Source organism: Klebsiella sp. Q2 (assembly GCF_009900705.1).
GTDB lineage: Bacteria > Pseudomonadota > Gammaproteobacteria > Enterobacterales > Enterobacteriaceae > Klebsiella > Klebsiella quasipneumoniae.
Window position 1 is genome coordinate 675950 of record NZ_JAAABE010000001.1, and the last position, 57671, is coordinate 733620.

Sequence of the window (57671 nt, forward strand, 5' to 3'; positions counted from 1 at the left end):
CATTGGGTCAGCTTATACGGGCCGCTGGTAACGATATGCTCTGGGCGGGTCCATTTATCGGCAAAACGCTCCACCAGCACTTTGTCGATCGGTACCAGCGAAGGGTGCGCCAGCATCGCCAGGAAGGCGGCATTCGGCTGGTTCAGAGTGACCTGCAGCGTGGTGTCGTCCAGCGCTTTCACCCCCAGCGTCTCCGGTCCCTTTTGCCCCAGGGCAATTTCACGGGCGTTGGCGATATGCATATTGCCGGGATAGCTCGCATAGGGGGAGGCGGTGGTTGGCGAGACCAGCCGTTGCCAGCTCCAGACGATATCCTGCGCCGTGATGGCCGTGCCGTCGGACCAGGTCAGACCAGGGCGTAAATGGAAGGTCCATAACAGGTTGTCCTTGTTTTCCCAGCGTTCCGCCAGTCGGGGCTGGATCGCCCCCGCAGGCGTCACGCTGACCAGCCCTTCAAAGAGATCGCTAATGATGTTGAATTCAATGTCGCTCTCGACTTTATGCGGATCGAGTGAGGCAGGTTCACTGCCGTTATTTCTGACCAGTTCCTGCTTTTCTGCCAGCTGAGTCCCCGGCGGCACCTGCGCCGCCTGCGCCCCGCCGAACATTGCTATCATACTTACGGCCAGGAGCGTTCGCGTGATGTGATTGTTTTTATGTAATGTCATTTCCCTTTGCCTTTAACGTACGGAGTTATTCCCCCTTCCACACTTAGTCGCAGAATTTCAATAAAGCAATATTTTTCAGCAACCTATAAGATTTCGATCGGCTCACCGAAGCGAAACGCGAAAACATATCGCTTTTTCCAATCCATGTAGAATTTTATGCTAGTCAAACGCGGCAAAAACTAAGTAAAGATGGGTAAAAGCATTAGGGCTTCACGCTTGTTTTTCTTATTCTTTATACCTAATTACATCTGTCATAAGAGAGTGACTCATGGATCGCATAATTACATCATCGCGTGACCGTTCCTCGCTGCTCAGCACGCACAAGGTTCTGCGTAACACTTACTTCCTGCTCAGCCTGACGCTGGCGTTTTCCGCCATCACCGCTACCGCCAGCACGGTGCTGATGCTGCCTTCCCCGGGGCTGATTTTGACCCTCGTGGGGATGTACGGTCTGATGTTCCTGACCTATAAAACGGCGAATAAGCCCACCGGGATTATTTCCGCCTTCGCTTTCACCGGCTTTCTCGGCTATATCCTTGGGCCGATGCTGAACGCGTACCTTTCTGCCGGCATGGGCGATTTAATCGGCCTGGCGCTGGGCGGTACGGCGCTGGTCTTCTTCTGCTGCTCGGCCTACGTGCTGACGACGCGCAAAGACATGTCTTTCCTCGGCGGTATGCTGATGGCCGGCGTCGTGGTGGTGCTGATTGGTATGGTCGCTAACCTGTTCCTGCAGCTGCCGGCGCTGCACCTGGCGATTAGCGCGGTGTTCATCCTGATCTCTTCGGGCGCCATCCTGTTCGAGACCAGCAACATCATCCGCGGTGGTGAAACCAACTACATTCGCGCCACGGTCAGCCTGTATGTCTCGCTGTACAACATCTTTGTCAGCCTGCTGAGCATCCTGGGCTTCGCCAGCCGGGACTAACCGCTCCCCTGCTACCAGAGGCCTCGCTTATGCGGGGCCTTTTTTTTTGCTACACTGCGGCCAGTTTCAGGCGGTATGTGAAAAATTATGTTTATTTTTGAAGGCAACGAAATTGAGACGGATAGCGAAGGCTATCTGAAGGATACTACCCAGTGGAGCGAGGCGATGGCCGACGTTATCGCCGCGCAGGAAGGGATAACGCTCGCCGTTGAGCACTGGGAAGTGGTGCGCTTTGTGCGCGAGTTTTACCTTGAATTCAACACCTCACCGGCGATCCGCATGCTGGTCAAGGCGATGGCCAACAAGTTTGGTGAAGAGAAAGGCAACAGCCGCTATCTCTATCGCCTGTTCCCGAAAGGCCCCGCCAAACAGGCGACCAAAATCGCCGGGCTGCCGAAGCCGGTGAAGTGCATCTAATAGAGGATCGCGAATTTGTCCCAGCTGCGGGTGGGTTGATGGGGTTCAGTCAACACTCGGTCAACCCGCGCGCTGCGCGGCCCGCCGGCTTTCAGCCAGGCGATGAGTTTCTCCACCTGCTCCGCCTCGCCGCAGGCAAGGACTTCTACGCCGCCGTCGTCCAGATTGCGGGCATAGCCGGTCAACCCCAGCTGCAGCGCTTCCCGCTGCGTGGAATAGCGAAACCCTACGCCCTGAACGGAACCGTATACCCATGCCATGGTGCAGATACTGGCCATTAACCTCTCCTTTTGACTTACCCTTTACGCTGAGGATAGCAAATTCGCTCAGCGTACGTGCTTTGGTAGTAAACCATAGTGCTGGCGAAAGCGCGCGGTAAAGCGCGATCCCGACTGATATCCGCTGTTCTGCGCGATTTCGCCTATTGGCCGCGAGGTGGTCTGCAGCTGTCCCAGGGCGTGGGCCATCCGCACCTCCTCGACGATCTGGCGAAAACTCTGCGATTCCTGCTGCAGACGACGGCGCAGTGTGGACTCTCCGAGAAAGAGCATTTTCGCCACCCGCGACACGCTCCATGCCTGCGCCGGCGATAGCATGACCAGCTGCCGAACCTGCGCCGACAGATCCTGCTGCCGCTCGACGAGCAGCGGGCCGGCATACCCCGCCTCGTGGAGCGCCAGCAGCAGGCCCATGGTCTGGTGCTGCTGCAAAGCAGTGGATAATCCTTCCCGCACCGCCTGGAGAACGCTTTGCCACATAAAAGCCAGCTCACTGGTCACCGGGGCGCAGAGCGAAGTCAGACGCCCCGGTGGTTTTTCGCTGAGATAGCGGGTCTTAAACGCCGTCAGCAGCTCAGGCGTTAGCGACAGCAGATCGGAGCAAAAGAGGCCGTTGTCCGGCTGGTTAATCACTTCCAGCTCAACGTCAGCCGGCAACACAATCAGCTGTTGCGGTGTCGCCAGCACACGGCTCTCCCCTTGCACAATCACTTTGCTGCCGCGTTTCACCCGACAGAGCGCCGGGGAAAACAGACGCACGCGGTGCAGCCTGCACAGCCGTCGGGTGGTAATCTCCGCGGCGGTCAGGGCGTTATGCTGAAAATGGATACTCTCCATCAGACCGACCTTTTGTTTTAGCGCCCGGCCGTCGCCGTCAATTGCGCGCTGGCGAGAGCATGGCTGTGTAACAGATACCCGACCAGCGCCCCGCTGGCCTCGGCATTCACCGGCAGCGTGGGGACATCCAGCGCCCACACCGTAAAACGGTAGCGGTGCGGTTTATCTCCCGCCGGCGGGCAGGCGCCGCCGAAGCCGGCATAGCCAAAATCATTGCGCCCCTGCACCGCTCCGTCCGGCAGTGTAGCGCTGTTTTTATCTCCCGCACCAGCGGGTAACGAAAAGACGCTGCTGGCGATATTGACCACCGTCCAGTGCCACCAGCCGCTGCCGGTAGGCGCATCAGGATCCCGGACGGTGACCGCGAAGCTGCGCGTCCCCGCCGGGGCATTTTTCCATGCCAGCTGCGGAGAGACATTGCCTCCGGTACAGCCGAAACCGGCAAACCAGTGCTGCTGGGCCAGCGCTTGCCCGTCATGCATATCATCGCTGCTCACGCTAAACGGCGCGGCCATCGCGCCACTGCTCACTGCCGCGACCATCGCCACGGCCATCCGCATTCCTGTTTTCATCATCTTCTCCTCCTGGGGGTGAGAAGACAGGGTATGACAGCCCATGCACGGTGAATGTGCCGATGCGCCTGCGTTTTGTGCCGAAACGCTCACCTGCGCCTGCCGGAGGAAAGATGCTTGCGTGCGCCAGGTGTGCTAATCTACGCGCCATTTTTCGGTGCCGACATTCCCGTTGCTTAAAGGTAGCTCCATGACAGATTCCCTATTCCCCCGCTTAGTGTTAGCCAAAGGACGCGAGAAATCCCTGCTGCGTCGCCATCCGTGGATTTTCTCCGGCGGCGTCGCCCGTATGGAAGGTAAAGCCCGCAGCGGTGAAACCATCGATATCGTTGACCATCAGGGAAAATGGCTGGCCCGCGGCGCTTACTCGCCCTCGTCACAGATCCGTGCCCGCGTGTGGACATTCGACCGCAACGAAGCCATCGATAACGCCTTCTTTGAACGCCGCCTGCAGCAAGCGCAAACCTGGCGTGCCTGGCTGGCCGAGCGCGATGGCCTCGACAGCTACCGTCTGATCGCCGGCGAGTCCGATGGGCTGCCGGGCGTGACGATCGACCGCTTTGGCAACTTTTTCGTGCTGCAGCTCCTCAGCGCAGGCGCCGAATACCAGCGCGCCGCCATCATCAGCGCCCTGCAGACCCTGTTCCCGGACTGCGCCATTTACGACCGCAGCGATGTCGCGGTGCGTAAAAAAGAGGGTCTGGAGCTGGCCCAGGGGCCGGTGGTGGGAGAACTGCCGCCAGCGCTGCTGCCGATTACCGAGCACGGTATGAAGCTGTTGGTTGATATTCAGGGCGGGCACAAAACCGGCTACTACCTCGACCAGCGCGACAGTCGCCTGGCGACCCGTCGCTACGTGGCGGACAAACGGGTGTTGAACTGCTTCTCCTACACCGGCGGCTTTGCGGTGTCGGCGCTGATGGGCGGCTGCCGCAAGGTCACCAGCGTGGATACCTCGCAGGAGGCGCTCGACGTTGCGCGCCAGAACGTGGAGCTCAACGGACTGGATCTGTCCAAAGCGAAGTTTGTGCGCGACGACGTATTCAAACTGCTGCGTAAGTACCGGGATCAGGGAGAGAAATTCGACGTCATCGTGATGGATCCGCCGAAGTTCGTGGAAAACAAAAGCCAGTTGATGGGCGCATGCCGCGGCTATAAAGACATCAATATGCTGGCGATCCAGCTGCTGAACCCCGGCGGCGTGCTGCTGACCTTCTCCTGTTCCGGCCTGATGACCACCGATTTATTTCAGAAAATCATCGCGGATGCCGCAATTGATGCCGGGCGTGATGTACAATTTATAGAACAGTTCCGTCAGGCTGCCGACCACCCGGTGATCGCAACCTACCCGGAAGGGCTGTATCTGAAGGGGTTTGCCTGTCGCGTCATGTAACTTGAAAAACGAAACATGAGCCTCATATAGGGAGTATTCATGTTTCCCAGGAGGTGCCTATGATAGCCAGCAAATTCGGTATCGGCCAACAGGTCCGCCATACGCTCTTGGGCTACCTGGGCGTCATCGTCGATGTCGATCCCGAGTACTCGCTCGCGGAGCCGGAAGAGGATGAAATTGCCGCCAATGACGAACTGCGTGCGGCGCCCTGGTACCATGTAGTGATGGAAGATGATGACGGTCAGCCGATCCACACCTATCTGGCAGAAGCGCAGCTGAGCAGCGAAACCCGCGACGAACACCCGGAACAGCCGTCCCTTGACGAGCTGGCCAAAACGATTCGCCAGCAGCTGCAGGCTCCGCGCCTTCGCAACTAAACAAAACCCCGCCTGGCGGGGTTTTTTGTTATTTTGCTAATCCCAGTCTCGGCAGCTCTATGGCCGGGCAGCGATCCATCACCACGTTTAACCCGGCTTCTCTGGCCAGCACTGCGGCCTGCTCATTGATCACTCCCAGCTGCAGCCACAGCGTTTTCGCGCCGATAGCAATCGCCTCCTGCGCCACGCCCCATGCCGCTTCTGAATTACGGAAGACATCAACCATGTCGACCTTTTCCGGAACATCGGCAAGCGTTCCATATCCCTGCTGCCCCAGCAGCGTCTTGCCCGCCACCTTCGGCGAAACCGGGATAACGTGATACCCCTGATCCAGCAGATACTTCATGACCCGGTAGCTCGGACGGTCAGGTTTGTCGCTGGCTCCGACCAGCGCAATCGTCCGTGTCGAGGTCAGGATGTCAGCAATATCATTCTCTTTCATGGTTTCCTCCTGCTATTTCACCTAAGTGTATGCTAATCCGCAGCAGGGGGCCATCCAGGCTAACCCACAGATCCAGCAAAATTTTCATCCGCGATGCTTGCAGCGACAGCCACATTCAGTAATCTGTCAACAGGTCAAAATGTGGAATGAAAATATGGAACTGACAACACGTACCCTGCCCGCGCAAAAACATATCGCGCTGGTGGCTCACGATCACTGCAAAGATATGCTGATGAAATGGGTTGCTCGCCATCAGGCGCTGCTGGCGCAACATGTTTTGTACGCCACCGGCACTACCGGCAACCTGGTCTCCCGGGCTACCGGGCTGGAGGTCAATGCCATGCTGAGCGGCCCGATGGGCGGCGACCAGCAGGTGGGCGCCCTCATTTCAGAAGGCAAAATCGACGTACTGATCTTCTTCTGGGATCCGCTGAACGCGGTTCCTCACGACCCGGATGTCAAAGCCTTGCTGCGCCTGGCTACGGTCTGGAACATTCCGGTCGCCACTAACGTCTCCACCGCTGACTTTATTATCCAGTCGCCGCACTTCGCTCAACCGCTCGATATTCTGATCCCGGATTATCCACGCTATCTTGCCGAGCGCCTGAAATAATCGAGCCGCGATTACGGCTTCCTGGCCACAGGCACATCCAGCGCCTGCAGGATCTCAACAAACGGCGACGGTTGCGCCTTGTTAAATAACAGCCACACCCGGTGACGGGCGCGGGTTATGGCCACGTACAGCAGTCGACGCTCCTCCGCATCCGGAAAATCTTCCGGCTGCGGCAGGAGCGCCTCCTCGATGATCGACTCGCGCGCCGGGGCCGGAAACGCATCCACGCCCTCCTGCAGTCCCAGCACAATGACATAGTCGGCCTGCTGACCTTTGCTGGCATGAATGGTCATAAAATCAAGCTGCAGGTGCGGCCAGCGCGTCGCCGCCTTATCGAGCGCCTCGGGCTTAAGATGGTGATAGCGGGCAAGCAGCAGGATCCGCTGCTCGGGCTTAACGTAACCGCTCAGCTTATCCAGAAGATCGTCCAGCTTATCGTCGGCTAACAGCGTGACGGCCTTTTTATCTCCCGCCGTCAGGCTATTCAGCGGTTTGCTTAACTGATGCGGATTCTGCTGGATAAAACCATTGGCTATTTCGCCGATTCGCCCGTTAAAGCGATAGGTGGTATCCAGCGCACAGCAGTCCCCTTCGCCAAAGTAGTGGTTGAACGCGGTGGTCAGGGAGAGCTGCGCCCCGCTGAACCGATAAATCGCCTGCCAGTCATCGCCAACGGCAAAGAGCGTAGTTTGGCTATTTTGCCGGCGTAGCGCGGCCAGCAGCGAGGCTCGCTGCGGCGAAATATCCTGAAATTCATCCACCAGAATGTGTTTCCACGGGCTGACAAAGCGGCCTTTATCGAGAATATTGACCGCCTGATGGATCAGGCCGGAAAAATCGACCGCATTCTCCGCCTTCAGCGCCGCCTTCCACTCTTTCAGTAGCGGCGACATCAGCTTCACCCGTTTACTGAACAGATCGCGTACCGTTTCCGGCGCGCCGGCGATCATCTCCGCCTGGGAGCCGCCGTGCATGCGCATCAGGCTGATCCAGCGGTCAAGCCGGCTGGCCATCCGCCGCTGCACTTTTTTATCCTGCCAGAAGTCCCCCTCCGGCAGTTGCCAGCCCATCTCCTCTTCCAGCCACAGACGCCAGCCTTTCGCCTGCGCTTTTTTCTCATGGCACTGCTTTTGCCAGCTTTTCAGCAGCAATGCGTGACGGGCCGCAGTATCGCTTTCCAGCTTACTGATGGTGGGCACTTTTTTGCTGCCCTGCTGGATAATATGCAGCGCCAGCGAGTGGAAGGTGCGGGCGGTAATATCGTCTGAAGCCAGACGCTCGCGGATCCGCTCATCCATCTCCTGCGCCGCCTGGCGGCCGAACGCCAGCAGCAGTATTTGCTCTGCCGCCGCTTCTCCCCGCGCCAGCAGCCAGCCCGCTCGCGCCACCAGCACCGAAGTTTTACCGCTGCCCGCTCCCGCCAGCACCAGCAGGGAGCGCTCGCCGTTCACCACCGCCCGCGCCTGCGACGGGTTGAGCGGGGAGGATTCCACGCCGTCAAAAAAGCCGCGATACTGCTCCAGCATCGCCTCGGTAAAGGCCTGGTTATGGGCCTGACGCGCCGCTTCAATATCCCCTAACCAGCGCTGACACTCCCGCCACAGTTCCCGGCAGTTATCAAAGGCGTCAAGCCGGCTGGTGGGCATCGGCAGCCCGGTTAACGCATGGCGAATATTATCCTGAACGTTCGCTACCTGCTGACGCGTCAGCCACTTACCTTCTGCCCGGGTGCGTTCGATGGCTGCCAGCTGCTGCTTCAGCACCCCGGCGGCGATATCGCTCATTTCCGTGCTCCACTGCTGCCAGAGCGTATGTAAATGGTGATAAAAGCGCTGCGTTTCGCTCCATTCGGTACCGTGCAAACGCACGACTTTATCGTCCGGCAGCACAAACTCCAGTTCGCCCCAGACCAGACCGCGCTTACAATGCACTGACAATAACTGATTGAAAGGGATAAGATACTCATGACGATCGCCGGAAACCTTTACCCCGGCGTTCAGTAACTGCACCCTGTCATAAGGATGCTGAGCCATGCGTTTGCCCAATGTTGTCGCTTTAAGTTCCATATAATGTCGATTTTCAATCAGGGTGGATTGTTTTTCAGTTTAACCGCCCCGGACCAGGTGCTCCAGCGCAAAAAAACGTTACAATTGTCAGGTCTTCTTATCCACAGGGCAAAACCGAGGGTTTATGCGTACCATTCTGAATATTCTGAACTTTATTCTTGGCGGTTTCGCCACCACTTTAGGCTGGCTGCTCGCCACCCTGGTCAGCATTATGCTGATCGTCACGCTGCCGCTGACTCGTTCCTGCTGGGAAATCACTCGCCTTTCGTTATTCCCCTACGGTAACGAGGCGATTCATGTTGATGAGCTCGAGCCTGGTCGACAAAACAGTCTGCTGAACGCCGGCGGCACCATCCTGAACATTTTATGGTTTATTTTTTTCGGCTGGTGGTTGTGCCTGATGCATATTTTCAGCGGCATCGCCCAGTGCCTGACTATCATAGGCATCCCGGTGGGGATCGCTAATTTTAAAATCGCCGCCATCGCCCTCTGGCCAGTGGGGCGCCGGGTCGTCTCTGTTGAAACCGCGCGCGCCGCGCGTGAAGCCAATGCGCGTCGTCGCTTTCAGTAACCGAACGGAACACGGACATGATTAGCCCCCTGCTACGCCGCTACACCTGGAACAGCGCCTGGCTTTATAACGTACGCATTTTTATCGCGCTCTGCGGCACGACGCTGTTTCCCTGGTGGATCGGCGAAGTCAAACTGACCATCCCCCTCACCCTCGGCGTCGTGGCCGCGGCGCTGACCGACCTTGACGACCGTCTGGCGGGCCGTCTGCGCAACCTCGCCATTACTCTGGTTTGCTTTTTCATCGCCTCCGCCTCTGTGGAGCTGCTGTTTCCGTGGCCGCCGCTGTTTGCCCTTGGTCTGACCGTGTCTACCATCGGCTTTATTTTGCTCGGCGGCCTCGGCCAGCGCTATGCGACCATTGCCTTCGGCGCCCTGCTTATCGCCATCTACACCATGCTTGGCGTTACGCTGTACGATCACTGGTATCTGCAGCCGTTGTTCCTGCTGGCGGGTGCCGTGTGGTACAACCTGCTGACGCTGTCCGGCCACCTGATCTTTCCGATTCGTCCACTGCAGGACAACCTGGCGCGTAGCTATGAGCAACTGGCCCGCTATCTGGAGCTCAAATCACGGCTGTTTGATCCAGACCTTGAGGATGAGAGCCAGGCGCCGCTGTACGATCTGGCCCTCGCCAACGGCCAGCTGGTGGCGACCCTTAACCAAACCAAGGTTTCACTGTTGACCCGTCTACGAGGCGACCGTGGGCAGCGCGGTACTCGTCGCACGCTGCAGTATTACTTTGTGGCCCAGGATATTCATGAACGCGCCAGCTCATCGCATATCCAATATCAGACTCTGCGCGATCAATTCCGCTACAGCGATGTGATGTTCCGTTTCCAGCGCATGCTGTCGATGCAGGCGCAGGCCTGTCAGAAACTCTCGCGGGCAATTCTGCTACGCGAACCCTATCAGCATGATGCCCATTTCGAACGGGCGTTTATGCATCTCGATGCAGCGCTCGAGCGCGTGCGCGCCGGCGGCGCATCCGACGAGCAGCTCAACGCCCTCGGCTATTTACTCAATAACCTGCGCGCCATTGATGCGCAGCTGGCCACGATTGAATCGGTGCAAACCACCGCGCCCGCCGGGAGTAATACCGAGACGCTGCTGGCCGACGACAGGCTCGGCGGGCTGAACGATATCTGGCTGCGCCTGCAGCGCAATATGTCGCCAGAGTCAGCCCTCTTTCGCCACGCGGTGCGTATGTCGCTGGTGCTTTGCGCCGGCTACGCTTTTATCCAGTTTACCGGGCTTCAGCATGGCTACTGGATCCTGCTGACCAGCTTGTTCGTCTGTCAGCCGAACTATAACGCCACCCGCCATCGCCTGGCGTTGCGGATCATCGGCACCCTGGTCGGGGTGGCGATCGGCCTGCCGGTCCTCCTGCTGGTACCGTCGGTTGAAGGACAGCTGCTGCTGATCGTTCTCACCGGCGTGCTGTTCTTTGCCTTCCGTAACGTGCAGTACGCCCATGCCACGATGTTTATTACGCTGCTGGTGCTGCTGTGCTTTAACCTGCTTGGCGAAGGTTTTGAAGTCGCCCTGCCGCGCATCATTGATACGCTGATCGGCTGCGCCATCGCCTGGGCGGCGGTGAGCTTCATCTGGCCGGACTGGAAATTCCGCAACCTGCCACGGGTGTTGGATCGCGCGATGAACGCGAACTGCCGTTATCTGGATGCCATCCTGGAGCAGTACCACCAGGGCCGCGACAACCGGCTGGCCTACCGTGTCGCACGCCGTGACGCCTACAACCGCGATGCTGAGCTGGCTTCCGTCGTCTCGAACTTGTCGACGGAACCACGGGCGGATGCCGCCCAGCGCGAGACCGCCTTTCGCCTGCTGTGTCTCAATCATACCTTCACCAGCTACATCTCCGCCCTCGGCGCGCATCGGGAAAAACTGTCCACGCCGGACATCCTCGCCCTGCTGGATGATGCGGTCTGCTATGTGGATGATGCCTTACATCATACCCCAGCGGATGAACAGCGAGTGCAGAAGGCGTTGGCCAGCCTGCAAGACCGGATCCACCATCTGGAGCCGCGCGCGGACAGTAAAGAGCCCCTTGTGTTACAGCAGATTGGCCTGCTGCTGGCGCTGTTGCCTGAAATCTGCCGCCTGCAGCAGCGGGTACACGCTCAAACGGAATAACCGTTGTTCACTAGCGGGCAGCCGCCCATTCCAGAAGCTCCTGACGCCGTGGCGTCGGGAGCGCGGCGGCATGGACGCCAACGATAGCCCCCTCCAGCGCCAGCAAGACGTTGTGTGATAGGGAAGCATTGTTCTCACGCAGCTTTAGCCAGGCCTGGCGGGCGCCCACCTCCCGTAGTGCTAACACGTCTGGTATGCCCGAGTGAATCAGCTGCAATTCCATATGAAAGCTGATATTAGGTAAATCCTTCAGGCGTCCCGACGACCGGCGGCGACATTTTTCACGCTGGGCGCTCTGCCACGACATCAGCGATAAGCGGAAAAGCTGTTTCTCATCGCGCCACAAGGCATCGTCAATTTGATAATACTTTAGCGGCACGATGCGCCCCTGTCGGCGCAGCATCAATAAAGGATTATGGTGTTCTACCCGATAGGCAGCGCTCTGCTCGCAGGCTTTCAGATAAATATTTCCCTCTGCCACCATCGCAAACACGGTATCTTCGATAGCCAGGCTGTAGCCGCCAAACAGGGGGCGAGAGTGAAGTTGACCCAGCGGTGAGACGCAGGCCTGAAATTGCGGGAGCCGCGGACATACAAGTTTTTTCATGATCATTCCTTTGTGAATCATGTAATTAAACTTAAGTTGTTAACGGATCCGCTAAGAGAAAACATAAGGGACTTCCCTGGCAGCAGCAAGATGATTTTTGCCTGCTTTTCCACCAGAGTGCGGTTTTGCGAGACGCTTTCAGAAAATTGCAGCTGTTGCTGCAACTGGAAGACAGGAGAGAAAGGATTAGCCGGCGTTAAGGATAGTGTTGAGGTCAGCCGCAAAGCCGGACAGTCAGGGTGGCTGAAAGCGATTAAATTTCCATCAGCAAAATGACAAATTACGGTTGATCTTTTCCCCTGGTGGATATACTGTATATGCATACAGTAACTACAGGCGGGATAGACTATGTTTACTTCAGCTCACGCAAACCGTTCAGCACAGGCTTCTGCTCCGGCAGGCCACTACGCTCATCGTTCTGGCGAACAGGCCGCCAATGGGCTGATCAGTGAAATTGTCTATCGTGAAGATCAACCCATGATGACACAGTTGTTGTTGCTACCTTTATTACAGCAGCTGGGTCAACAGTCTCGCTGGCAGCTGTGGCTTACGCCGCAACAAAAGCTTAGCCGCGAGTGGGTTCAGTCTGCCGGTCTGCCGCTGTCTAAAGTCATGCAAATTAGCCAGCTCTCTCCTTGCCATACCGTAGACTCTATGATCCGCGCCCTGCGCACCGGTAATTATAGTGTGGTTATCTGCTGGCTGGCGGAGGAGTTAACCGCTGACGAACATGAGCGTCTGGTCAATGCCGCCCAGGAAGGCTGCGCGATGGGGTTCATCATGCGCCCGGTCCGAAATCAGGGCACGCTCGGCAGACAACTCAGCGGGCTAAAAATTCACTCAAATTTGTATCATTGAGTGAAATTAGGATTATTCCTGGAATTTTTTTTACCGGTGGTAAAGGCGTTGTGTTTTTTAGGGTCTTTTTCGCGGAATGCCTGCCACACGGGGATTTGTGCCTTTTTTTCGTGTACGAAAATCAACCATATTTGTTAAATATTGTGTACACAACCCTTTTTTTTCATATGCCTGACAGAGTTCACACTTGTAAGTTTTGAACTAAGTTGTAGACTTTACATCGCCAGGGGTGATCGGCTTACGCTGCATGTATCAGCATAGTTAACAACAAGTCACGCCCCCGGTGAAGGATTTAACCGTGAGGTCTTTTGTAACTTCATGGCGAATTTTGGATGATAATGAGGCGCAAAAAATGAAAAAGACAGCTATCGCGATTGCAGTGGCACTGGCTGGCTTCGCTACCGTAGCGCAGGCCGCTCCGAAAGATAACACCTGGTATGCAGGTGGTAAACTGGGTTGGTCCCAGTATCACGACACCGGTTTCTACGGTAACGGTTTCCAGAACAACAATGGTCCGACCCGTAACGATCAGCTTGGTGCTGGTGCGTTCGGTGGTTACCAGGTTAACCCGTACCTCGGTTTCGAAATGGGTTATGACTGGCTGGGCCGTATGGCATATAAAGGCAGCGTTGATAACGGTGCTTTCAAAGCTCAGGGCGTTCAGCTGACCGCTAAACTGGGTTACCCGATCACTGACGATCTGGACATCTACACCCGTCTGGGCGGCATGGTTTGGCGCGCTGACTCCAAAGGCAACTACGCTTCCACCGGCGTTTCCCGTAGCGAACACGACACTGGCGTATCCCCAGTATTTGCTGGCGGCGTAGAGTGGGCTGTTACTCGTGACATCGCTACCCGTCTGGAATACCAGTGGGTTAACAACATCGGCGACGCTGGCACTGTTGGTACCCGTCCTGATAACGGCATGCTGAGCCTGGGTGTTTCCTACCGTTTCGGTCAGGAAGATGCTGCACCGGTTGTAGCTCCGGCTCCGGCTCCGGCTCCGGAAGTGGCGACCAAGCACTTCACCCTGAAGTCTGACGTACTGTTCAACTTCAACAAAGCAACCCTGAAACCGGAAGGTCAGCAGGCTCTGGATCAGCTGTACACCCAGCTGAGCAACATGGATCCGAAAGACGGTTCCGCTGTTGTTCTGGGCTACACCGACCGCATCGGTTCCGAAGCTTACAACCAGCAGCTGTCTGAGAAACGTGCTCAGTCCGTTGTTGACTACCTGGTTGCTAAAGGCATCCCGGCTGGCAAAATCTCCGCTCGCGGCATGGGTGAATCCAACCCGGTTACTGGCAACACCTGTGACAACGTGAAAGCTCGCGCTGCCCTGATCGACTGCCTGGCTCCGGATCGTCGTGTAGAGATCGAAGTTAAAGGCTACAAAGAAGTTGTAACTCAGCCTGCGGCTTAAGTTATCACTGATGAAAAAACCCGCTTCGGCGGGTTTTTTTATGCCTTCTCGCTCGCTTTAGCGGCTGAAGGCTGAAGCTGAAGCTGATAGCTGATAGCTGATAGCTGAAGACCGTGAGCGATGGATTGTGCATTGTCGACCGTGCGCTGCGACCTGCGCCTTAGCAACCGCTGAGCGGGCATGCCGGTTACTCTTTACCCAGCAGTACCTGCAGATCGTGCTTCAGGCTCGACATTTTACTGGCATATTTCTCTTTATGCTCAGCATCCTCAATCAGCTGGACAATGGTTTCGGACAAGGTTTTCCCCCGCCGCTGCGCCAGACCGGCAAGGCGCTGCCAGACGACAAACTCAAGGTCGATTGACTTCTTGCGCGTATGCTGATGCTCGGCGTTAAAATGGCGTTTCCGTCGCGCGCGGATAGTCTGCTTCATGCGGTTCATCAGCGCCGGATTCATATGCTGCTCAATCCAGGCATGCACCAGCACAGGTTCATTCTCGAGCGTCAGCAAGTCATCTACCGCAGCTTGCGCAGCGCTGGCCTCAATGTAGCGGGTAATCAGCTCACCTTCCCGGTGCTTCTTTACCAGATATTTCCATTTCCAGCCGCTTTCAAGATTTTCCAGTTGTTGATATTTCATTGCGATCTCAATGTGACCGTGTAACTCATTTCAGGATATCAGTTTTTTCCTGATGTGCTGAATATAAATCATTATTCGTGATGTGGATGGCCGGGTAATCATCGGGGTACTCATAATCCTCCGTGTGCTCTGACGCGGCATCAGGTATAATTGCGCGCTTTACATCTAACTAAAAAACAGCGACTTTGACCATTACGAAACTGACCCGAACCGACCTTGCGCCTGATCTGGAACCTTACCAGGCGCTGTTTGCTCAAGCGGAACTCTCTCATCCGGCCCCCTCCCTCTCGGGCGATCTGCAGCCGCGTTTGTTCTATGCGCTTGAGCAGCTGCTGTGCACCCCGGCAGTCTCCTCCTTCATGCTGGTGAAAGCCCCTGAGGAGCCGGAATATCTGCAATGGCTGGCGGCTGAAACTCGTACGCTGCACGAACCTGCCGCATCGCTTCACGGAGTCCGCTATGAGGTTAACGGCGCTCACGTGACGCTCGCGCCGGCGCAACGCGCTGAAGATAATTTTGCCAGTACCGCTCCGGTCGTGGCGGCTGATTGGCTGGAGGCGGAACAGCTGTTTGGCTGCGTACGCCAGTTTAACGGTGAAATCACACTTCAGCCCGGCCTGGTCCATCAGGCCAACGGCGGCGTGCTGGTGCTTTCACTACGCACGCTACTGGCACAACCGCTACTGTGGGTGCGCCTGAAAAATATGGTGACCCGTCAACGCTTTGACTGGCTCTCCATCGATGAATCACGGCCGCTGCCGGTCAGCATCCCTTCCATGCCGCTGAGCCTGAAAGTCATGCTGGTGGGCGAACGCGAATCTCTGGCCGATTTCCAGGAAATGGAGCCAGAGCTCTCTGCCCAGGCCATCTATAGTGAGTATGAAGACACCCTGCAGTTTGCAGACGCCGATACGCTGAAGGCCTGGTGCCAGTGGGTATGGCAGAATGCACAGCAGCTGGAATTACCGGGCCCGGCGAGCGATGCCTGGCCACTGCTGATCGATGAAGGAACGCGCTACACCGGCGACCAGGAGACCCTGCCGCTCAGCCCGCTATGGATAGCCCGCCAGCTGCGTGAGTCTGCCGCCTTCTGCGAAGGCGAAGAGATTACCGGCGAAGCGATGCAGACGATGCTGGCGCGCCGTGAGTGGCGTGAGGGCTACCTGGCGGAGCGTATGCAGGATGAAATCCTGCAGGAACAGATCCTGATTGAAACCGAAGGCGAATGCGTCGGGCAGATTAACGCCCTCTCGGTCATTGAATTCCCCGGTCATCCACGCGCCTTCGGCGAACCTTCGCGCATCAGCTGCGTCGTGCACATTGGCGACGGCGAGTTTATCGACGTCGAGCGTAAAGCCGAGCTGGGCGGCAACATTCATGCGAAAGGCATGATGATCATGCAGGCTTTTCTGATGTCCGAGCTGGAGCTGGAGCAACAACTCCCCTTCTCCGCTTCGCTGACCTTTGAGCAGTCCTACAGTGAAGTGGATGGCGACAGCGCCTCCATGGCTGAACTCTGCGCCTTAATCAGCGCTCTGGCCAACGTGCCGATTAATCAAAGCATCGCGATCACCGGCTCTGTCGACCAGTTTGGTCGTGTGCAGCCGGTCGGCGGTCTGAACGAGAAAATTGAAGGCTTCTTCACTATCTGCCAGCAGCGCGGTTTAACCGGCAAACAGGGAGTGATTATCCCTGCCGCCAACGTTCGCCATCTTAGCCTGAGCCACGAGCTACGTCAGGCCGTTGCCGACAACCAGTTTGCTATCTGGGCAATAGACGATATTAGCGAAGCGCTGCCGATGTTGACCCAGCTGATGTGGGACGGTGAAGGACAGACGCTGCGACAAACCATTCAGGAGCGGATAGCGCAGGCGACCCAGCAGGAGACTCGCCATCGTTTTCCGTGGCCGCTACGCTGGTTAGGTGGGACAAGTTCTAACTGATCGGACTTGTTCAGCTTACACGTGTTAGCTATCCTGCGTCCCGAACTTAAAATAAGGCTTACTGAAAACATGGTAGATAAACGCGAATCCTATACAAAAGAAGATCTTCTTGCCTCTGGTCGTGGTGAACTGTTCGGCGCGAAAGGCCCGCAGTTGCCGGCGCCAAACATGCTGATGATGGACCGCGTCATCAAAATGACCGAAACCGGTGGTAACTACGACAAAGGTTATGTTGAGGCCGAACTCGACATCAACCCGGACCTGTGGTTCTTCGGTTGCCACTTTATCGGCGATCCGGTGATGCCGGGCTGCCTGGGCCTGGATGCCATGTGGCAGCTGGTGGGTTTCTATCTCGGCTGGCTCGGTGGCGAAGGCAAAGGCCGCGCGCTGGGCGTTGGCGAAGTGAAATTCACGGGTCAGGTTCTGCCGACCGCGAAAAAAGTGACCTACCGCATCCACTTCAAGCGCATCGTTAACCGTCGTCTGATTATGGGCCTTGCGGATGGTGAAGTGCTGGTTGACGATCGCCTGATCTACACCGCAAGCGATCTGAAAGTGGGTCTGTTCCAGGATACTTCCGCTTTCTGATAACGTTCAGCAGCGATTAAAAGGCGAAGCCCCCGCTATGCGGAGGCTTCTTTTTTAAAGAGACAGTGTCAGGCCGTTAGTACCCTGTCCTCCATGGCTTCTCGCCAGCCTCCCAGCCACCATGAGCGTTGATTCAGGCTCTGGTATGGACACATTTCTTTCGATCTTCCTGCGATACCCGCCTGATATCCGCGTTGATGTGCCCGTTCCAGGCGATCTCGTTTTTGTCTCTTCATGCCTCGTTTCCCTCATTCTTTGATCTGGTGGAAAAGAAAACAGTGGTCGCAAATTATGCAGCCACGGGTTACGAATACCGCGAAATGAAGGCAACGTCAATGCGCAAAATTCACGCCATTGTCATATTTGTGACCTATATAAGAGTTCATTTTTTGTTCATCTGACACACCGGCCGGTAACGAACTGACCTGACAAAAAAAAGCCGTGCGGCTCAGACGAACCGCACGGCAGATCAGCGTGATGAATTTTACTTATGGCAGACGGTTAAGCTCGCTGGCAATGGCCGCCGCCTCCTGGCTCCACGCCTGCGCCAGGGTCTTGACCATCGCGTCATAACCATCCTGATCCTGCTTAAGCACGATGTTGAACGGGCGCTTGATCAGCTGTCCCTGATGCTTCAGCAGCCACTCACCGCTGACGATAACCCGCCCGTCGTAGCGTCCGTGAAAGCCATTGACCGCGACGTTGAGCGTATCCTGCTCGCTACCCAGCGGCTGGGATGACACCACCCAGCCCGGCAGCTGTTGGCTCAGGTTCGCCACCAGCGTGGTGCGCAGCTGCTGGTCCAGTGGGCTGGCCCACAGATTATTATTGGCGATCACATACTGCACGTCGGTGGTCTGATAGACCACCCCGTTACCCGCCAGGTAATCCGGGATGCTGACCTGCTCAACCCACAGCAGACGCGCCCCCTGGCTGGCGGCGCTCTGTGCGCCGCCCTGCGCCACCGGCAGCTGGTAATACGTTTTGCTTTCGCCGCCGCTACTGCACGCCGTCAGCACGCATACGGCTGCCGCCAGTAACCATTTTTTCATTATTTCGCTCCCTTCGGCTGTGGGTCTTTTTTATCCTTCGCCTCAAATACCAGCGCATTGCTCTTATCATTGAGCGTTTTCAGGACCGGCTGCAATTCACGCAGCACCTGATCCAGACGCTGCATATCGGCCACCATCTTATTGTAGGCCGCGGAGCCCGGCTGGAAGCCCTGCATGCTGCGGTTCAGCTCGCGCAGCGTCGTCTGCATATCCGCAGGCAACTGCTGCATCGACTGGCTGGAGGTGATCTTATTCAGACTATCCAGCGTGGTCTGCACGTGCTGCATGGTCTTCTCGCTCTGCGCCAGGGTGCTGGTCGCCTGCTCCAGCAACGGATTGAGCGGCAGGTTATTAATCTTATCCAGCGCATCCATCAGACGCTGCTGGATCTGCGCCAGACCACCGCTGATGGTCGGGATAATCGGATAGCCGTTAAACTCCTGAATTTTCCCGCGCGGCGGCGCCTTCGGATAGAAGTCGAGATCGATATACAGCGCGCCGGTCACCAGGTTACCGGTTTTCAGCGAGCCGCGCAGTCCGCGGTTGATCAGATCGTCAATGTGGGCACGAATATTCGGATCGCCGCCCAGCTGGTTAATCAGACGTTGCGGTTCCACCCGCACTTCCACCGGAATGCGATAATCGTCGTTCAAACGCTGCTTCAGACCGGGAATGAAGAACGGCACTTTGCCGACGGTTCCCAGACGGATGCCGCGGAACTCCACCGGCGCGCCCGGCTGCAGGCCGCGAACCGAGTCTTTGAAGAACATGACATAATCGATATGCTCGGTAAAGACCGAATCCTGGATGCTCTTCTGATCGTCAAATAAATGGTATTCCGTTTTATTTGCCACCGGCTCGCCGAGATCCAATCCTTCAGGAATATCGAAGCTCACGCCGCCGCCAAACAGCGTCGACAGCGAACCCATCTCGACGCGCATCCCCGCCGAAGTCAAATCTACAGCGATGCCGCTGTCCTTCCAGAAGCGGACATTGGTGGTCACCAGGCGGTCATTGGGCGCATTGATAAACAACTGATAAGTGATACGACGTTTCTGGGTGTCGAAGGTGCTGGTTTCCACCGACCCCACGCGATAGCCGCGGAACAGCACCGGATCGCCCGGCGACAGCTGCCCCGCCTTGCTGCTTTCCAGCAGAATACGGATCCCCTTGGCATCCGGCGAGGCCAGCGGCGGAGAATCCAGTAGCGGATACCGCGCTGGCACCGAACCTTTCGTCCCAGGCTGCAGTTCAATATAGGCTCCGGACAACAATGTCCCAAGACCGCTGATCCCCTCGCGCCCTACCTGCGGTTTCACCACCCAGAAGACGGAATCGTTGTGCAGTAATTTCTGCATCCCTGAGTTGAGGCGGGCTTTGATTTCCACGTGGGTTAAATCGTCGGTCAGCGTCGCGCTCTCCACTACCCCAACGTCCACGCTGCGGCTCTTGATGCGGGTTTTTCCCCCTTCAATCCCTTCCGCGTTGGTGGTGATCAGCGTGACCTCAGGGCCCTGATGGCTGTAATGATAGAACAGGATCCACGCCCCGATCAGCGCAGTGACGATAGGAAAGATCCACACCGGTGACCAGTTCTTCACCTTCTGCACTTTCGCTTCTCCGCTCTTATTTTCCATGTTGTTGTATTTCCTCATGGCTTGAATCTGGCTCACGATCCCACAGTAAACGGGGATCAAACGTCATGGCTGAAAACATGGTCATCACCACCACCAGGGCAAACATCACCGCGCCGATAGCGGGATAGATATTCATCAACCCTCCCATGCGCACCAGCGCAGAGAGTACGGCGATGACAAAAACATCAATCATTGACCAGCGGCCAACAAATTCCACCACTTCATAGATCAGATGCATACGTTCCGAATCGCGCTCACCGTTGCCATTGGCGTTCCAGCACAGCCAGGCAATAGCGATCATCTTCAGCGTCGGCACCATAATACTGGCGATAAAGATCACCAGCGCCACCGGATAAGACCCCTCGCTCCACAGTAAAACTACCCCAGCCATAATGGTCGACGGCATTTTATCGCCCAACAGATCGGTGATCATGATCGGCATAATATTGGCAGGAAGATAAAGGATAAATGAGGTCACCAGCAGCGCCAGCGTCCACTGCAGGCTGTTTTTACGCCGCGCCGTTCCTTTACTGTGACAGCGCGGGCAGATCGTCAGATCGGCCGGCAACACCGCCGTGCAGCACGCGCAGGAGCGCAGCCCCTGGCGGATACCGGCCACACCGACCTTCAGCGGTTGGGTAATGGCCGGCATAGGAGCGATATCATCCCACAGCCAGCGGCGGTCGACGCACTGAAAAGTACGTAACTGCAGCAGGCAAAACATACACCACGGCACAAAACTCAGACCGATGCCGATATCGCCGTAGGCCATCAGCTTGACGAAGCTCACCAGCACGCCGGCAAGAAAGATCTCCGCCATGCCCCAGGTTTTCAGGTGGAACAGAATACGCGCAAGGAACGCCTTGAGACCGGCGGGCATTCTGACCCGATTGACCAGCAGCAGAATGGTGACCAGGCAAAACGCCGGTACCAGCTGCACAAAGAGTAAAAAGAAAGTGCCGAGGCTGGCGTAATCCTCGGTAAATAACACATTGGGAATTTCCAGTAGCTCTATTTCGCTGCTGATCCCGCCCACTTTCATATAGATGAACGGAAACAGGTTGGCCAACAGCAGCATAAACAGCGCAACCAGCGCATACGCCGTGGGACGCTGGCGAGGCGCGTCCCACGTGGTGGTTAATGTTGTACCGCAGCGCGGACAAGCGGCTTTCTGGCGATGCTCAAGCTGCGGCAAAGCCACCAGCAAATCACATTGGGGACATAAAATATGTCGCGCAGCATGATGATGATCGCACATGACAACTCCTCGGCTCAGGCGCCGTTCTTTAATCCTTCGAGATATTCCCAGCGTTCAAAGGCCGCTTCCAGCGACTGTTCCGCTTCGGCCAGCTTTGCCAGCACCTGCTGCGTGCGATCGTGCGGTTGTCCAAAGAAGTCGGGATCGGCCACCTGCTCCTGCAGCGTCTGCAGTTCGGCCTCGAGGGCTTCCAGCTTCTGCGGCAGCTGTTCCAGCTCGCGCTGCAGGTTATAGCTTAGTTTGTTCCCGCCGCGTTTGACAGTTTCTGCTTTTGGCTGAGCGACTTCCAACGTTTTTTTCGCTGCCGGCTGCTTCTGCGCCAACGACTGGGCCTGCTGTCCGCGGGCGTCGTGATAGCCGCCGATATACTGGCCGATGCGACCGCCGCCTTCGAAGATCCAGCATTCGGTTACGGTGTTATCCACGAACTGACGATCGTGGCTCACCAGCATCACGGTGCCCTGATAGCCATCGATCAGCTCTTCCAGCAGCTCCAGCGTTTCGACATCCAGGTCGTTTGTCGGTTCATCGAGAATCAACAAGTTGCTGGGTTTCAAAAACAGCCGCGCCAGCAGCAGGCGGTTACGTTCCCCGCCAGAGAGCGCCCGCACCGGAGTCATCGCCCGTTTCGGATGGAACAGGAAGTCCTGCAGATAGCCCAGCACATGGCGCGGCTTACCGTTAACCATCACCTCCTGCTTACCTTCCGCAAGGTTATCCATCACCGTCCGGTCCGGATCCAGCTCTGCGCGGTGCTGGTCGAAGTAGGCAACTTCCAGTTTGGTACCAACGTGGATCCGCCCGCTGTCGGCCTGCAGCTGGCCAAGCATCAGCTTCAGCAGCGTGGTTTTCCCACAGCCGTTGGGGCCAATCAGGGCAATCTTGTCGCCGCGCTGGATCTGCGCGGAGAAATCTTTCACCAGCACTTTGCCATCAACCTGATAGTTGACGTTCTCCATTTCGAAAACGATTTTGCCGGAGCGCGAAGCCTCTTCAACCTGCATCCTGGCGCTGCCCATCACTTCCCGGCGCTCGCCGCGCTCACGACGCATCGCCTTCAGGGCGCGAACGCGGCCTTCGTTACGCGTGCGGCGCGCTTTGATCCCCTGACGGATCCACACCTCTTCCTGAGCGAGCTTGCGGTCGAATTCCGCATTCTGCAGTTCTTCAACCCGCAGGGCTTCTTCTTTATCCAGCAGATACTGATCGTAATCGCCCGGGTAGGTCACCAGCTTGCCGCGATCGAGGTCGACGATGCGCGTCGCCATATTGCGGATAAAGGAGCGGTCGTGCGAAATAAAGATAATGGTGCCTTTAAAGGTTTTCAGGAACCCTTCCAGCCAGTCGATGGTTTCGATATCCAGGTGGTTGGTAGGTTCATCGAGCAGCAGCACGCGCGGCCCGCTGACCAGCGCGCGGCCCAGCGCCGCTTTACGCAGCCAGCCGCCGGACAGGGAGGCCAGTTGGGCATTGGCATCAAGGCCAAGCTGCTCAATCACTTCGTTAATGCGGCTGTCCAGCTGCCACAGCCCCAGGTTATCGAGCTGCTCCTGCAGGCGCGCCAGTTCATTTAAATTTTTGTCGCTCGGATCGGTCATGACCTGATGTGATACGTCATGGTAGGCCTTCAGGTAGGCCGCCTGCTCGGCGATGCCTTCCGCGACAAAATCGTACACCGTACCGGCGACATTACGCGGCGGATCCTGCTGCAGACGCGCCACAATCAGATCCTGTTCATAAATAATGCGCCCGTCATCCAGCCCCTGCTCGCGGTTGAGGATCTTCATCAGGGTCGATTTACCGGCGCCGTTGCGTCCGACGAGGCAGACGCGCTCGTTATCTTCGATATGCAGCTCGGCATTATCCAGCAGCGGCGCATCGCTGAAGGAAAGCCAGGCGCCATGCATACTAATCAGTGACATTCTTTATTCCTTTCAGGCTGCGGTAATCAGCCAGCAGTTGTGGATCTGACGGTTGCGGGCAAAATCCTGCGACAGCGTTTTTTGCGAAATCTCTTGCGCCTTCAGGCCAAGCGCCGCCAGCCCGTCATGATCCATACGGAAACCGCGTTTGTTATTCGAGAACATAATGGTGCCGCCTTTACGCAGCAGACGTTTCAGATCGGTCATCAGGCGAATGTGATCGCGCTGGACGTCGAAAGCATCTTCCATTCGTTTGGAGTTGGAGAAGGTCGGCGGATCGATAAAGATCAGATCGAACTGCTCGGTGCTCTCCCGCAGCCAGCCCAGGACGTCCGCCTGCATCAGGCGATGCGCGCGGCCGGTCAGGCCATTGAGACGCAGGTTGCGTTCCGCCCACTCCAGATAGGTGCGCGACATATCCACCGTGGTGGTGGAGCGAGCGCCGCCGAGGCCGGCGTGGACGCTGGCGCTGCCGGTATAGGAGAACAGGTTGAGGAAATCCTTGCCTTTGCTCATCTGGCCAAGCATACGGCGGGCGATCCGGTGGTCGAGGAACAGACCGGTATCCAGGTAGTCGGTGAGGTTGACCCACAGACGCGCGTTGTACTCCTGCACCTCGATAAAGTCGCCTTTCTCCGCCATCTTCTGATACTGATTTTTCCCCTTTTGCCGCTCGCGGGTCTTCAGCACCAGCTTGTTCGGCGCGATTCCTAACACCGCGATAGTCGCGGCGATAATATCGAACAGGCGCTGGCGCGCTTTATGCGCGTCGACAGTTTTCGGCGGGGCATACTCCTGGACCACCACCCAGTCGGCGTAGCGATCGATGGCCACGTTGTATTCCGGCAGGTCAGCATCGTACAGGCGATAGCATTCAATGCCTTCCTGACGGGCCCATTTTTCAAACTTCTTCAGGTTCTTACGCAGACGGTTAGCAAAATCTTCTGCCAGCATCGCCGGCTTGCCGCCTTCGCTCTCCGCCAGGTGATAATTCTTCTGCACGCAGTCCAGCGGGCCGTTCTTGGCTTTAAACTGTTTGTCGGCGCGCAGCTGCAGGCAGCTTAACAGCTCCGGCGAGGCGCTGAACACCGACAGGTTCCAGCCGCCAAACTGACTTTTCATGATCCGGCCCAGCAAGCTGTGCAGGGCGATCAGCGCCGGCTCGCTTTCCAGACGCTCGCCGTACGGCGGGTTGCTGATCACGGTGCCGTACGGGCCTTTCGGCAGCGGATTATTCAGTTGGGCGACGTCTTTGACTTCAAAATCGATCAGCTCGCCGATGCCGGCCCGACGGGCGTTGCGGCGGGCGCGGTCAATGACGCGTGCGTCGACATCGGATCCATAGAAGCGTGACCCATATGCCGCCAGCCCCTGACGGGCGCGGGTTTGCGCTTCCGCTTTGACCTCTTTCCAGATGGCGTCGTCGTGCTGCGCCCAGCCGCCAAAGCCCCAGTGGCCGCGGTGCAGGCCCGGCGCGCGGTCGGTCGCCAGCATCGCCGCCTCAATCAGCAGGGTACCGGAGCCGCACATCGGATCGAGCAGCGGGGTGCCCGGCACCCAGCCGGAGCGCATCACGATCGCCGCCGCGAGGTTTTCTTTGATCGGCGCCATACCGGTGCCATCGCGGTAGCCGCGCAGGTGCAGACCTTCGCCGCTCAGATCCAGCGAGATGTGCGCCGTCTCTTTGTTCAGCCAGACGTTGATCCGCAGATCGGGCGACTCACGATCGACGTTCGGGCGCGGCAGATTCTTACGGGTGAAGCTGTCGACAATAGCGTCTTTGACCTTCAGCGCGCCGTACTGGCTGTTGCGGATCTCCTCATTGAGGCCGCTAAAATGCACCGCGAAGGTGGCGCCAGGGTTGAACATCTCCGTCCACGGAATGGCCTGTACGCCGAGGTACAGATCCAGATCGCTGTATACGCGACACTCGCCCAGCGGCAGCATGATGCGCGAAGCCAGCCGGCTCCACATCAGGCTCTGATACAGCAGGCGCGTATCCCCCTGAAAATGGACCCCGCCCTGGACTACCTGGCAGTCCGTCGCGCCAAGCCCTTCCAGTTCAGTTTTTAACAGCTCTTCCAGCCCACGAGCCGTACTGGCAAACAGAGAATTCATATCGTCACTTTTACTTAAAGAAAATTGGTGCGCATTATAGCCAATATGTGCCCTATGTCATAAAGTTATAGGCTTATTTTTGGAACCCGGAGGCAGCGTATGGTAACGCTCTCGCGTCTTTTTATTCATCCCGTTAAATCCATGCGCGGCATGGGCCTGACCCACGCCTTTGCCGATATCAGCGGCCTGGCCTTCGATCGCCTGTTTATGGTCACCGAAACCGACGGCACCTTTATTACCGCCCGTCAGTTTCCGCAAATGGTGAAATTTATTCCGGCGCCGCTGCATGATGGCCTTCACCTGACCGCACCGGACGGCAGCAGCGCCGTGGTGCGTTTTAACGATTTCGCCCCTCAGGCCGAACCGACAGAAGTCTGGGGCAACCATTTTACCGCCCTTATCGCGCCCGCAGCGGTTAATCAGTGGCTCAGCGGCTTTTTCAATCGCGACGTCCAGCTGCGCTGGCTGGGGCCACAGTTAACCCGCCGGGTGAAGCGCCACGATGCGGTACCGCTCTCCTTCGCCGACGGCTACCCTTACCTGCTGGCGAACGAAGCCTCCCTGCGCGATCTGCAGCAGCGCTGCCCGGCCAGCGTAAGCATAGAACAGTTTCGCCCTAATCTCGTGGTCACCGGCGCGGCGGCCTGGGATGAAGATAGCTGGAAAGTGATCCGCGTCGGCGAGGTGGTATTTGACGTCGCCAAACCGTGCAGCCGCTGCATTTTTACCACCGTCAGTCCGGAGCGCGGGCAGAAGCATCCCAGCGGAGAGCCGCTGGAAACCTTAAAGCGCTTCCGCACCGCGCAGGATAATGGCGATGTCGACTTTGGTCAGAACCTGATTGCCCGTAACAGCGGCGTGATCCGGGTGGGGGATGAAGTGGAAATCCTCGCCCGCGGCCCGGCGAAAGCCTACGGCGCCGGCGAAAGCGACGATACCCCGGCTCCCGAGGCGCAGCAGCAGGCCACGGTTGCCATTGAATGGCAGAGTCAACAATTTACCGGCAATAACCAGCAGGTGCTGCTGGAACAACTGGAGCAACAGGGCATTCGCGTACCCTACTCGTGTCGGGCGGGGATCTGCGGCAGTTGCCGCATCCGTCTTGAAGAGGGGGAAGTGAGTCCGTTAAAGAAAAACGCGGTCGCCGGAGATGGCACCATTCTTGCCTGCAGCTGCGTGCCGAAAACGGCGCTGCGCCTGGCGCCTTAAACCGCCTGCCCCAGGCTGCAGCTGACCGCGCTCTGCGCCGGCTGCAGCCTGTCGTTCATGATTTTAATGACATCGCCCAGCTGCATAACCCGGCCGGCAAGCGTAAGACCCGGCTGAGCCAACAGACAGAGCGCGGCGTTATCGCCCGGCTCCACCACCAGTAAATTCACCTGCTCGCCGGTATCGCTCAGCCAGACGCAGGCCGCGTCGCCGCCGCTCGGCTGCCAGTGATGGGTATGGGCGATAAAGTGCCAGCTTTTCGGCATCTGCGGTTTGAGAAAACGGATGGCGGTGAGCGCGTTAAGGACTAATTCCGCCCGCTGCTCTTTCGATAGCTCGAGATCGCGACATTTTTCTTCAAAAGAGAAATAGAGCGCGGCGTCATCAACGCAGAATCCCGATGGGGCAAAGGCGTCCGGCGTCAGCATGCGCCGGGCGAAGCGCGAGCGAAATAACATGCCATTGGCCAGATCGAGCATCATGCGGTCGTGCTCTTCATCGTAATACCAACGCCAGTTATCGTCAGGTTTAATCCGCATTTTTCCCCCTGTCCCCTTTCATACGCCTCTGCAAAGCTGTTGCGACTTACCGCAGAATATTTTCTAAAATTAAGAAAAGTCTAAAATGTTTAAATAAGCAACAGTGAGGGAATATAAAACAACCAGGGCCGGAAATAAAGCCCTGGGGGGATTCAAAGGGGTAAAAGATTAGATGTGGGTAACAATTTCTTTAATCAGCGGCGGACCTTTAAAAATAAATCCGGAATAAATCTGCACCAGCGATGCCCCAGCGGCCATCTTTTCCCGCGCGGCAATCACGGAATCAATACCGCCCACGCCAATGATAGGCAAACGGCCATTCAACTCTGCGGAGAGCATGCGAATAATTTCGGTACTCTTTAATTGTAATGGACGACCGCTAAGCCCGCCGGTCTCATCGCAATGTTTCATTCCCTGGACCAGAGAACGATCGAGAGTAGTATTGGTGGCAATCACCCCATCAATATTATGACGCACGAGGCTATCGGCAACCTGGATCAATTCCTCAGGCAAAAGATCCGGCGCGATCTTCACGGCGACCGGCACATATTTTTGATGCTTCTGCTGCAGCTCAAGCTGCTTATTTTTAATACCGGAGAGTAAATCGTCGAGCGCTTCGCCGTATTGCAGCGTGCGCAGCCCCGGGGTGTTCGGCGAGGAGATATTAATGGCGATATAGCCAGCGTAGGGATAGACTTTTTCCATACAAATCAGGTAATCATCTTTCCCGTGCTCAACCGGCGTATCTTTATTTTTACCGATATTGATGCCCAGCACGCCGTCAAAATGCGCCTTTTTCACGTTCTCGACCAGGTTATCGACGCCATGGTTATTAAAGCCCATGCGGTTGATCAACCCCTCAGCATCCACCAGACGGAAGATCCTTGGCTTATCGTTGCCCGGCTGCGGACGCGGCGTCACGGTGCCGATCTCAATGGAGCCAAAACCCATCGCGCCCAGCGCGTCAATGCATTCCCCGTTTTTATCCAGCCCGGCCGCCAGACCCAGCGGGTTTTTAAAGGTCAACCCCATGCAGGTGACAGGCCTGGCCGGCACCTTCTGGCGAACCAGGATTTCCAGCGGCGTCCCGGTGACACGGCGTAATTGTTGAAAAGTAACTTCATGAGCGCGCTCAGGATCGAGCTGAAAAAGGGCTTTACGAACGAAGGGGTAGTACATGAACTCTCCTGGATTCCCGGTGTGCAAACCGGGGGCGTATTATGTGCGATCTGTTGCGGAAAGGGAATTGACCTGCGACAAAAAATCCCCCATCAGCGCAAACGATTACCTCCCCGCGCGCCGTTATGCGCTTTTCGGCTATCTAACGGTGGATAAATCATTTAGGGAAATAATGGCCCTCTGTCACACTCACTATAAATGTTATCAATTATAGATAAATGCAAACATTTAGTTATAAGGAGAGAGAGATGCGCGTCATTACGCTTGCGGGCAGCCCGCGTTACCCTTCCCGTTCCAGCGCCCTGCTGGAATATGCCAGAGAGACGCTCACCGCCGCCGATATCGAAGTCTGCCACTGGCATCTGCAGAACTTTGCCCCGGAAGACCTTCTCTACGCTCGCTTTGACAACCCGGCGCTGCAGACGCTCAATGAGCAGCTGGCCGGGGCTGACGGCTTGATCATCGCCACGCCGGTGTATAAAGCCTCGTTTTCCGGCGCCCTGAAAACGCTGCTCGACCTGCTTCCTGAGCGGGCGCTGGAGGGCAAAATCGTACTGCCGCTGGCCACCGGCGGCACCATCGCCCACATGCTGGCGGTGGACTACGCCCTGAAGCCGGTGCTGAATGCCCTCAAGGCTCAGGAGATCCTCCACGGCGTCTTCGCCGACGACAGCCAGGTGACCGATTACCAGCACAAGCCGCAGTTTACCCCGAACCTGCAGCGGCGCCTCGATGAAGCCCTCGAGACCTTCTGGCAGGCGCTGCACCGCCCCAGCAGCCGCGCGCCGTCATTAACGTCTCTGCGTGGGGTGGAACATGCTTAATCCTCTCCGCGCTCTGACCCTCGGCGGACTGCTGCTCTTTTCCACCCTGGGCCACGCCGCCCCGGCGGCGCCTGACGCCCTGCGCATCGGTTATCAGAAAGGCAGCGTCAGCATGGTGCTGGCGAAAAGCCATCAGCTGCTGGAGCAGCGCTACCCAAAGACCCATATCTCGTGGATAGAATTCCCGGCCGGTCCGCAGATGCTGGAGGCGCTGAACGTTGGCAGCATCGATATCGGCAGCACTGGCGACATTCCGCCTATCTTTGCGCAGGCGGCGGGCGCCGATCTGGTGTATATCGGTTCGGAACCGCCCAAGCCCAAAGCGGAAGTGATTCTGGTGGCGCAGGGCAGCCCGATTCATAACGTTGCGGAGCTGAAAGGAAAAAAGGTCGCTTTTCAGAAAGGCTCCAGCTCCCACAATCTGCTGCTGCGCGCCCTGCAGCTGGCAGGTTTGAAGTTTAGCGACATTCAGCCGGTCTATCTCGCCCCCGCCGATGCGCGCGCCGCCTTCCAGCAGGGCAATGTCGACGCCTGGGCGATCTGGGATCCGTATTACTCCGCCGCGCTGCTGCAGGGCGGCGCCCGGGTGCTAACCGACGGAACCGACCTGAAACAGACAGGATCCTTCTATCTCGCTTCCCGCCCTTACGCTGAACGCAATGGCGCCTTTATTGAGGGTGTACTCGATACCTTTACGCAGGCCGATGCCCTGACCCATAGCCAGCGCGCGCAAAGCATTACGCTGCTGGCGAAAACGATGGGGTTACCGGAGGCGGTGATCGCCAGCTACCTGGACCATCGTCCCCCCACCTCGGTTACCCCGGTGAGCGCCGAAACCGCCGCTCGCCAGCAGCAGACGGCCGACCTGTTCTATGAGAACAAGCTGGTGCCGAAAAAAGTTGATATCCGGGCCCGCATCTGGCAGCCCGCCGCCGCACAAGGAGCGAAATCATGAGTCTGAATATGTTCTGGTTTTTACCGACCCATGGTGATGGTCGTTATCTGGGTACCGAAGAGGGAGCCCGTCCGGTCGATTATGGCTATCTGCAGCAAATCGCGCAGACGGCGGATCGGCTGGGGTTCACCGGCGTGCTGATCCCGACCGGGCGCTCATGTGAAGATGCCTGGCTGGTTGCGGCCTCGATGATCCCGGTAACGCAGCGGCTGAAATTTCTTGTCGCCCTCAGGCCAAGCGTGGTGTCGCCGACGGTGGCCGCGCGCCAGGCGGCGACCCTGGACCGACTGTCAAACGGCCGGGCGCTGTTCAATCTGGTCACCGGCAGCGATCCCGCCGAGCTGGCTGGCGACGGTGTCTTCCTCGACCACACCGAGCGCTATGAGGCCTCGGCTGAATTTACCCACATCTGGCGCAAGCTGATGGAAGGGGAAACTGTCACCTTTAACGGTAAGCATCAGCGCGTTCGCGACGCTAAACTGCTGTTTCCGCCGCTCCAGCAGCCGCGTCCGCCGCTCTATTTCGGCGGCTCGTCTGAGGTGGCGCAGGATCTGGCCGCTGAACAGGTCGATCTCTATCTTACATGGGGGGAACCACCGGCCCAGGTGGCAGAGAAAATTGCTCAGGTGCGGGAGAAAGCCGCCCAGCACGGTCGCCGGGTGCGTTTCGGCATCCGCCTGCATGTGATCGTGCGGGAAACCAATGAGGAAGCCTGGCAGGCAGCGGACAGCCTTATCTCTCATCTTGATGATGAGACTATCGCCCGCGCCCAGGCAGCCTTCGCCAGAACCGACTCCGTCGGCCAGCAGCGGATGGCGGCCCTGCACAATGGCCGACGCGATAAGCTGGAAATCAGCCCCAACCTGTGGGCTGGCGTCGGTTTAGCGCGCGGCGGCGCCGGGACCGCGCTGGTGGGCGATGCCGCCACCGTGGCCGAACGGATCAATGAGTACGCCGCGCTGGGTATCGATAGCTTTATCTTCTCCGGTTATCCGCATCTGGAAGAGGCGTATCGGGTCGGCGAACTGCTGTTCCCGCTGCTCGACGTCGCGGTGCCGTCTGTCCCGCAGCCGCAAAGCCTGCGCCTGCAGGGAGAAGCCGTCGCTAACGAGTTTATCCCGCGTAAAGTGGCGCAGAGCTGAGGAGGTCGTGATGGCAAAATCAACCCATCCCCTGTTATTACGCCTCGCCCCCTGGCTGCTGCCGGTGGGAACGGTCATTGTCTGGCAGCTGGCCTCGTCCGTCGGCTGGCTGTCGACGCGGGTGCTGCCCTCGCCGGAGGGCGTATTGAAAGCGTTCTGGACCCTCTCGGCCAGCGGTGAGCTGTGGCAGCATCTGGCCATTAGCTCGTGGCGGGCGCTGGTCGGCTTCGCCATCGGCGGCTCCATTGGGCTGGTGCTCGGCTTGATCAGCGGTCTGTCACGCTGGGGCGAGCGCCTGCTGGACACGTCGATCCAGATGCTGCGCAATGTGCCGCATCTGGCGCTGATCCCGCTGGTGATCTTGTGGTTCGGCATCGATGAGACCGCCAAGATCTTCCTCGTATCGCTGGGCACCCTGTTCCCGATCTATATCAACACCTGGCACGGGATCCGCAATATCGACCGCGGACTGGTGGAGATGGCGCGCAGCTATGGTTTATCCGGCTTTGCTCTTTTCCGTCACGTGATTTTACCCGGCGCCCTACCCTCGATTATGGTCGGCGTGCGTTTCGCCCTCGGTCTGATGTGGCTGACGCTTATTGTCGCCGAAACCATCTCGGCGAACGCCGGTATCGGCTACCTGGCGATGAATGCGCGTGAATTTCTGCAAACCGACGTGGTGGTGGTCGCCATCATTCTTTACGCCATTCTTGGCAAACTGGCCGACGTCAGCGCCCAGCTGCTGGAGCGGCTCTGGCTGCGCTGGAACCCGGCGTATCATCTTCAGGAGGCGAACGCATGAACACTGCCCGTCTAAACCCAGGTATCCCGCTGCTGCTGAACGGGGTGACTAAACGCTATGGCGACAACACCATTCTTAACGAGCTGGATCTGCATATCCCCAGCGGCCAGTTTGTGGCGGTGGTGGGCCGCAGCGGCGGCGGCAAAAGTACCCTGCTGCGCCTGCTGGCGGGCCTGGAAACCCCGAACGCTGGCGAGCTGCTGGCGGGCGCAACGCCGCTGGCGGCGATCCAGGACGACACCCGGATGATGTTTCAGGATGCACGCCTGCTGCCGTGGAAAACGGTGATTGATAACGTGGGGCTGGGGTTAAAAGGCGCCTGGCGCGAAGCCGCCCTGCAGGCACTGGCCAGCGTCGGACTCGAGAGCCGCGCCCAGGAGTGGCCGGCGGCGCTGTCGGGCGGGCAAAAGCAGCGCGTTGCGCTGGCCCGCGCCCTGATCCATCGCCCGCGCCTGCTATTGCTGGACGAGCCGCTGGGGGCGCTGGACGCCCTCACCCGTCTGGAGATGCAGGAGCTGATCGTCTCCCTGTGGCAGGAGCATGGCTTTACGGTCCTGCTGGTGACCCACGACGTCAGCGAAGCGGTGGCGATGGCCGACCGGGTGCTGTTAATTGAAGAGAAGAAGATCGGTCTCGATTTGAACGTGGATATTCCGCGACCGCGGCGCACCGGTTCGGCGAAGCTGGCCGAGCTGGAGGCGGAGGTACTGGATCGGGTGATGAAGCGCGGCAAGAGCGAGAGCGTGCCGCGTTTATTTAGTCATGGCTGACCGGAGTAACGGTCTGCTGTCAGAACGGGGGCATATCGTCATCCGACATGTCCCCGGCTCGCGCTTTGCTTAGTTGGGCGACCAACGACAAATCTGCCGCGTATTCCAGACCGGGTAAGCATCGCGCCACCCGACAACATCACTGCGGCACCAGGTAACCCGGACAGGGCGCAATGTGCGCCGCAATCCGGGTTTACGCCACGGTTACGCCAGCGCCTTACTGATTTTCTCGTACAGATCGCCTGAGAGATCCTTCAGACCCTTCAGCTGCTCCAGCGCGGCGCGCATCAGCGCCTGGCGTTTCACATCGTAACGCTTCAGGCGAATCAACGGCTCAATCAGTCGCGATGCGACCTGCGGGTTGCGCTGGTTAAGCTCGGTCAGCATCTCCACCAGGAACTGGTAGCCGCTGCCGTCTTCCGCATGGAACGCCGCCGGGTTGCTGCTGGCGAAAGCGCCGATGAGCGACCGCACGCGGTTCGGGTTGCTCATGCTGAACGAACGATGGTTCAGCAGACCGCGTACCGTTTCGACCACATTGGCCGCCGGGCTGGTGGACTGCAGGATAAACCACTTGTCCATCACCAGGCCGTCCTGATGCCATTTGTCGTCATACTCCTGCATCAGCGCATCGCGGCACGGCAGCTCAGCGGCAACCGCCGCCGACAGCGCGGCCAGCGCGTCGGTCATGTTATCCGCCTGGTGATACTGCGCCGCCACCAGCTTATCGCCCAGCGTCGGTTCTGCGAACGCCAGATAGCGCAGGCAGGTATTGCGCAGGGCGCGCTTACCGATATCGGCATGCTCCACCCGGTAGCTGTCGAGCTTATTGGCGTTATATACCGCGAGGAATTCGTCCGCCAGCTCGTTCGCCAGGGTGCGGGTGAGCGCCTCGCGCACGGTGGCGATGGCGATAGGATCGATAATGGCGAACATCTCGGCGATTTCGTTGGCCGACGGCAGGGTTAAGATCTCGGCGGCCAGCGCCGGGTCAATCTTCTCGTCGAGCAGAATCGCGCGGAAGGCGTCCGCCACGTGCACCGGCAGCGACAGCGGCTGTCCCTGCTGATGACGGTTAACGTTCAGCTTGATGTAGGTCGCCAGCAGACTCTGCGCCGCATCCCATCGCGAGAAATCATTCCGCGCATGGCGCATCAGGAAGGTGAGCTGCTGATCGCTCCACTTGTATTCCAGTTTCACCGGTGCTGAAAACTCGCACAGCAGGGCCGGTACCGGCTGGAAATAGACATTATCAAAGACGAAGGTCTGCTCAGCCTGAGTCACATTAAGCACCGGGTGCAGCGGATGGCCGCCCTTCTGCAGGGGGATCACCTTACCTTCGTTATCGTACAGCTCGATGGCAAACGGGATATGCAGCGGCTGCTTCTCGGCCTGCTCGGCGGTCGGCGGCGTACGCTGGCTGATGGTCAACGTATACTGCTCGGTCTCCGGATTATAGTCGTCATGGACGGTGACAATCGGCGTACCGGACTGGCTGTACCAGCGGCGGAAGTGCGACAGATCGACGTTCGAGGCATCTTCCATCGCCTGGACGAAATCGTCGCAGGTGGCGGCGCTGCCGTCATGACGTTCAAAATAGAGCTGCATCCCTTTCTGGAAGTTTTCTTCACCCAGCAGGGTGTGCAGCATGCGGATCACTTCGGCCCCCTTTTCATAGACCGTCAGGGTATAGAAGTTGTTCATCTCGATAACCATATCCGGGCGGATCGGGTGCGCCATCGGGCTGGCGTCTTCGGCAAACTGCAGCCCGCGCATAGTGCGCACGTTGTTGATGCGGTTCACCGCCCGCGAGCCGAGGTCGGAGCTGAACTCCTGATCGCGGAACACGGTCAGCCCCTCTTTCAGGCTTAGCTGGAACCAGTCGCGGCAGGTAACGCGGTTGCCGGTCCAGTTATGGAAATACTCATGACCAATTACCCGCTCAATATCAAGGTAGTCTTTATCGGTGGCGGTATCGGTCCGCGCCAGGACATATTTGGAGTTAAAGACGTTGAGTCCTTTGTTCTCCATGGCACCCATATTAAAGAAGTCGACGGCGACAATCATATAGATGTCGAGGTCATACTCGAGGCCAAAGCGCTCCTCATCCCATTTCATGGAGTTTTTCAGCGAGGTCATCGCCCACGGCGCGCGGTCGAGATTGCCGCGATCGACGTACAGCTCCAGCGCCACTTCACGCCCGGAGCGGGTGGTAAAAGTGTCGCGCAGGACGTCGAAATCACCGGCCACCAGCGCAAACAGGTAGCACGGTTTCGGGAAGGGATCCTGCCACTGTACCCAGTGACGACCGTTCTCCAGTTCCCCTTCCGCCATACGGTTGCCGTTGGAGAGCAGGAACGGATATTTGGCTTTATCGGCGATAATTTTGGTGGTAAAGCGCGCCAGCACGTCCGGACGGTCCAGATACCAGGTGATGTGGCGGAAACCTTCCGCTTCACACTGGGTGCACAGCGCTTCGCCTGACTGATACAGGCCTTCCAGCGCGGTGTTCGCCGCCGGGCTGATCTCATTGACGATGGTCAGGGTGAAATGCTCCGGCAGGCCGCCGATCACCAGCTGATTGTTTTCTTCTTTATAGTCGCTCCACGGCTGTCCGTTCACCTGCAGCGAAATCAGGGTCAGATCTTCGCCGTCCAGGCGCAATGGCACATCAGACGCTGCCGCGTGGCGGGAGACCTTGCTCTCGGCCGTAACAACGGTTTTTGCGGCATCCAGGTCAAAGGTCAAATCGATATCGCTAATCAGATACTCCGGCGCACGATAGTCGTGGCGGTATTTGGCTTGGGGCTGTTGTGTCATAAAAAACCTTTCGCATCTTCGGTAAAGTGTCGTCCCAGTCTATTCCCGTTGTGTCAATCGCGCTATGCAGAATCTTCATCTTTTCAACGTGAAACACGGAAATCGCTACATTTTGTTAACACTCGCGGCACGAAATGCCCTCGACCCGACGCAAAGCTTGTGGTGTGATCCATGTTCAATATATTAAACTAGGCCTCGCAAATGACCGTCAGCGTCGCCATTGCTCGCCATCGCGGGACAGAGCCGGGTAATAAAGGTATACTCCGCCTCCTTTTTCCGCGTTGGTTTCGATGGAACGCTCCAGTGAGAGGATGCTACTGCGCACCATGACACAATTCACTTCTCCTGTACTGCACTCGCTGCTTGATACGGATGCCTACAAGCTGCACATGCAGCAGGCTGTCTTCCACCGCTACGGCGATGTACATGTGGCGGCGGAGTTTCGCTGCCGCGGAGACGACCTGCTCGGCATCTATGCCGACGCGATCCGCGAGCAGGTGGAGTCCATGCGCGACCTGAGGCTGCGGGATGATGAATATCGCTGGCTGTCCACCCTTCCTTTTTTTCGCCAGGATTACCTCGACTGGCTGCGCGATTTTCGCTATGACCCAAGCCAGGTCACGGTCACCAATGACAATGGCAAGCTGAACATTCGCCTTACCGGCCCATGGCGGGAAGCCATCATGTGGGAAGTCCCGCTGCTGGCGGTGATAAGCGAGCTGGTCCATCGCTACCGTTCACCCGAGACGGGCGTGGAACAAGCGCTAAACGCGCTGGAACATAAGCTAGGCGACTTCGCCACCATGACCGCTGGCCTCGACATGAGCGCCTTCCGTCTGATGGATTTCGGCACCCGCCGTCGTTTTTCACGCGAGGTGCAGGAAGCCATTGTGCAACGCCTGCAGCAGGAGCCATGGTTTGTTGGCACCAGCAACTACGATCTGGCGCGCCGTCTCAACTTAACCCCGATGGGCACCCAGGCCCATGAGTGGTTCCAGGCTCATCAGCAGATCAGCCCGAACCTGGCCAGCAGCCAGCGGGCGGCCCTCGCCGCCTGGCTGGAAGAGTATCCTGACCAACTGGGCATCGCACTGACCGACTGCATCACCATGGATGCGTTCCTGCGCGATTTCGGTCCGGAGTTCGCCACCCGCTATCAGGGTTTGCGCCACGACTCCGGCGACCCGGTGGAATGGGGTGAAAAAGCCATCGCCCATTATCAGAAGCTGGGCATCGATCCGCTGAGCAAAGTGCTGGTCTTCTCCGATAATCTCGATCTGGCGAAAGCCGTCGACCTGTATCGCCACTTCGCCTCGCGGGTGAAGCTGAGCTTTGGGATCGGCACCCGTTTAACCTGCGATCTGCCGCAGGTTAAACCGCTCAATATCGTGATTAAGCTGGTGGAATGTAACGGCAAGCCGGTGGCGAAACTCTCCGACAGCCCGGGGAAAACCATCTGCCACGATAAGGCCTTCGTCCGCGCCCTGCGCGAGGCGTTCGACCTGCCGCCGATTAAAAAAGCGAGCTAATTTTCTTAAGGAGCCTTTCAGGCTCCTTTTTCTTTATTATTTATTGCCGAATTATCCGCTTATGATGCGAAATCTACTTGTCTGATGGAAGATGACAGGTAACATAGATATCCCCCCGCTGTAGGGGGAAGAGACTTTTTTATTGGACTATATAGAGAGATTATTATGAGCGTTGTGCCTGTAGCCGACGTACTCCAGGGCCGCGTTGCCGTTGACAGCGAAGTCACGGTCCGCGGATGGGTGCGTACCCGCCGAGATTCAAAAGCTGGCTTTTCATTCCTCGCCGTCTATGACGGTTCCTGCTTTGATCCTGTACAGGCCGTTATTAATAATTCTCTGCCCAATTACAATCAGGAAGTGCTGCGTCTGACCACCGGTTGCTCGGTGATTGTCACCGGTAAAGTCGTGGCTTCCCAGGGCCAGGGTCAGAGCTTTGAGATCCAGGCGACCAACGTGGAAGTGACCGGCTGGGTGGAAGACCCGGACACTTACCCGATGGCGGCCAAGCGCCACAGCATCGAGTATCTGCGTGAAGTGGCCCACCTGCGTCCGCGCACCAACCTGATCGGCGCGGTTGCCCGCGTGCGTCACACCCTGGCGCAGGCGCTGCATCGCTTCTTTGATGAGCAGGGCTTCTTCTGGGTCTCCACCCCGCTGATCACCGCCTCCGATACCGAAGGCGCCGGCGAAATGTTCCGCGTGTCGACGCTGGATCTGGAAAACCTGCCGCGTAACGATCAGGGCAAAGTCGATTTCGACAAAGACTTCTTCGGTAAAGAGTCGTTCCTGACCGTTTCCGGCCAGCTGAATGGCGAGACCTATGCCTGCGCGCTGTCGAAGATTTACACCTTCGGCCCGACCTTCCGCGCGGAAAACTCCAACACCAGCCGCCACCTGGCGGAGTTCTGGATGCTGGAGCCGGAAGTGGCCTTCGCCAATCTGAACGATGTTGCCGGCCTGGCGGAAGCGATGCTCAAGTACGTCTTTAAAGCGGTACTGGAAGAGCGCGCGGACGACATGCAGTTCTTCGCCGAGCGCGTTGATAAAGACGCTATCGACCGTCTGCAGCGCTTTATCACCGCTGATTTTGCGCAGGTGGATTATACCGACGCCGTCACCATTCTGGAAAACTGCGGCAAGCAATTCGAGAACCCGGTGTACTGGGGCGTGGATCTCTCCTCCGAGCACGAACGTTACCTGGCTGAAGAACACTTCAAAGCGCCGGTGGTGGTGAAAAACTACCCGAAAGATATTAAGGCGTTCTACATGCGCCTTAACGAAGACGGTAAAACCGTCGCGGCAATGGACGTCCTGGCGCCGGGTATTGGCGAGATCATCGGTGGTTCCCAACGTGAAGAGCGCCTCGACGTGCTTGACGCGCGTATGGCCGAGATGGGCCTGAATAAAGAAGACTACTGGTGGTATCGCGATCTGCGCCGCTATGGCACCGTTCCACACTCCGGCTTTGGCCTGGGCTTCGAGCGTCTGATCGCCTACGTGACCGGCGTGCAGAACGTCCGCGATGTCATTCCGTTCCCGCGGACCCCGCGCAACGCGACATTCTAAATTTTTCTGACATAAACCTGAAAGGCCAGCGCAAGCTGGCCTTTTTTTATGTCAATTACTGTTATCAAAATTCAACAAACTTAAACATCAAGGCCTCGAATTCACATTTATGTTACGCACTGTTTCGGTGCATCCTGGTGATACAGATCGCACTTTTTGTTCATAACAGAGCAAAACCCCTGATTAATTTGCTCATTTTTTAACCATACGCCGCACATCTTGCCAAGACAAAGGCTGAATAAAAAGAAGGCGAATTCAACACATAAAATGAGCAAATTTACCTTTATCCAAATTAATCATAAATATTTCATATAGATAGATATGGAAGGGCGATTTACCTCACCATGTGGAACGGAATTTTGATTAAGTTCACAAAGTTCCCAAAAATACATATTTAGTTACATGTTTTTTCGTTTTGTTACTCATATGAGATATTAGTAGCATTTTCCGGCTAGCGAAACGTTGTCGCGGATGGAAAGATGCCTTCAGACACCAAACTCTCATCAATGGTTCTGTAAGTTTTTATTGACAGAACTTATTGACGGCAGTGGCACGTGTTCATATAAAAAATATTAATGAGGGTAATAAATAATGATGAAGCGCAATATTCTGGCAGTGGTGATCCCTGCCCTGCTGGTAGCCGGTGCAGCTAACGCTGCAGAAATCTATAACAAAAACGGCAACAAACTGGACTTCTATGGAAAAATGGTCGGCGAGCACGTCTGGACCACCAATGGCGACACCAGCAGCGACGATACCACCTACGCCCGTATCGGCCTGAAAGGCGAAACTCAGATCAACGATCAGCTGACCGGCTACGGTCAGTGGGAATACAACATGGACGCCTCCAATGTTGAAGGTTCCCAGCCGACCAAAACCCGTCTGGCGTTCGCAGGTCTGAAAGCGGGCGAGTATGGTTCATTCGACTACGGCCGTAACTACGGCGCAATCTACGACGTCGAAGCAGCAACCGATATGCTGGTTGAATGGGGCGGCGACGGCTGGAACTACACCGACAACTACATGACCGGCCGTACCAACGGCGTGGCAACCTACCGTAACTCTGACTTCTTCGGTCTGGTTGACGGCCTGAGCTTCGCGCTGCAGTACCAGGGTAAAAACGACCACGACCGTTCGATTCACAAGCAGAATGGCGACGGCTTCAGCACCGCGGCGACCTACGCGTTCGACAACGGTATTGCGCTGTCTGCTGGCTACTCCGGTTCCAACCGTAGCGTAGATCAGAAAGCTGACGGCAATGGCGACAAAGCCGAAGCCTGGGCAACCTCTGCAAAATATGACGCCAACAACGTTTACGCGGCCGTCATGTACTCCCAGACTTACAACATGACCCCGGAAAACCAGGGTAACTACTTCGCGGGCAAAACCCAGAACTTCGAAGCCGTTGTACAGTATCAGTTCGACTTCGGCCTGCGTCCGTCCATCGGCTACGTACAGACCAAAGGCAAAGACCTGCAGGCGCGCGGCGGCTTCTCCGGCGGCGATGCGGATCTGGTTAAATACGTCGAAGTGGGTACCTGGTACTACTTCAACAAGAACATGAACGTCTATGCGGCGTACAAGTTCAACCAACTGGACGACAACGCTTATACGCGTGAAGCTGGCGTAGCGACCGACGACCAGGCGGCCGTGGGTATCGTTTACCAGTTCTAATTTGCAGTACACCCCTTCGTGATATGCCTTCAGAGCAGGACTTCGGTCCTGCTTTTCTCTATTCGTGAGGCAAAGATCGTATCTTTCGAAAACCTTCGCGCTTTTTGTCGCAAACGGTTGGCAATTCGTTGTTCTCCCGTTAACCTGATAGCGGATTTCCCTTCAGTAATCACAATGGAACCTCGTCATGTTTGAGAACATTACCGCCGCCCCAGCCGACCCGATTTTAGGTCTGGCCGATCTGTTTCGTGCCGATGACCGCCCTGAAAAGATTAACCTCGGAATTGGTGTTTACAAGGATGAAACTGGTAAAACCCCCGTTCTGACCAGCGTCAAAAAAGCAGAGCAGTACCTGCTGGAAAATGAAACGACTAAAAACTATCTGGGCATCGATGGTATTCCTGAATTTGGTCGCTGTACCCAGGAGCTGCTGTTCGGTAAAGGCAATGCGATTATCGCCGATAAACGCGCCCGCACCGCGCAGACCCCGGGCGGTACCGGTGCACTGCGCGTCGCCGCAGACTTCCTCGCCAAAAACACCGACGTGAAACGCGTGTGGGTAAGCAACCCGAGCTGGCCAAACCATAAGAGTGTGTTTACCTCCGCCGGGCTGGAAGTGCGTGAATATGCCTACTACGACGCGGCTAACCACGCGCTGGACTTTGATGGTCTGCTTGCCAGCCTGAACGAAGCCCAGGCGGGCGACGTGGTACTGTTCCACGGCTGCTGCCACAACCCGACCGGTATCGATCCCACGCTCGATCAGTGGCAGACGCTGGCGCAGCTGTCGGTCGAGAAAGGCTGGCTGCCGCTGTTCGATTTCGCCTATCAGGGCTTCGCCCGCGGCCTGGAAGAAGATGCTGAAGGGTTGCGCGCCTTTGCTGCTCTGCATAAAGAGCTGCTGGTCGCCAGCTCCTACTCGAAAAACTTTGGCCTGTACAACGAGCGCGTCGGCGCCTGCACTCTGGTCGCCGCCGATCAGGAGACTGTAGACCGCGCATTCAGCCAGATGAAGTCGGTGATCCGCGCTAACTACTCCAACCCGCCTGCGCACGGCGCGTCCGTGGTGGCGACCATTCTGAGCAACGATGCGCTGCGGGCGATCTGGGAGCAGGAGCTGACCGATATGCGCCAGCGCATTCAGCGCATGCGACTGCTGTTCGTCAACACCCTGCAGGAGAAAGGCGCGAGCCGCGACTTCAGCTTTATCAGCAAACAGAACGGTATGTTCTCGTTCAGCGGCCTGACGAAAGAGCAGGTGCTGCGTCTGCGTGAAGAGTTCGCCATTTATGCGGTCGCGTCCGGCCGTATCAACGTGGCCGGCATGACGCCTGACAACATGGCGCCGCTGTGCGAAGCCATCGTCGCCGTGCTGTAAGCAATATTATTCGATATCAAGAAAAAGGCCGCGAATGCGGCCTTTTTATGTTCGCGTCAGGTGGGTTACCAGACCGGCATCTCATCCTGCAGGAACGGGTTGTTGCGGCGTTCCTCACCCAGCGTCGACAGCGGACCATGGCCGGGAATAAAGGTCACGTCATCGCCCAACGGCAACAGCTTATCCTTAATGGCCGCGATCAGCTGCCCATGGTCGCCGCGTGGAAAATCACTGCGCCCCACCCCGCCTTTGAAAATCACATCCCCGGAAATGAGCAGTCGGGAAGCGTCATCAAAGAAGACCACATGACCCGGAGTATGGCCTGGGCAGTGCAGCACCCGCAGCGCCACATTCCCCACATTAACCACGTCGCCTTCATTAAGCCAGCGATCCGGACGCAGCGGCTGGCAATCCTCCAGGCCGAACATCCGGCTTTGCGCCGGTAAGCCTTCCAGCCAGAACTCATCTTCTTTTTCCGGACCAATAACCGGTACGCCATAATGCTGCGCCAGTTCTGCAGCGGCGCCGACGTGATCGAGGTGGCCATGCGTCAGCAGAATCTGCATCAGCGTGACGCCAGCCTCCGTCACCACCGCTTTGATACGTTCAGCATCGCCGCCAGGATCGACCAGCGCCGCCAGCCGGGTTTGTTCGCACCAGATAAGAGAACAGTTCTGCGCGAACGCGGTAACCGGAATAATACGATAGTTCATGACGCTCCTTTCGTTACCAGTGCCTTACGGGACCGGTATCAATATGCACAAAGTTACTACGTGGGTAATATCCTACACCACCTGCGCGCATAGATAACGCCGCTTTGCGAATATTGCTTAACGAAATACCTTCAATATGGAAATCCATTGCCTGCCCCTTGGTGTGATAGCTGTGTTTTGCTACACCACGGCTTCGTGCGCGAAGCTCATCATTGGTATCGAGGGAACGATAGCCAGAGATAAGCTGGACAGGTTTGTTGGTGCCAAGTAGTCCCTGCAACCGATAAAGATGATCGAACAGATTTGGATCGATGGACTTAATTTTATTCGCGCGGTAATCACGGAAAAAATGGTTAAGTCTTGCTAATTCATCCTGAATATAGCCTCTGCCATCGAAAAACTCCGCCTTGAGTGATTCACCAGTATGCAGGTTATTCAGCGTCAAAATACGCGGACGGGGGGTCGAGAGGGTGGCAAATGCCGGCGCAGGGAGAATGGCGGCAGCACCCAGCGCAGCACCACCCAACGCCAGCAATCTGCGGCGATTAGCGTCAAATTTGTCCATGATAATCAGGTCTACAGTCAATGAATCGTTATATACTTTTTCCGCCTTGCGCGATGCTGAACCTCAGCACGCCATCGCTCGCCACAGCCGTGATGCAGCCCGGCAAAAGAGAACGTTCGCGCTGACCGCGCCACGCATTGAGCGGAATGATATGTATATGCACTTCTGGCGCACGAAAGGCACCTTACCGGGCATTATTGCCAACGTCAAGGCAGCCTCACCCCAGGAAAATCGGGCGCTGCAGAGGAGCAGCGCCCTTTTTTACCCAGTGCTAGGACAACAAAATCCATTGAACTACTTCATTTACCTGATTAATTGTTCAGCTTTCGTCAGAATTTGTGCGCTGGATCGCGCGGTGATATCGTAATTGTAAATATCTGTTCGATATTGTGTACGTCCATCAGCGTCCACAAACGCCGTTAAGTAATATAAATTCACCGGTATATTTTGCCGAATATTGACATAGCGCGTGTCCCCTTGCTTCAGGGCATCAGAAATACGCGAGTCATTCCAGCCCGCATCCTGCAGCAGCATATTGGCCAGCTCCGAAGCCTTATTCACCCTCACACAGCCGGAACTGAGCGCACGAACATCCTTCTGGAACAGATTATGGTTCGGCGTATCGTGCAGGTAGATGGCATCGGAGCTCGGCATATTGAACTTGTAGCGTCCGAGCGAGTTACGCGCCCCGGGCGCCTGCTGGAAGCGGAACGGTAAGTTGTTCTCGGTGATGGTCGACCAGTCAACCCGATAAGGATCGATGGTCTCTTTACTGTTCCAGCCGCGCATCACGGTGTAGCCATGCTGCTCCAGATAGCCTGGATTGTTACGCACCTTCGGCAGGATATCTTTGCGCGCCAGGGTTGGCGGCACGTTCCACGGCGGATTGACCACCACGTTATTCAGCGCGCTGCTCATCATTGGCGTTTTGCGGTCCGGACGCCCCACAATCACCCGCGAGGCCAGCACCTGGCTGCCGTCCTGGTAATAGACCAGCGAGAACGCCGGAATATTGACCATAATGCCGGTGGATAGTTTGCCCGGCAGTAAGCGTAAACGCTGAATATTCAGGGCCAGCACCCCTGCGCGCTGCGCGGAAGAGACGTTGAGCCAGTCGCGAGTCGACTGGCCGATGACGCCATCCGCCCCCAGCCCCTGCATCGCCTGGAAGCGCTTAACCCCCTCCACCAGCTGGCGATCGTACACGCCGCGCGCCGCGGGTTTGCTCTTTTTCTTCGCCGACGGGCTCACCACATCGCCAGGCAGAACGATATTGGCGGTATTGTCCAGCATCCCGGTACGCTGGAGGATCTCGCGCAGGGCACCGATATCATTGCTCCATTCGCCGGGGCGCAGCGAGCCGCTGCCGGTCATCTGCGGCCACGGGCGAGAATCAGCCACCAGCGCCAGCAGCGACTGATGCATGGCTTCATACTGCGGATGATGCGGCGCCAGGCCGGCGATAAACGCCGGCAGGGAGCCATTGTCCAGCGCCAGCTGCCACTGGTTAATCACCGACAGCGGCGGGGTCGCCATCTTGTACGGCGTTGAACTGTACAACCAGCGGGTCCCCTGGGTGGGGATGCCGCTGATAAAGTGCAGATAGCCCATCATGGCGTCCGACAGCACCACATCGCGCGCCATACCGCTGACGGCGGGATCGGTCAGCAGACTGACCCAGGTGGTAAACTGCGGCTGAAAACCGGCGATGGCGATCTCCGCCAGCTGCTGCTGGAACGCCTGCACCGCCTCGCGGTTTTCCCACATCGGTTTCATATCCCTGGCGGCGTACAGCGACACCAGCGGATTCATAAAGACGGGTTTATACCCTGCCGGCAACAGCGCCTCGATCTGGGCGCGACTGTTTGCCGCCGTCGCCATCGACAGCGGCTGCTCACCGGCCAGCTTCGCGACCGCCGGCGATTGCCCATCGCTTTGCGCCAGCGCGACAGAGACCTCAGCGGGCGTCGCGGAACTGTCGCCGGGTACGACTTCAGGCTCTTCGGCCTGGACATTGAACAGCGGAGCAAATGCCAGTGCCAGGCTCAGGCTGAGCGCTGACAATGGACGACCATACCGTTTCTTTAGCAACATCCCTTGCCCCCTGTTGTCACACATTGCAGCCCACAAAATTGGGGCTCTTTTTCAGTATATAAAGACGAAAAGGCTTTTGCCTTACCTAATGTAAAGAAGTTTAAAGATTATACCACCCTGGCATACCGGGCTGGATAGAAAAAAAGGGCAACTTAACGTTGCCCTCTTCACCGCTTAGCCGCCAGAATGTTGCCGCAGCCTCAGGAGGCGTCGGCCGTTCCCGGCAGCGCTTCCGGCAGCGGCGCGGCAAACCCGCGCAGCCCCACCACGTGGACGTGTTCGTGATTATTGAACACTTTACGCACCAGTTTATAGGTGGTGCCTTTCTCCGGACTGATGTTCTCCGGCGCCGCGATAATCAGCTGCATCTCCAGACGTTCGCACAGCTCGAACAGCGTGGCGATGGAGCGGGCATCGAGACGCGCCGCTTCATCGAGGAACAGCAGACGGCAAGGCGAGATATCCTTGCCGCGCAGCCGGCGGGATTCATCTTCCCAGCTCTGGACGACCATCACCAGAATCGACATCCCGGTACCGATCGCTTCCCCGGTGGACAGCGCGCCGGACTCCGCGCGTAGCCAGCCGTCGGAGCCGCGGTTAACTTCCACTTCCATCTCCAGATAGTTGCGGTAGTCGAGCAGCTCTTCACCGATGGTTTGCGGCGTGCGCTGCCCCATGTCGATCTGCGGATTCAGGCGCTGATAGAGCTTAGCCAGCGCTTCCGAGAAGGTCAGGCGGTTGCTGTTGAAGAGATCCTGATGCTGTTCATGCTGCTCGGAGAGCACATCGAGCAGCATCGAATGGGTCTCACGCACATTGACGTTCAGACGCACGCTGTTGACCTGGCCGAAGGAGACGCTCTGCAATCCCTGATTGAGCATCCGGATACGATTCTGCTCGCGCTGAATGGTTTTGCGAATAATGTTGGCCACGCTGCGGGAGCTGATGGCCAGCTTCTGTTCGCGGTTTGTTAGCTCTTCGGTCAGGCGGCTGAGCTCAATCTCCATCTGCTCGATCGCTTCCACCGGATCATCGGTGCGGATAATATCCTGGCGGATACGCTCGCGCAGATGCTGGTAGACGGCAACGAAGAACTGAATTTTGCGCTCCGGACGCTTCGGATCTTCCGAGATACGCAGCACGTCGCGCAGATGTTCGTTATCAGCGACCGCCAGACGCAGCGCACCGAGCGCCTTATCCGACATGGAGCGCAGCTCGTCGGCGGAAAGATAGGCCAGCTCGCGACGGTGCAGACGACGCTCGACGCCGTTGTCTTTCACCAGGCGCATCACCGCGCACCAGCCCGCCTTGGCGGTCACCACCTGCTCGCGCATTTCGCAATAATCGCGCTCTAACTTGCGCAGTTTGCGGGTCAGGTTGTCCATTTCCGCTTCGCAGAAGGTCAACGCTTTCTCCAGCTGATTGCGACGGGAGCGGTTATTGCTCAGTTGCATGTGCAGCTCATCGCGACGCGCACGGGCCCGCTCTTCCGCGCCGGCATCGGCGCGTACGCCAATGTCCTGCAGCTCTTTATACAGATCGTTAAGCAGCTCTTTCTTGGTGTCATACGAGCTCTTCAGCGAGGCCAGCACCTGATTGTACTGGCTAAGCTGCGCCGCATGGGCACGCATCGCGTCGCGCGCGCGGCTGCGTTCGGTTTCCGCCTGCTCCAGACGCTGGCGCAGCTTCTCGTTGAGATCGCTGTTGCCGCTGAGCATTTCCGCCGAATCGGAGTAGCTGAAGTGGGCCCGGCGCTGGACGACTTCCGCCAGGGCAAAAGCCTGCTGGCGCGCATCGCGCTGGGTCTGCTGCGCATAGGCGTAATCTTCTTTCAGCTGCTCAAACTGCTCCGGATCGCTCTGCAGCACCGAAACAATAGGCTCCAGCTTCGCCAACTGATTGCCGTGCTGCTGAATAAAGCGCGCGGCCTCCTGCGCTTCATCCAGACGTTCCTGGATCTCGTCCACGCGGTCGGCCAGCGTATCATCCGCCAGCAGATTCAGGCGCGGCAGCAGGCGGTTAAGCGCCGACACGCCCTCTTTCGCCTGCTCATACTGCACGCGGTTCTGTTGGTTATCGCTTTCATGGGCGCTCAGCGCGCGCTCCAGCTCGCCGCGGCGGCTGTTGAGTTTGCGGATCTCTTCTTCCGGATCGTCCTCGAAAGCCACCGCCAGATGGCTGCCGATAAAGCGGCTGAAGGCCTGGTGCAGGCGCTGGGTTTTCTGCACGTCAAACGACAGGGTCGCAAAACGCTCGGACAGCGATTCACGCTCGGCATGCAGGGTTTCAATGCGGTTTTCACGCGCGGCGCGGCCAAACAGCGGCAGCGACGGAAAGCGCGAATAACGCCACTGGCGATCGGCAATCTTCACCACCACCGCTTTTTCCAGCTCGTCGACGCTGAATACGCTGTCATCGAAGGACTGCGGATCGCCTTCGATCAGATAGAGATCTTCCGGGCAATCTTCCAGTCCCTCAAGCTGCTCGGCTACCCGCGACAGATCCGGTACCACGATCGCATGGCGCGACGGACCGTACAGCGCGGAGAAGTACGGCGCATCGTCCAGGCTAACATCATCGTAGATCTCGGACAGCAGAACGCCGCCGAACCGTTCCGCCAGGGCGTTGAGGCGCGGATCTTCCGAACCGCCCGGCTGGCTAAGACGCTCGATTTCTTCGTCGATGGCGCGCTTGCGGGCGCCGACCTCGTCACGTTCAACGATAGCCTCTCGTTCACGCTCCAGCAGCTGCTGCAGGTATTCGGTGACCTCCTGGCCGGACGCAAACTGCTCGCCGCTTTGCTCGCACAGCTGGTTAAGGCTGTTCTGCGCCGCCAGCCAGACCGGCGCCCGACGCATCAGCGTCTGGGTACGCGACTGCAGTTGCTCCAGCTCCTGACGCAGCGCCATGCGCTGCTCCTGAGCATTGGAGACGCTGTCGGCCAGCGACGCGATTCGCGCTTCCAGCTCCTGATGCAGCGTTTCCAGATCGTCGATATCGTAGCGTTTACCCTGGCGTTTGCAGAACTCGGCCAGCTGACGCTCAGCGTCCTGCTGCTCGCGCAGGCGCTGTTCAAGCTCGTTGAGGCGGCTGCGCAGCCCCTGCGCCTGCTCGGCCTGGTGGCGCTGGTTCACGCCGTCGCGCAGCAATTCGCGCGCTACGTCCCAGGCTTCATTGCGCGCCAGCGGGCCGTTAATCGCCGCCACCAACTGGTAAGCCTGTTCAAACTGGCTGTGCGCGGTTTGCGCCACGCTCATTTTCTGTTCCAGCGACAGCATTTTCTCCGTCGCTTCCTGCTCTTTCGCCTGGAAGGTTTCCAGCCACTCGTCGGCGCTCTCCGGGGTCAGATCCGGCAGATGGCACAGCGCCTTCGCGCGCTCCAGCGCCTGCAGCGCCTGGTTATACTGAATGGCGCGGGTCTGCTGCACATCGAGCGCCTGCTGATAGTCGGCGAGTTGGCTTTTCAGCTCATCCACTTCCAGCTCGGCGGCCTCAGCGCGGGCTTCGTTCTCTTCCTGACGATCGACGGCTTCCGCCACCACTTCATTCTGCTCTTCCAGACGGATCTGCAGCTCGTCGAGATCCGCTTCGTAGCGCTCGATTTTTTCCTGCTGACGCAGCGCAGTCTGCACCAGGTTCAGGTGATCGCTGGCGGCCTGGTAATCGGCTTCCAGATCGCCCTCCGCGCCGTTATGCTCCTGCAGTTCGCGCGCCATGTCGACGTGCTTATACTGCTCAGCCGCCAGCTGCGAACGCGAGGTGAAGAGATCGCGGCGATACTCCAGCGCCTTATCCAGGTGAATGCGCCTCTCGTTGGCGTGACGCATATAGTCCGCCGCCACGTAGTTGGTGGCTTCGCTGATCAGGTGTTTAAACAGATCGCGGTCGGACTGGGTAACGCGAATGGCTTCCAGCGTCATGCGGTTTTCCCGCAGCGCTGCTTCCATATCCTGGAACGCTTTACGCACGCCGCTGTTTTCCGGCAGCAGGTAGTCGCGCAGCGAGCGGGTAATGGTGCTGGAGATCCCGCCGTACAGCGAGGCCTCAATCAGGCGGTAGTACTTGCTACGATCGGAGGCGGAACGCAGGCGACGCGCCACCACGCCCAGATCGAACATTAGCGAGTGATATTCGGTGATCGAGTTGAACTGTTTAAACTGGACCCCTTCCATCGCCTCGAGCTTTTCTTTCAGCTCATTGAGACTGACTACGCGCGCCTGGCGATCGTTCAGCGTTTCGGTTAACAGCTGGGTCGGCAGGATAGAGGTGGGCAGCCCCTGAATGGCGAAAGGCTTGATATCGACTTTGCGATCGCGCCCGGCAACCTGCTGCAGGCGCACGCCGACTACCACGCGCTGATGGCGGGAGTTGATAACGTCGAGCACTGAGTAACAGACGCCGGCGCGCAGCTTACCGTGCAGGCCTTTATCGCGTGAGCCGCTGGTGGCCCCCGCTTCGGTGGTGTTACGGAAGTGCAGCAGGGTTAAATCGGGGATCAGCGCCGTGACGAAGGCCGCCATGGTCGTCGACTTACCGGCGCCGTTCCCCCCGGAGAGGGTGGTGACCAGTTCATCAAGATCAAAGGTCCGGGCAAAGAAGCCGTTCCAGTTAACCAGCGTCAGCGAGCGAAACTTACCGCGTTCAATCATTACTCTTCCTCCCCGCTATCCGGCTGGTTCTCTTCATTCTCATCATTGAGCTGCAGGTGATTTTCCAGGGCCATCGCTTCCCCGTCGCGGATCAGGCGGCGCTGCGCCTCGCGCGGGTCGTCGCCGGCGCGTACATCGGCGCCAAAGCGGAATACCGATTCGGTAATGCGGAACTTACTGCTGTCGTGGCCCATAAACCACACCATCCCCAGACGGCGCAGGCGGTTTAGCGACGCGCGCATTTTTTCCTGCAGCTTCTGACGGTCCAGATCCGAACCGGTGGAACGGTTGTTGACCAGCTTCAGCAGCCTGGATTCATCCGCCAGGGTCAGCAGCTCGTCATACAGCTCCTGCTGGGTGAAAATTCCTTCGTTTGCCAGGCGCTCCGGGCTGAGATAGAGATAGCAAAGAATTTTGCCCACCATCATATCCAGTTCGGACAGCACCGAGCGTGAAATCAGGGTTGTGGAACGCGGGCGCAGGTAGAAAAACCCCTCCGGCGCGCGGATCAGCTCGACGTTATAGCGAGCGTAAAACTCTTCCAGATAATCCTGGAAGTCCATCAAAAATGCGTGATTATCCAGCTCGTCGAGGCCGATATGTCGGCCCGCGCGCAAGGCGCTGTCCAGCGCCGGAAATAACGGATTGGCTAACGCCTGCGCCAACTTAACCGGCATCACTTGTTCAATATTTGTCAATGACATGCGCCTGTACCTTGGCTCCGTAATCATTAATCGGCTGCCATTTGGCTGGCAGTCCGGTGAAATCTGCCTGGGCGACGCCCAGCTGTACCGCCTGATCCACGACGATCCGCGCCACGTCGAAGTGACGCCCGCGCGGATACTGCGCCAGGAACTCCCGCGCCACCAGGCCGAGATCCAGCGGTATTCCTTTCTCTTTATAGACCGCCAGCTGCGCTTCGATCAGCGCCGCCAGCTGCTCGCGAATTTCGTTAAACTCTTCAAATTCGAGGTCCGCCGGTAGCTCGCCGGTGACCTCTTCATCGCGCAGGGCCATCTCCTCGTCGCGCATATCCAGCAGACGGTCGGCGTTGGCGTAAGTCAGCGCCCACGGCTCATCAAAATAGGTCTGTACCGACTGGCGCAGACGCTGGGCGAAGACGCGGTTCTTATCCATATCGATAGCGGTACGGATAAACTTGTGCACGTGGCGGTCATAGCCGATCCACAGGTCAATCGCCTGTTGGCCCCAGCTGACGATGCGGTCGAGCTTGCTTTGCAGGTCGAACACCAGCCGGTCGACAAAATGGAGATCGTCGCGCGCCATGGTCGAATCCTGAATGCGCAACAGATTCGCCTGCAGCTTATCCCCCGCCGCATCCAGCGTATCCTGCAGTTCACGCAGGGTGCCGGAGGTTTCCGACAGCAACAGTTCACAGCTGGAAATCGCCGCGCGCCAGTCTTTGTTCAACAGCTGCGCGATATCGTCTTTCACCAGCTGCTGCTGCTCATCCATGATGCGCTGCGTCAGGTCGATGCTGTCGAAAATTTCCGCTACCGAATACTTCAGCGGGGCAAAAACGTTGCGATGCCAGTGAAACTCATCGCCGCCCTCTTCCGCGGCATCCGCTGCGCGCTTCAGCTCGCCGGCGACGATCGACAACTGCATCGAGAGACGCAGCGTCGAAAATTCGCGCTGCCGGATATAATAATCGGTGATCCCGATCCCCAACGGCGTCAGACGATAGATTGCATTGCCTTCGGTAATTTCGCTGGTAAAGCGGTTCAGCAGACGCTGGCGCACCAAATCGTTGATGGCGTTATTGGCGCGCTGGCTGATGGTTTCGCTGGTCTGCTCAAACGCATCACTCACGTGGCGGAACGCATCCACCAGTTCTCCCTCGCTCATTTCCCCTTCCAGCCGTTCGCCATTCAGGGTGGCGATCGCCAGCAGGAAAGAGAGTCTGTCGACCGGCAGCGAGATAGAAAAATCATTTTTCCTGGCCCAGGCAACCAGTTCGGGGACTGTCTGGGAAAATTCACTCATACTTTATCCTTGCATCTGCGGCTATGAGCCTGGCTCTTAAGCGCGGTGACATGAATATAACGGCCCAGGCTGAGGTACGGCTCCTGACGACAGTAGCGCGTCTCCAGCTCCAGCAGCGCCGCATAGCTGTCATGCTGTTGGCGTTTTTCACGCAGATAATCATGAAACACTCGCACGCCGGTTTTGCTGACAATCTGCCAGCCAATCTCTTCCAGCCAGTGATAAACCTGCTGCGGCTCACGCGGATAGTCCGGCGACAGCGTGCGTTTTTTCTTTTTTGGCATGCCCAGTTGTACGTAATCGAAATTACCGGCAACCATATTGTGCATCAGCAGGCCGTTAGCATTGTAGAACATCAACGACAAGCCGCCGCCAGGACGCAGCGTCGACCACAGGGTACGCAGCACCGCCTGGGGCTCCGCCACCCACTCCAGCACCGCATGAAACAGTACCAGATCGACCGGGCTTTCCAAGTGCTGCGCAATATCCTGAGCCGCGCATTGTACAAAATGCATGTTGTCGATCACACCTTTATCGACAGCAGCCTGGCGGGCGCGGGCCACCATTTCAGCGGAGAGATCGCACAGCGTCACGTGATGGCCCAGTTGCGCCACTTTAATGGCCGTTTGCCCTTCGCCGCCGCCGGCATCCAGTACCCTCAGCGGCCCCGGCCCCAGCTGCGCCAGCAGCGGCTCCAGATCCTGCCAGAGGATCGCCTGGCGCAGCTGGCCTTTTGTGGTGCCGTAAATATTGCGCGAAAACTTTTCAGCAATGTCATCGAAATTGCGATCCTGCACGGGCGACTCCACAAGCCAACACAAAACCGCTATTTTGTCATACCCACGCCGAGAATGAAGCGATCTGTTATAAGATCCGAACATAACTTTGGTTATATGGTTAAAAAAGGAACCATCTGGCATGCTTTTCACGCTAAAAAAGATCGTCGGCGGTCTGCTGCTACCGCTTCCTGCCCTGCTGTTGCTGATCGGTATCGGGATCGCCCTGTTATGGTTCAGCCGCTTTCAACGTACCGGGAAGTATTGCGTGAGCCTCGGCTGGCTGCTGCTGACGCTGCTGAGCCTGCAGCCCGTGGCAGACAGCCTGCTTAAACCGATAGAAGATCGCTATCCCACCTGGCGCGGCGAGCAGCCGGTGAGCTACGTGGTGGTGCTGGGCGGCGGCTATACCTGGAACCCGGAGTGGGCGCCTAGCTCTAACCTTATCAGCAACAGCCTGCCGCGCCTGACGGAGGGCATTCGCCTGTGGCAGGAGAATCCGGGATCGAAAATGATCTTTACCGGCGCGGCGGCAAAAACCAACCCCGTCAGCACGGCGGAGGCCGGGGCGAGAGTGGCGGAGAGCCTCGGCGTACCGCGCAGCGATATCATCGTGCTCGATAAGCCGAAAGATACGGAAGAGGAAGCGCTGGCGGTGAAGGGCGCTATCGGCGACGCCCCCTTCCTGCTGGTCACCTCGGCGTCGCATCTTCCGCGGGCGATGATCTTCTTTCGCCATGCCGGTCTGGATCCGCTGCCCGCGCCGGCTAATCAGATGGCGGTCACATCACCGCTCAATCCGTGGGAGCGGGTCATTCCTTCACCGGTGTGGCTGATGCACAGCGACCGGGTCGGCTATGAAACGCTTGGTCGCGTCTGGCAATGGCTGAAAGGCAGCTCAGGCGAGCCAGGGCAGGAGTGATTTTGCGGCGAGGTCGAAACGGGCGCGGTCAAAGCGCCCGGTATTGACCAGGCTATCCACCTCATCCCACAGCAGATAAAGCCAGCGCCGCCAGACAAAGGCCTCGGAGACCGGCGCCTGCTGCAGGTAACGCCATAGCAGCTGCTCGGCCTGGCCCCCCTCCGCGAGACGGAACAGTTCGTACTCCCGCGGCGCCCACAGCATCATCCCCGGACCAACCATCGCCAGCAGCTGATCGCTGCGCGGATCTTTCAGCATGCTGCGCAGGGTGAAATTGCCGTGCACCAGTACGGCATTATCATTGAAATCGCGGAACAGCTCCGGCAGACACTCGCGGGAGCGGAACAAAACCCGCTTATCCTGCATGGTCAGACCGGTGTCCTGATACAGGTTCAGGGTGCTCCACAACATCGCCACCCGCTGACGGTACCAGTTCGGCCACAGATTGTCCTGGGTATTATCGACCATCCCCACGCAGCCGCCGCTGTCCTGACGATGCCAGGCCAGCAGCGCCTCGACGATCTGCTCCTGCAGCTGCTCCCAGCGCGCCGGGGTGCGGGTGGGCGCCTCCACCGGGACGCCGCGCAGACGCTCAAGCAGCAGCACGTCCGGCCCGGGATGCTCTTCATGCGTCATCACGCCATAGACCACCGGCATGCGCACCGTACCGCTGCGCGCCAGAGTGGAGATCTTCCAGGCCAGCTGCCGCGCCACGCCGGGGGTGGTGAAACTTCGCGCCAGCAGCGGCATCGGATTTCCCTGCGCGTCATACAGGGACCACAGCGCCGTAGCGGCTTTTTCACTGACACACTCCACCCGGCTCAGCTTTTCGCCAAGCAGGTGACTCAGTTCGGTTCGCAACTGTTCCATTGTCGATTACCCCTATGAACACTACTGATTTCATAATGAGCGCCCGCACCTGGGTTGTCATCGGATAAGATCAAAAATGGGCAAAAAAAGCATAAAACCGGTGGGGATATCCCCTCCTGCAAGGAGGGGACAGAGGACTAACGCAGTTCAGCGCGGACGCGCGCCAGATCTTCAGGGGTATCGACGCCGGTGCCGGGCACTTCGGCCGCCACGGCGACATGGATCTTCTCGCCATACCACAGCACCCGCAGCTGCTCGAGCATTTCTATCTGCTCCAGCGGGCTTGGCGCCCAGCTGACATAGCGGCGAATAAAGCCGGCGCGATAGCCATAGATGCCGATGTGGCGCAGCAGAGAATCACCAATGGCGTCGCGGGAGTGGGCAAAGCGATCGCGATCCCAGGGAATGGTGGCGCGGGAGAAATAGAGCGCATAGCCCTGCGCATCCATCACCACTTTGACCGCATTTGGATTAAACGCCTCTTCCGCATCGTGGATCGGTACCGCCAGCGTCGCCATTCCGCTGGTGCTGGCAGCCAGATTCTCCGCCACCTGGCGGACGATAGCCGGGGGGATCATCGGCTCATCGCCCTGGATATTGACGATGATGGTGTCATCGCTGAACGCGCACTTCTCCACCACCTCCGCCAGCCGTTCGGTGCCGGATTGATGGTCGGCGCGGGTCATGCAGACCTCGCCGCCGGCGGCTTCAACCGCCCGGGCGACCTCTTCGTGATCGGTGGCGACAATAATGCGATCCGCGCCGGATTCGCGGGCGCGCTCCAGCACATGGACAATCATCGGCTTGCCGTTAATGTCCTGCAGTGGTTTTCCCGGCAGGCGCGTGGAGGCGAAACGCGCAGGAATAATGACCACGAAACTCATGAGTGACTCTCTTCTACCGCCAGCGGACGCGCTTCTGTCTCCAGCAGCACAGGGATACCGTCGCGCAGTGGAAACGCCAGACTATCAAGTTTGCAAATAAGTTCTTGCTTATCCTGACTGTAATACAGCTTACCGTTACAGACCGGGCAGGCGATGATTTCAAGTAAACGGTGATCCATGTTTCCTCCTGATGGACCGGATAGATTTCTCAGCAGCATAACACAGGAAGGTCGGCGCCGGGATCAATCGGCATCGATTTCCCATCCTCGCTCCTGGCCGACAAACAGCCCTTCCGGCAGGCGTCGACACAGGATCCGGTCTGCCGATTGCCAGCGTGCGAAGTCGTTGATCGCCCGGCGCAGCCCCTGCTCCAGACCACGGGTGATCTTCACCTCATCCTCCAGCCACAGGGCGAAGATCTCCAGCTCCCGGCTTTTGCGATGCATTTTACTGTCCATTCGCCCGACCAGTTTCCCCTGGTGCAGCAGAGGCAGTACGAAGTAGCCATACTGACGCTTCGGCGCCGGGGTATAGCACTCCAGGCGATAGCTGAAGTTGAACAGTTGCTCAGCGCGTTTCCGATCCCAGACCACCGGGTCGAAGGGCGAGAGCACGGCGCTATGGCTGGCGGTAAGTTTACCGCCGGGCGCGGACTCCAGCTGCGCCAGCGCGTCGCGATGCAGCCACATCTCGCCAAGCGCTTCCACATCGACCGGCACAACCAGGCCCTCATCCTGCCAGGCCGCCAGCAGACCCGGTAGCGCCGGCTGACGTAAACGATAGTAATCCGCCAGCCACTGGGGGCGAAAGATGCCGAGGCTGCGGGCGCTGTTGCGCAGCATGATGGCCTCTGCAGCGTCGCGGGACAGCGCATCGCGCTCGTCGTCCCAGTGCGGCATCACCCGCCGGGTTAAATCATACACGCGGTGAAAGTTTCGCCGCTCCACCACCATCACTTCACCGGCGGTAAACAGCCCTTCCAGGTGGCGCTTATGCGGTTTCCACTCCCACCAGCCGCTGGCGCCTTTGCGCGGGTGGGCAAAATCCGCCGAGCGAACCGGTCCGTTTTGTCCGATATGCGCGACCAGCTCTGCAATACTTCCGGCATGCTCTTCCATCCACGCGCGATGATATTTCCAGCCCATCTTGTCGGGGTTCAACATTCGGTGGCGCACAAGGGCGAAATCGCTGCGCGGCAGAAAACAGGCTTCATGCGCCCAGTATTCCATCAGCTCGCCGCTGCGCAATGACTCATCCAGCCAGTGCTGCGGATAGCTGCCGAGGCGGCTGAACAACACCAGGTAGGGGCTGCGGGCCACCACGTGTATGGTATCGATTTGCAGCAGCGACATCTGCTGGATGGTGGAAAGGATGTCATTCGGGCGAGCGCGACGCCGGGGCTTTTTTAATAACCCCTGCGCCGCGAGATGGAGGTGGCGCGCCTCATTAAGCGATAGTTGCAATACCGACATGCAGGTTCTCCGTCAGGAATTCCAGCACAGCGGCGAGCAAAGCCGGCGCGTCGGTTAACGTTGCGCCAACGTCGCTAAGTCCGCAAGCAACCGCTGTGCGCGTTCATCGGCCATTATGGCGTCGACCGGTAAATACCACCAGTTCGCAGCGGCGAAATCGCGACATTTCACGGCGTCTTTCTCGGTCATCAGCAGCGTCTGCCCGGCGGTTACCAGAGCGGTGACATCGGCCTGGCTCAGCGCCTGATGGTCCGCCAGCGCCACGGTTTTGACCGGCTGGACGCCACAGCTTTCGAGGGTGGCGAAAAAGCGCGGCGGATGGCCGATGCCGGCCATTGCCACTACGTTAGTGAAGGTAGAGACATCGCGACGTTCGCCGGTAAGCAGGTTGACCGCCATCCCGGGACGCAGCTGCATCGGGATCTCTCCCGGACGCGACACGCCGCCGTTGACGATAATCGCATCAACGCTTTGCAAGCGCGATGCCCGCTCACGCATCGGCCCGGCAGGCAGCCACCAGCCGTTGCCAAAGCGGCGCACGCCGTCGATGACGACAATTTCCCGGTCCCGCGCCAGCTTATAGTGCTGCAACCCATCGTCGGTGACGATAATCTGCAGCTCGTGCGCGCTGAGCAGCGCTTTCACCGCGTCGCTGCGCAGCGGAGAGACCGCCACCGGCGCGCCGGTGCGCTGATGGATGAGCACCGGTTCATCGCCTGCCTGCGCCGTACTGGTCCGGTCAGTTAATACCAGCGGGTAGCGTTCGGCTTTACCGCCGTAGCCGCGAGAGACCACCCCAACGCGAATGCCGCGCTGCTGCAGTTGCTCCACCAGCCAGATCACCACCGGCGTTTTACCGTTGCCGCCGGCGGTCAGGTTACCGACCACCACCACCGGCACCGGCGCGCGCCAGGCTTTTTTCCACCCCAGCTGATAGCTGAGGCGAATCAACGCGCTCACCAGGCCATACA

Annotated in this window: 50 protein-coding genes and 1 pseudogene (2 of these 51 running past the window's edge); 22 read left to right on the forward strand and 29 right to left on the reverse strand. The window is 58.0% G+C overall.

Going from position 1 to position 57671, the window contains the following annotated elements; translation table 11 throughout:
* Positions 1–668: the start of an ABC transporter substrate-binding protein gene (locus GT756_RS03475; protein WP_048294450.1), read on the reverse strand. 985 nt of this gene lie to the left of the window's left edge; 668 of the gene's 1653 nt are visible here — the first part of the coding sequence; its start codon is at positions 666–668; its stop codon lies beyond the left edge, outside the window.
* 268 nt (positions 669–936) lie between these two features.
* Here GT756_RS03475 and yccA point away from each other — a divergent pair, with 268 nt between their 5' ends.
* Together yccA and tusE are read left to right on the forward strand one after the other, a co-directional pair.
* Positions 937–1596, forward strand: a complete 660-nt coding sequence (gene yccA, locus GT756_RS03480; protein ID WP_002898458.1) for an FtsH protease modulator YccA — start codon at positions 937–939, stop codon at positions 1594–1596.
* Positions 1597–1683: 87 nt separating this feature from the next.
* Complete coding sequence (tusE, locus tag GT756_RS03485) at positions 1684–2013, forward strand: sulfurtransferase TusE (RefSeq protein ID WP_004201447.1); 330 nt, start codon at positions 1684–1686, stop codon at positions 2011–2013.
* On the opposite strand, the gene yccX is transcribed toward tusE, so the two are convergent.
* The 3 genes from yccX to GT756_RS03500 are packed head-to-tail and all read right to left on the reverse strand — an operon-like array spanning position 2010 to position 3700.
* The gene (yccX, locus tag GT756_RS03490) at positions 2010–2291 is read right to left on the reverse strand and encodes an acylphosphatase (protein WP_004201446.1); all 282 of its coding nucleotides are present in this window, start codon (positions 2289–2291) and stop codon (positions 2010–2012) included. The two genes, tusE and yccX, sit on opposite strands and share 4 nt — an antisense overlap.
* 48 nt (positions 2292–2339) lie before the next feature.
* Entirely contained in the window at positions 2340–3128 is a 789-nt protein-coding gene (locus GT756_RS03495) for an AraC family transcriptional regulator (RefSeq protein ID WP_004201445.1), read from the reverse strand.
* Between the two features lie 17 nt (positions 3129–3145).
* On the reverse strand, positions 3146–3700 hold the full coding sequence (locus GT756_RS03500) for a YbhB/YbcL family Raf kinase inhibitor-like protein (RefSeq protein ID WP_048295781.1): 555 nt from the start codon (positions 3698–3700) through the stop codon (positions 3146–3148).
* Between the two features lie 190 nt (positions 3701–3890).
* On the opposite strand from GT756_RS03500, the gene rlmI reads away from it, so the two are divergent.
* Both rlmI and hspQ read left to right on the forward strand, forming a co-directional pair.
* Entirely contained in the window at positions 3891–5093 is a 1203-nt protein-coding gene (gene rlmI, locus GT756_RS03505; RefSeq protein WP_064189315.1) for a 23S rRNA (cytosine(1962)-C(5))-methyltransferase RlmI, read from the forward strand.
* Positions 5094–5152: 59 nt separating this feature from the next.
* Positions 5153–5470, forward strand: a complete 318-nt coding sequence (gene hspQ, locus GT756_RS03510) for a heat shock protein HspQ (protein ID WP_002898441.1) — start codon at positions 5153–5155, stop codon at positions 5468–5470.
* 28 nt (positions 5471–5498) lie between these two features.
* Here hspQ and GT756_RS03515 read toward each other — a convergent pair whose 3' ends face one another.
* The gene (locus GT756_RS03515) at positions 5499–5912 is read right to left on the reverse strand and encodes a CoA-binding protein (RefSeq protein WP_004201441.1); all 414 of its coding nucleotides are present in this window, start codon (positions 5910–5912) and stop codon (positions 5499–5501) included.
* A 154-nt stretch (positions 5913–6066) separates the two neighbouring features.
* On the opposite strand from GT756_RS03515, the gene mgsA reads away from it, so the two are divergent.
* Complete coding sequence (gene mgsA, locus GT756_RS03520) at positions 6067–6525, forward strand: methylglyoxal synthase (protein WP_004201439.1); 459 nt, start codon at positions 6067–6069, stop codon at positions 6523–6525.
* An 11-nt stretch (positions 6526–6536) separates the two neighbouring features.
* Here mgsA and helD read toward each other — a convergent pair whose 3' ends face one another.
* A complete protein-coding gene (helD, locus tag GT756_RS03525) occupies positions 6537–8591 on the reverse strand; it encodes a DNA helicase IV (protein ID WP_004201438.1) in 2055 nt (684 codons plus the stop codon).
* A 124-nt stretch (positions 8592–8715) separates the two neighbouring features.
* On the opposite strand from helD, the gene GT756_RS03530 reads away from it, so the two are divergent.
* Both GT756_RS03530 and yccS read left to right on the forward strand, forming a co-directional pair.
* Positions 8716–9162, forward strand: coding sequence for a YccF domain-containing protein (locus GT756_RS03530; protein ID WP_004201437.1), 447 nt, complete (start codon positions 8716–8718; stop codon positions 9160–9162).
* Positions 9163–9179: 17 nt separating this feature from the next.
* Positions 9180–11315, forward strand: coding sequence for a YccS family putative transporter (gene yccS / locus GT756_RS03535; protein ID WP_004201435.1), 2136 nt, complete (start codon positions 9180–9182; stop codon positions 11313–11315).
* A gap of 10 nt (positions 11316–11325) precedes the next feature.
* Here yccS and GT756_RS03540 read toward each other — a convergent pair whose 3' ends face one another.
* On the reverse strand, positions 11326–11922 hold the full coding sequence (locus tag GT756_RS03540) for a TfoX/Sxy family DNA transformation protein (RefSeq protein ID WP_064189316.1): 597 nt from the start codon (positions 11920–11922) through the stop codon (positions 11326–11328).
* Positions 11923–12270: 348 nt separating this feature from the next.
* Here GT756_RS03540 and sulA point away from each other — a divergent pair, with 348 nt between their 5' ends.
* Both sulA and ompA read left to right on the forward strand, forming a co-directional pair.
* Entirely contained in the window at positions 12271–12780 is a 510-nt protein-coding gene (gene sulA, locus GT756_RS03545) for an SOS-induced cell division inhibitor SulA (protein WP_017899460.1), read from the forward strand.
* A 352-nt stretch (positions 12781–13132) separates the two neighbouring features.
* Complete coding sequence (gene ompA / locus GT756_RS03550) at positions 13133–14203, forward strand: porin OmpA (protein ID WP_002898408.1); 1071 nt, start codon at positions 13133–13135, stop codon at positions 14201–14203.
* A 187-nt stretch (positions 14204–14390) separates the two neighbouring features.
* Here the strand turns inward: ompA and matP are convergent, their stop codons facing one another.
* Positions 14391–14843 (reverse strand): macrodomain Ter protein MatP, encoded by a 453-nt coding sequence (gene matP / locus GT756_RS03555; RefSeq protein ID WP_002898404.1) that lies wholly within the window; start codon positions 14841–14843, stop codon positions 14391–14393.
* A 185-nt stretch (positions 14844–15028) separates the two neighbouring features.
* On the opposite strand from matP, the gene GT756_RS03560 reads away from it, so the two are divergent.
* Complete coding sequence (locus GT756_RS03560; protein WP_064189317.1) at positions 15029–16786, forward strand: Lon protease family protein; 1758 nt, start codon at positions 15029–15031, stop codon at positions 16784–16786.
* Positions 16787–16855: 69 nt separating this feature from the next.
* Positions 16856–17374 (forward strand): bifunctional 3-hydroxydecanoyl-ACP dehydratase/trans-2-decenoyl-ACP isomerase, encoded by a 519-nt coding sequence (gene fabA, locus GT756_RS03565; RefSeq protein WP_004201428.1) that lies wholly within the window; start codon positions 16856–16858, stop codon positions 17372–17374.
* A 68-nt stretch (positions 17375–17442) separates the two neighbouring features.
* Here the strand turns inward: fabA and rmf are convergent, their stop codons facing one another.
* The 6 genes from rmf to rlmKL all read right to left on the reverse strand — a co-directional run bounded on the left by rmf (position 17443) and on the right by rlmKL (position 25361).
* The gene (gene rmf, locus GT756_RS03570; RefSeq protein WP_002898396.1) at positions 17443–17610 is read right to left on the reverse strand and encodes a ribosome modulation factor; all 168 of its coding nucleotides are present in this window, start codon (positions 17608–17610) and stop codon (positions 17443–17445) included.
* Positions 17611–17862: 252 nt separating this feature from the next.
* Positions 17863–18426 carry a membrane integrity-associated transporter subunit PqiC gene (gene pqiC / locus GT756_RS03575; protein WP_004201425.1) on the reverse strand — a complete coding sequence of 188 codons (564 nt, stop codon included), beginning with the start codon at positions 18424–18426 and terminating at the stop codon, positions 17863–17865.
* Positions 18426–20063: an intermembrane transport protein PqiB gene (gene pqiB / locus GT756_RS03580; RefSeq protein ID WP_023320078.1), complete on the reverse strand. Its 1638-nt coding sequence runs from the start codon at positions 20061–20063 to the stop codon at positions 18426–18428. Before pqiB ends, pqiC begins: the two co-directional genes overlap by 1 nt.
* Positions 20053–21321: a membrane integrity-associated transporter subunit PqiA gene (gene pqiA, locus GT756_RS03585; protein ID WP_004201422.1), complete on the reverse strand. Its 1269-nt coding sequence runs from the start codon at positions 21319–21321 to the stop codon at positions 20053–20055. Before pqiA ends, pqiB begins: the two co-directional genes overlap by 11 nt.
* A 14-nt stretch (positions 21322–21335) precedes the next feature.
* A complete protein-coding gene (locus tag GT756_RS03590; protein WP_053810590.1) occupies positions 21336–23243 on the reverse strand; it encodes an ABC transporter ATP-binding protein in 1908 nt (635 codons plus the stop codon).
* Positions 23244–23255: 12 nt separating this feature from the next.
* On the reverse strand, positions 23256–25361 hold the full coding sequence (rlmKL, locus tag GT756_RS03595) for a bifunctional 23S rRNA (guanine(2069)-N(7))-methyltransferase RlmK/23S rRNA (guanine(2445)-N(2))-methyltransferase RlmL (RefSeq protein WP_049092771.1): 2106 nt from the start codon (positions 25359–25361) through the stop codon (positions 23256–23258).
* Positions 25362–25460: 99 nt separating this feature from the next.
* On the opposite strand from rlmKL, the gene GT756_RS03600 reads away from it, so the two are divergent.
* The gene (locus GT756_RS03600) at positions 25461–26570 is read left to right on the forward strand and encodes a YcbX family protein (RefSeq protein ID WP_053810591.1); all 1110 of its coding nucleotides are present in this window, start codon (positions 25461–25463) and stop codon (positions 26568–26570) included.
* Here the strand turns inward: GT756_RS03600 and zapC are convergent.
* Positions 26567–27109 carry a cell division protein ZapC gene (zapC, locus tag GT756_RS03605; RefSeq protein WP_064189321.1) on the reverse strand — a complete coding sequence of 181 codons (543 nt, stop codon included), beginning with the start codon at positions 27107–27109 and terminating at the stop codon, positions 26567–26569. The genes GT756_RS03600 and zapC overlap by 4 nt on opposite strands.
* Positions 27110–27277: 168 nt before the next feature.
* On the reverse strand, positions 27278–28288 hold the full coding sequence (gene pyrD, locus GT756_RS03610; RefSeq protein WP_004201417.1) for a quinone-dependent dihydroorotate dehydrogenase: 1011 nt from the start codon (positions 28286–28288) through the stop codon (positions 27278–27280).
* Positions 28289–28536: 248 nt separating this feature from the next.
* Here pyrD and ssuE point away from each other — a divergent pair, with 248 nt between their 5' ends.
* From ssuE to ssuB, 5 genes and pseudogenes are all read left to right on the forward strand, one after another.
* Complete coding sequence (ssuE, locus tag GT756_RS03615) at positions 28537–29112, forward strand: NADPH-dependent FMN reductase (RefSeq protein WP_004201416.1); 576 nt, start codon at positions 28537–28539, stop codon at positions 29110–29112.
* Positions 29105–30104 (forward strand): annotated as a pseudogene (locus GT756_RS03620) (sulfonate ABC transporter substrate-binding protein). Before ssuE ends, GT756_RS03620 begins: the two are co-directional and overlap by 8 nt.
* A complete protein-coding gene (ssuD, locus tag GT756_RS03625; protein ID WP_048323568.1) occupies positions 30064–31209 on the forward strand; it encodes an FMNH2-dependent alkanesulfonate monooxygenase in 1146 nt (381 codons plus the stop codon). Before GT756_RS03620 ends, ssuD begins: the two are co-directional and overlap by 41 nt.
* 10 nt (positions 31210–31219) lie before the next feature.
* A complete protein-coding gene (ssuC, locus tag GT756_RS03630) occupies positions 31220–32011 on the forward strand; it encodes an aliphatic sulfonate ABC transporter permease SsuC (RefSeq protein ID WP_004201413.1) in 792 nt (263 codons plus the stop codon).
* Positions 32008–32781 (forward strand): aliphatic sulfonates ABC transporter ATP-binding protein, encoded by a 774-nt coding sequence (ssuB, locus tag GT756_RS03635; protein WP_004201411.1) that lies wholly within the window; start codon positions 32008–32010, stop codon positions 32779–32781. Before ssuC ends, ssuB begins: the two co-directional genes overlap by 4 nt.
* Before the next feature lie 204 nt (positions 32782–32985).
* On the opposite strand, the gene pepN is transcribed toward ssuB, so the two are convergent.
* Positions 32986–35601 (reverse strand): aminopeptidase N, encoded by a 2616-nt coding sequence (gene pepN / locus GT756_RS03640; protein WP_048294447.1) that lies wholly within the window; start codon positions 35599–35601, stop codon positions 32986–32988.
* A 326-nt stretch (positions 35602–35927) separates the two neighbouring features.
* Between pepN and pncB the strand changes: the two genes are divergently transcribed.
* The 4 genes from pncB (at position 35928) to GT756_RS03660 (ending at position 41748) form a co-directional block, all read left to right on the forward strand.
* Positions 35928–37130: a nicotinate phosphoribosyltransferase gene (gene pncB, locus GT756_RS03645; RefSeq protein WP_064150381.1), complete on the forward strand. Its 1203-nt coding sequence runs from the start codon at positions 35928–35930 to the stop codon at positions 37128–37130.
* A 165-nt stretch (positions 37131–37295) separates the two neighbouring features.
* Positions 37296–38696 (forward strand): asparagine--tRNA ligase, encoded by a 1401-nt coding sequence (gene asnS, locus GT756_RS03650; RefSeq protein ID WP_017899452.1) that lies wholly within the window; start codon positions 37296–37298, stop codon positions 38694–38696.
* 591 nt (positions 38697–39287) lie between these two features.
* Positions 39288–40370, forward strand: a complete 1083-nt coding sequence (gene ompK35, locus GT756_RS03655) for a porin OmpK35 (protein ID WP_004201406.1) — start codon at positions 39288–39290, stop codon at positions 40368–40370.
* 187 nt (positions 40371–40557) lie between these two features.
* A complete protein-coding gene (locus GT756_RS03660) occupies positions 40558–41748 on the forward strand; it encodes an amino acid aminotransferase (RefSeq protein ID WP_017899450.1) in 1191 nt (396 codons plus the stop codon).
* Between the two features lie 65 nt (positions 41749–41813).
* Here the strand turns inward: GT756_RS03660 and GT756_RS03665 are convergent, their stop codons facing one another.
* The 7 genes from GT756_RS03665 to cmoM form a co-directional block, all read right to left on the reverse strand.
* Entirely contained in the window at positions 41814–42461 is a 648-nt protein-coding gene (locus GT756_RS03665) for an MBL fold metallo-hydrolase (protein WP_043521089.1), read from the reverse strand.
* Between the two features lie 13 nt (positions 42462–42474).
* Entirely contained in the window at positions 42475–43026 is a 552-nt protein-coding gene (locus tag GT756_RS03670; protein ID WP_004201403.1) for a YcbK family protein, read from the reverse strand.
* A 303-nt stretch (positions 43027–43329) separates the two neighbouring features.
* Entirely contained in the window at positions 43330–45120 is a 1791-nt protein-coding gene (ldtD, locus tag GT756_RS03675; RefSeq protein ID WP_004201402.1) for a L,D-transpeptidase, read from the reverse strand.
* A 200-nt stretch (positions 45121–45320) separates the two neighbouring features.
* Positions 45321–49769 (reverse strand): chromosome partition protein MukB, encoded by a 4449-nt coding sequence (gene mukB, locus GT756_RS03680; protein ID WP_160124556.1) that lies wholly within the window; start codon positions 49767–49769, stop codon positions 45321–45323.
* Entirely contained in the window at positions 49769–50473 is a 705-nt protein-coding gene (gene mukE, locus GT756_RS03685) for a chromosome partition protein MukE (protein ID WP_004150840.1), read from the reverse strand. Before mukE ends, mukB begins: the two co-directional genes overlap by 1 nt.
* Positions 50454–51776 carry a chromosome partition protein MukF gene (gene mukF / locus GT756_RS03690; RefSeq protein WP_002898189.1) on the reverse strand — a complete coding sequence of 441 codons (1323 nt, stop codon included), beginning with the start codon at positions 51774–51776 and terminating at the stop codon, positions 50454–50456. The genes mukE and mukF overlap by 20 nt, the downstream gene beginning before the upstream one ends.
* Positions 51773–52573 (reverse strand): tRNA uridine 5-oxyacetic acid(34) methyltransferase CmoM, encoded by an 801-nt coding sequence (gene cmoM / locus GT756_RS03695; protein ID WP_017899447.1) that lies wholly within the window; start codon positions 52571–52573, stop codon positions 51773–51775. The genes mukF and cmoM overlap by 4 nt, the downstream gene beginning before the upstream one ends.
* Positions 52574–52694: 121 nt before the next feature.
* On the opposite strand from cmoM, the gene elyC reads away from it, so the two are divergent.
* Positions 52695–53474, forward strand: coding sequence for an envelope biogenesis factor ElyC (gene elyC / locus GT756_RS03700; protein ID WP_160124557.1), 780 nt, complete (start codon positions 52695–52697; stop codon positions 53472–53474).
* Here the strand turns inward: elyC and GT756_RS03705 are convergent.
* From GT756_RS03705 to lpxK, 5 genes are all read right to left on the reverse strand, one after another.
* Complete coding sequence (locus GT756_RS03705) at positions 53451–54344, reverse strand: YcbJ family phosphotransferase (RefSeq protein WP_004201393.1); 894 nt, start codon at positions 54342–54344, stop codon at positions 53451–53453. The two genes, elyC and GT756_RS03705, sit on opposite strands and share 24 nt — an antisense overlap.
* Positions 54345–54481: 137 nt before the next feature.
* Complete coding sequence (gene kdsB, locus GT756_RS03710; RefSeq protein WP_004201392.1) at positions 54482–55228, reverse strand: 3-deoxy-manno-octulosonate cytidylyltransferase; 747 nt, start codon at positions 55226–55228, stop codon at positions 54482–54484.
* The gene (gene ycaR, locus GT756_RS03715) at positions 55225–55407 is read right to left on the reverse strand and encodes a protein YcaR (RefSeq protein ID WP_004201390.1); all 183 of its coding nucleotides are present in this window, start codon (positions 55405–55407) and stop codon (positions 55225–55227) included. Before ycaR ends, kdsB begins: the two co-directional genes overlap by 4 nt.
* 63 nt (positions 55408–55470) lie before the next feature.
* The gene (locus GT756_RS03720) at positions 55471–56700 is read right to left on the reverse strand and encodes a winged helix-turn-helix domain-containing protein (protein ID WP_114508003.1); all 1230 of its coding nucleotides are present in this window, start codon (positions 56698–56700) and stop codon (positions 55471–55473) included.
* A 54-nt stretch (positions 56701–56754) separates the two neighbouring features.
* On the reverse strand, positions 56755–57671 hold the 3' portion of the coding sequence (gene lpxK, locus GT756_RS03725; RefSeq protein WP_114508002.1) for a tetraacyldisaccharide 4'-kinase. 64 nt of this gene lie beyond the right edge of the window; 917 of the gene's 981 nt are visible here — the last part of the coding sequence; the start codon falls outside the window, past its right edge — the gene reads right to left on this strand; the stop codon is at positions 56755–56757.

Excerpts from the sequence above, each read along its gene's own strand:
- hspQ (WP_002898441.1), top strand. The coding sequence starts at position 5,153 with ATGATAGCCAGCAAATTCGGTATCGGCCAACAGGTCCGCCATACGCTC.
- ssuD (WP_048323568.1), top strand. The coding sequence starts at position 30,064 with ATGAGTCTGAATATGTTCTGGTTTTTACCGACCCATGGTGATGGTCGT.
- pyrD (WP_004201417.1), bottom strand. The coding sequence starts at position 28,288 with ATGTACTACCCCTTCGTTCGTAAAGCCCTTTTTCAGCTCGATCCTGAG.
- ycaR (WP_004201390.1), bottom strand. The coding sequence starts at position 55,407 with ATGGATCACCGTTTACTTGAAATCATCGCCTGCCCGGTCTGTAACGGT.
- GT756_RS03495 (WP_004201445.1), bottom strand. The coding sequence starts at position 3,128 with ATGGAGAGTATCCATTTTCAGCATAACGCCCTGACCGCCGCGGAGATT.
- pqiC (WP_004201425.1), bottom strand. The coding sequence starts at position 18,426 with ATGAAAAAATGGTTACTGGCGGCAGCCGTATGCGTGCTGACGGCGTGC.
- rlmI (WP_064189315.1), top strand. The coding sequence starts at position 3,891 with ATGACAGATTCCCTATTCCCCCGCTTAGTGTTAGCCAAAGGACGCGAG.
- GT756_RS03660 (WP_017899450.1), top strand. The coding sequence starts at position 40,558 with ATGTTTGAGAACATTACCGCCGCCCCAGCCGACCCGATTTTAGGTCTG.
- pncB (WP_064150381.1), top strand. The coding sequence starts at position 35,928 with ATGACACAATTCACTTCTCCTGTACTGCACTCGCTGCTTGATACGGAT.
- mukF (WP_002898189.1), bottom strand. The coding sequence starts at position 51,776 with ATGAGTGAATTTTCCCAGACAGTCCCCGAACTGGTTGCCTGGGCCAGG.
- elyC (WP_160124557.1), top strand. The coding sequence starts at position 52,695 with ATGCTTTTCACGCTAAAAAAGATCGTCGGCGGTCTGCTGCTACCGCTT.
- rmf (WP_002898396.1), bottom strand. The coding sequence starts at position 17,610 with ATGAAGAGACAAAAACGAGATCGCCTGGAACGGGCACATCAACGCGGA.
- GT756_RS03670 (WP_004201403.1), bottom strand. The coding sequence starts at position 43,026 with ATGGACAAATTTGACGCTAATCGCCGCAGATTGCTGGCGTTGGGTGGT.
- sulA (WP_017899460.1), top strand. The coding sequence starts at position 12,271 with ATGTTTACTTCAGCTCACGCAAACCGTTCAGCACAGGCTTCTGCTCCG.
- helD (WP_004201438.1), bottom strand. The coding sequence starts at position 8,591 with ATGGAACTTAAAGCGACAACATTGGGCAAACGCATGGCTCAGCATCCT.
- yccA (WP_002898458.1), top strand. The coding sequence starts at position 937 with ATGGATCGCATAATTACATCATCGCGTGACCGTTCCTCGCTGCTCAGC.
- GT756_RS03665 (WP_043521089.1), bottom strand. The coding sequence starts at position 42,461 with ATGAACTATCGTATTATTCCGGTTACCGCGTTCGCGCAGAACTGTTCT.
- pqiA (WP_004201422.1), bottom strand. The coding sequence starts at position 21,321 with ATGTGCGATCATCATCATGCTGCGCGACATATTTTATGTCCCCAATGT.
- GT756_RS03720 (WP_114508003.1), bottom strand. The coding sequence starts at position 56,700 with ATGTCGGTATTGCAACTATCGCTTAATGAGGCGCGCCACCTCCATCTC.
- matP (WP_002898404.1), bottom strand. The coding sequence starts at position 14,843 with ATGAAATATCAACAACTGGAAAATCTTGAAAGCGGCTGGAAATGGAAA.
- ssuC (WP_004201413.1), top strand. The coding sequence starts at position 31,220 with ATGGCAAAATCAACCCATCCCCTGTTATTACGCCTCGCCCCCTGGCTG.
- yccX (WP_004201446.1), bottom strand. The coding sequence starts at position 2,291 with ATGGCCAGTATCTGCACCATGGCATGGGTATACGGTTCCGTTCAGGGC.
- zapC (WP_064189321.1), bottom strand. The coding sequence starts at position 27,109 with ATGCGGATTAAACCTGACGATAACTGGCGTTGGTATTACGATGAAGAG.
- asnS (WP_017899452.1), top strand. The coding sequence starts at position 37,296 with ATGAGCGTTGTGCCTGTAGCCGACGTACTCCAGGGCCGCGTTGCCGTT.
- ldtD (WP_004201402.1), bottom strand. The coding sequence starts at position 45,120 with ATGTTGCTAAAGAAACGGTATGGTCGTCCATTGTCAGCGCTCAGCCTG.
- fabA (WP_004201428.1), top strand. The coding sequence starts at position 16,856 with ATGGTAGATAAACGCGAATCCTATACAAAAGAAGATCTTCTTGCCTCT.
- ompK35 (WP_004201406.1), top strand. The coding sequence starts at position 39,288 with ATGATGAAGCGCAATATTCTGGCAGTGGTGATCCCTGCCCTGCTGGTA.
- pqiB (WP_023320078.1), bottom strand. The coding sequence starts at position 20,063 with ATGGAAAATAAGAGCGGAGAAGCGAAAGTGCAGAAGGTGAAGAACTGG.
- pepN (WP_048294447.1), bottom strand. The coding sequence starts at position 35,601 with ATGACACAACAGCCCCAAGCCAAATACCGCCACGACTATCGTGCGCCG.
- mukE (WP_004150840.1), bottom strand. The coding sequence starts at position 50,473 with ATGTCATTGACAAATATTGAACAAGTGATGCCGGTTAAGTTGGCGCAG.
- ompA (WP_002898408.1), top strand. The coding sequence starts at position 13,133 with ATGAAAAAGACAGCTATCGCGATTGCAGTGGCACTGGCTGGCTTCGCT.
- GT756_RS03600 (WP_053810591.1), top strand. The coding sequence starts at position 25,461 with ATGGTAACGCTCTCGCGTCTTTTTATTCATCCCGTTAAATCCATGCGC.
- yccS (WP_004201435.1), top strand. The coding sequence starts at position 9,180 with ATGATTAGCCCCCTGCTACGCCGCTACACCTGGAACAGCGCCTGGCTT.
- ssuE (WP_004201416.1), top strand. The coding sequence starts at position 28,537 with ATGCGCGTCATTACGCTTGCGGGCAGCCCGCGTTACCCTTCCCGTTCC.
- mukB (WP_160124556.1), bottom strand. The coding sequence starts at position 49,769 with ATGATTGAACGCGGTAAGTTTCGCTCGCTGACGCTGGTTAACTGGAAC.
- kdsB (WP_004201392.1), bottom strand. The coding sequence starts at position 55,228 with ATGAGTTTCGTGGTCATTATTCCTGCGCGTTTCGCCTCCACGCGCCTG.
- rlmKL (WP_049092771.1), bottom strand. The coding sequence starts at position 25,361 with ATGAATTCTCTGTTTGCCAGTACGGCTCGTGGGCTGGAAGAGCTGTTA.
- GT756_RS03590 (WP_053810590.1), bottom strand. The coding sequence starts at position 23,243 with ATGTCACTGATTAGTATGCATGGCGCCTGGCTTTCCTTCAGCGATGCG.
- GT756_RS03515 (WP_004201441.1), bottom strand. The coding sequence starts at position 5,912 with ATGAAAGAGAATGATATTGCTGACATCCTGACCTCGACACGGACGATT.
- GT756_RS03705 (WP_004201393.1), bottom strand. The coding sequence starts at position 54,344 with ATGGAACAGTTGCGAACCGAACTGAGTCACCTGCTTGGCGAAAAGCTG.
- GT756_RS03500 (WP_048295781.1), bottom strand. The coding sequence starts at position 3,700 with ATGAAAACAGGAATGCGGATGGCCGTGGCGATGGTCGCGGCAGTGAGC.
- mgsA (WP_004201439.1), top strand. The coding sequence starts at position 6,067 with ATGGAACTGACAACACGTACCCTGCCCGCGCAAAAACATATCGCGCTG.
- ssuB (WP_004201411.1), top strand. The coding sequence starts at position 32,008 with ATGAACACTGCCCGTCTAAACCCAGGTATCCCGCTGCTGCTGAACGGG.
- GT756_RS03540 (WP_064189316.1), bottom strand. The coding sequence starts at position 11,922 with ATGAAAAAACTTGTATGTCCGCGGCTCCCGCAATTTCAGGCCTGCGTC.
- tusE (WP_004201447.1), top strand. The coding sequence starts at position 1,684 with ATGTTTATTTTTGAAGGCAACGAAATTGAGACGGATAGCGAAGGCTAT.
- GT756_RS03530 (WP_004201437.1), top strand. The coding sequence starts at position 8,716 with ATGCGTACCATTCTGAATATTCTGAACTTTATTCTTGGCGGTTTCGCC.